This window comes from Variovorax sp. GW821-FHT09D07 (assembly GCF_059416345.1).
The window spans coordinates 1-56,330 of the sequence record NZ_JBWKOY010000006.1 but is presented as its reverse complement, the minus strand read 5'-3'; the positions used below and the strand labels follow the sequence as shown (position 1 = coordinate 56,330).

Sequence of the window (56,330 nt, the reverse complement as noted above, 5' to 3'; positions counted from 1 at the left end):
CATTTCGACTTGGCCTTGGTGCAGGGCGTGCTGGTCGTTGTAGATGGTGAGCATGAAGCGGCGAAGGGCGTGACGACAGGGCCTGCCATCATGCCGCACGCCGCAGCACCGCCCGGCGCCGCCCCGAGGCGGTGAGGCCGAACAGGTCCTTCGGATCGTCGAGCTCGGGCACCAGCGCGATCTGCCGGCCCACGCCGCGCTCCAGCGCCAGCTGCTGGATGCAGCGCAGCGCCGTGTAGTCCTCCAGCGCGAAGCCGACCGAGTCGAACACCGTCACCTGCTCCGGCCGCTCGCGGCCCGGCACTTCGCCCAGCAGCACGCGCCACAGCTCGTGCACCGGGAAGTCGGGCGCCAGCTGCTGGATCTCGCCCTCGATGCGGGTCTGCGGTTCGTACTCGACGAACACGCGCGCGCCGCGCAGCACGTCGGGGTGCAGTTCGGTCTTGCCGGGCGAATCGCCGCCCACGGCGTTGATGTGCATGCCGGGTTCGATCATGTCGGGCGTGAGCACGGTCGCGTGGCCCTGGTAGGCGGTGATGGTGGTCACGATGTCGGCGCCGCGCACCGCCTCGGCGGTGGAGTCGGCGCGCACGATCTCCATCGGCGTGCAGGCCGCGAGGTGGCGCACCAGCTTGTCGGTGGCGCGCGGGTCGATGTCGAACACGCGCACCTGCTCGATGCCCAGCAGCGCATGGAAGGCCAGCGCCTGGAACTCGCTCTGCGAGCCGTTGCCGATGAGCGCCAGGCTGCGCGCATCGGGCCGCGCCAGCGCCTTGGCGGCCATGGCCGAAGTGGCGGCCGTGCGCAGCGCGGTGGTGAGCGTGAGTTCGGACAGCAGCACGGGGTAGCCCGTGTCGACCTCGGCCAGCACGCCGAAGGCCATGACCGTGGGCAGGCCGACCTGCGTGTTGTGCGGGTGGCCGTTGACGTACTTGAAGGCATAGGCGCCATCGTCGGCCACGGGCATGAGCTCGATCACGCCCAGGTGCGAATGGCTGGCCACGCGCGCCTTCTTGTCGAACTCGCGCCATCGCAGGAAGTCGTCGCGCAGCGCGTCGGCCAGCGTGACGAGGAATTCCGGGACGCCGGTCTCATCCACCAGGCGAACCAGGCTGTGAACATCGATGAAGCGGGTCATGGCGCGGCTCCTTGCGTAGCCCTGACACGGCGCTTCATCCGTTCACACGGTCTCCACCATGGCTGATTCAGGATGCGCCTGCGCCAAGGGTTCAAGCCATTGTGCGCCTGCGCGCGTCAACGTGCCAACACGGCCTTTAGAGCTACGCCAGTGTGCGTACCCAATCGCACCACCTCCTCCGGCGGCGCCGCCGCGACGATGCGCCCGCCGGCGTTGCCGCCCTCGGGCCCGAGGTCGAGAATCCAGTCGGCTTCGGCGATCAGGTCGAGGTCGTGTTCGATCACCACCACGCTGTGGCCGCCGTTCACCAGCCGGTGCAGCACGTGGATCAGCTTCTCGACGTCGGCCATGTGCAGGCCCACGGTCGGCTCGTCGAGCACGTACAGCGTGTGCGGCGCCTTCTGGCCGCGGCGCGTGATGTCGTCGCGCACCTTGCTCAGCTCGGTCACCAGCTTGATGCGCTGCGCCTCGCCGCCCGACAGCGTGGGCGACGGCTGCCCCAGCGTGAGGTAGCCCAGGCCCACGTCCTTCAGCAGCTGCAGCGGATGCGCGATGTTGGGCATGCTGGCGAAGAACTCGACCGCCTCGTCGACCTCCATCTTCAGCACGTCGCCGATGCTCTTGCCGCGCCAGCTCACGGCCAGCGTCTCGGGGTTGAAGCGCGCGCCGTGGCAGACCTCGCAGGGCACCTTCACGTCGGGCAGGAAACTCATCTCGATGGTGCGCACGCCCGCGCCTTCGCAGCCCGGGCAGCGGCCTTCGCCGGTGTTGAAGCTGAAGCGCGCCGGGCCGTAGCCACGCGCCTTGGCTTCGAGCGTGTCGGCGAAGAGCTTGCGGATGGTGTCCCAGAAACCGATGTAGGTGGCGGGGCAGCTGCGCGGCGTCTTGCCGATGGGGGTCTGGTCGACCTCGAGCACGCGGTCGATGACCTCGTAGCCGTCGACGCCGCGGCAGCCGACCCAGGCCGGGCGCTTGCCCGCGGCATCGGCGTCGCGCCCGGCCTTGGTCATGCGCTGCACCACGATGCCCTGCACGCTGGCCAGCAGCACGTCGCGCGCGAGCGTCGACTTGCCCGAGCCGCTCACGCCCGTGACCACCACGAGGCGGTGCAGCGGCAGCGTGGCGGTCACGTCCTGCAGGTTGTGCAGGTCGGCGCCGTGCACGGTGAGCCAGTTGCCGCTGTCTTCCGCCTTCGGGTCGGGCGAGGGAATCAGGCGGCGCGCCTGCAGCGGGTGCTTGATGGCATCGCGCAGGTAGCGGCCGGTCTGCGAATCGCCGGCCTTCTGGATGTCGGCCACCGTGCCCTCGGCCACGAGGCGGCCGCCGCGCTTGCCGGCGCTGGGGCCGATGTCGATGATGTGGTCGGCGCGGCGGATGGTGTCTTCGTCGTGCTCCACCACCACCAGCGTGTTGCCCTTCTCGCCGAGCTTGTGCAGTGCGTTCAGCAGGATCTGGTTGTCGCGCGCGTGCAGGCCGATGGTCGGCTCGTCGAGCACGTAGCACACGCCCTGCAGGTTGCTGCCCAGCTGCGCCGCCAGGCGGATGCGCTGCGCCTCGCCACCCGAGAGCGTGGGCGCGCCACGGTCGAGCGTGAGGTAGCCCAGGCCCACTTCCTCGAGGAATTCGAGGCGGCTCTTGATCTCGGGCACGAGGTCGCGGGCGATCTCGGCTTCGCGGCCGTTGAGCACCAGCCCTTCGAACCACTGGCGCACCTCGGTCACGCTCATGCGCGCCAGCTGCGTGATGCCGATGCCGCCCGAGCCGTCGGCCGCGGTGCCGAAGCCCACGGCGCGCGCGGTGGCGTTCAGGCGCGTGCCTTCGCAGGTCGGGCACGCCACGTCGGCGAGGTCTTCCACCTCGGGCTCGGCGAAGGTCTGTTCGCGGCCCTTGCTGTCGTCGTCGCGGATCGAATCGTCGAAGACCTTGCGCTGGTCCTTGCTGAGCTTCACGCCCGTGCCCACGCAGTCGGGGCACCAGCCGTGCTTGCTGTTGTAGCTGAACAGGCGCGGATCGAGCTCGGCGTAGCTGGTGCTGCACACCGGGCAGGCGCGCAGCGTGGAGAACACCTGCACGCGGCCGATGCCCACGGCGGACACGCCGGCCATCATGGCGGCGCGCAGGCCGTCGAGTTCGCTCAGCACATGCACCACGCCCTTGCCGTGCTCGAGCGCCCTGGTGAGCGCCGCGCGCAGTTCGTTCTCCTGCGAGGGCAACACGTCGAGGCTGGCCACGGGCAGCTCGATGCTGTGTTCCTTGAAGCGGTCGATGCGCGGGAAGCCCGTGGTCGGCAGAAAGTCGCCGTCCACGCGCAGGTGCGTAAAGCCGCGCGGGCGCGCCCAGTCGGCCAGCTCGGTGTACACGCCCTTGCGGTTGCTCACCAGCGGCGCGAGCAGGCCGATGTGCTGGCCCTTGAAGTTGCGCATGAGCTGCGCGGCGATGCTGTCGGGCGTCTGCGGCTGCACGGCCGCGCCGTCGTGCACGCAGTGCTGGATGCCCAGCTTCACGTACAGCAGGCGCAGGAAGTGCCACACCTCGGTGGTGGTGCCCACCGTGCTCTTGCGGCCGCCGCGCGACAGGCGCTGCTCGATGGCCACCGTGGGCGGAATGCCGTACACCGCGTCCACCTCGGGCCGGCCCGCGGGCTGCACGATGCTGCGCGCGTAGGCGTTGAGCGATTCGAGATACCGGCGCTGGCCTTCGTTGAACAGGATGTCGAACGCCAGCGTCGACTTGCCCGAGCCGCTCACGCCCGTCACCACGCTGAACTTGCCGCGCGGAATGTCCACGCTGAGGTTCTTCAGGTTGTGCTCGCGCGCATTGACGATCTCGATGGCGTTGCCGCCGGGCGCGGTCTTCGCGTTGGCGATGTAGCGCCGCGCGGCGCGCTCGGCCACCTTGTAGGCACCGGGGCCGACGGCCAGTTCGTAGTCGGCCAGCGCCGCGCCGGTGAGCGAGGCGCGGTTCTCGCGCAGCTGCTCGGGCGTGCCTTCGGCCACCACCTGGCCGCCGGCGTCGCCGCCCTCGGGGCCGAGGTCGATGAGCCAGTCGCTGGCGCGGATCACGTCGAGGTTGTGCTCGATGACGATGAGCGAATGGCCCGCGTCGAGCAGCTTGCGCAGCGCGCGCATGAGCCGCGCGATGTCGTCGAAGTGCAGGCCGGTGGTCGGCTCGTCGAACAGGAACAGCGTGCCCTTGCGCGCCACCATCTGGCGGCTCGCGGTCGCGCTCTTGGCGGCCTCGGCCAGGAAGCCCGCCAGCTTCAGGCGCTGCGCCTCGCCGCCCGACAGCGTGGGCACGGGCTGGCCGAGCTTCACGTAGTCCAGGCCCACGTCGACGATGGGCTGCAGCACGCGCAGCACGTCGCGGTCGGTGTCGAACAGCGCCGCGGCCTCGGCCACGGTGAGCTCCAGGATGTCGGCCACGTTGTAGCCGCGGCCCTTGCGCTCGATCTTCACTTCGAGGATCTCGGGCCGGTAGCGCTTGCCGTCGCAGTCGGGGCAGCGCAGGTACACGTCCGACAGGAACTGCATCTCGACGTGCTCGAAGCCCGAGCCGCCGCAGGTGGGGCAGCGCCCGTCGCCGGAGTTGAAGCTGAACTTGCTCGCCGTGTAGCCGCGCTGGCGCGACAGCGCCGCGGTGGCGAAGATTTCGCGGATGGCGTCCCACGCGCCCACGTAGCTCGCGGGGTTGGAGCGCGCGGTCTTGCCGATGGGCGACTGGTCGACGAACACCACGTCGCCCAGGTGATCCGCGCCGAGCATGCGGTCGTGCGCGCCCGGCGTCTCGGTGGCCTTGCCGAAGTGGCGCATGAGCGCGGGTGCCAGCACGTCCTGGATGAGCGTGGACTTGCCCGAGCCGCTCACGCCGGTCACGCACACGAGGCGCGCGAGCGGAAAGTCGACCGTGATGTTCTTCAGGTTGTGCTCGCGCACGCCTTCGAGGATGAGCCGGTGCGTGTTCTCGCTCACGAGCCGCTTGAAGCCCATGCCGATCTTCTTGCGCCCGCCCAGGTACTGGCCGGTGAGCGTGTCGGCGTCGCGCAGCTGGTCGGTGCCGCCGTCGAACACGATCTGCCCGCCGCGCGCGCCGGGGCCGGGGCCCATGTCGATCACGCGGTCGGCCGCGAGCATCACGGCCGGGTCGTGCTCGACCACCACCAGCGTGTTGCCGGCGTCGCGCAGGCGCAGCATGGCCTCGGTGATGCGGTTCATGTCGCGCGGGTGCAGGCCGATGCTGGGCTCGTCGAGCACGAACAGCGTGTTCACCAGCGAGGTGCCCAGCGCCGTCGTGAGGTTGATGCGCTGCACCTCGCCGCCGCTGAGCGTGCGGCTCTGGCGGTCGAGCGTGAGGTAGCCGATGCCGACGTCGTGCAGGTAGCGCAGGCGCGTGGTGATTTCCTCGAACAGCAGCTTCAGCGCTTGCGCCTCGCCTTCGCTGGCGGGGCTGCCGTTGCCGTGGTGCTCCACGCGGTCGAAGAACTTGCGCAGCCGTTCGATGGGCAACAGCATCAGGTCGTGCAGGCACAGGCCGGGCAGCGCCTCGAGCTGCGCGCGGCTCCACTTCGCGCCGGTGGGCAGGAAGCGCTTTTCAGGCGGCAGCACCGCGTCGGCGTCGTCCTTGCTGCCGATGCGCCACAGCAGCGGATCGAGCTTCAGGCGCGCGCCGCTGCACACGGGGCACGGCGTGTAGCTGCGGTACTTCGACAAGAGCACGCGGATGTGCATCTTGTAGGCCTTGCTCTCCAGGTAGCCGAAGAAGCGGCGCACGCCGTACCACTGCTTGTTCCAGTTGCCGTCCTTGTAATTGGGCGTGCCCTCGATCACCCAGTGCTTCTGCTCCTCGGTGAGCTTGTTCCACGGCGTGTCGCGCGGAATGCCGGCCGCCTCGGCGTGGCGCATGAGGTCGTCCTGCGCTTCTTTCCACGCGGGCGTCTGGATGGTCTTGATGGCGCCGGCGCGCAGCGTGAGCTTGTCGTTCGGGATCACGAGCCCCAGGTCGACGCCGATCACGCGGCCGAAGCCGCGGCAGGTGTCGCAGGCGCCCACCGCCGAGTTGAACGAGAACATCGACGGGATCGGGTCGGTGTAGCGGATGTCGCTTTCCGGGCAATGCAGGCCGGTCGAAAACTTCCACACGTCGGTGGGTGCGTTTTCCTCGGCACCGGTCGCATGCACGGTGACGCGCCCGCTGCCGCGCTTGAGCGCCACCTCGATGGCCTCCACCACGCGCGCGCGCTCGGCGCTCGAGATGCGGAAGCGGTCGGCCACCACGTCGAGCACCTTGCGCGGGCCCGTGGGCGTGGCCACCTCGCGCTCGGCCTGCACGCGCGTGAAGCCGCTGGCCGACAGCCACTGCGTCACTTCGTCCGCCGTGGTGCCGGCCGGCAGTTCGACCGGGAAGGTGATGACGATGCGCGGGTCGCCCGCGGCCGCCGCGCGCTCGGCGATCTGTGCGTAGATGCTGTCGGGCGAGTCGTGGCGCACCGGCAGCGCGGTCTCGCGGTCGAACAGCTGGGCCGCGCGCGCGTAGAGCAGCTTCAGGTGGTCGTTCAGCTCGGTCATCGTGCCGACCGTGGAGCGCGAGGAGCGCACCGGGTTGGTCTGGTCGATGGCGATGGCGGGCGGCACGCCCTCCACCTTGTCGACGGCGGGCTTGTCCATGCGGTCCAGGAACTGGCGCGCGTAGGCGGAAAAGGTCTCCACGTAGCGGCGCTGGCCTTCGGCGTAGAGGGTGTCGAACACCAGGCTCGACTTGCCCGAGCCGCTGGGCCCGGTGACCACGGTCATCTCGCCGGTGCGGATGTCGAGGTCGAGGTTCTGGAGGTTGTGCTGGCGCGCGCCGCGAATCCGGATGGAGCCCTGTGTCATGAGTGCCTTGGGGGGTGGGGCAAACATTCTAGGGAGTGCTTCGTGACGCTTCGGCCCACGCCGGCGCATGGGCGGCGCCCGCGCAGGGGTTTGTCTGGATGCGTCCAAAGACACTTTATGAAACAAATGCGACATTTGTTTTCACAATTGTTCAGCGAGTCTCCCGAAGGCTCCGAAAGGCTTTCATGACGAAGAAGAAAGTGGCAGGTTCACGGCACGCGCTCGGCGTGGCCGCCCTGCTGGCGCTGTGCGCGATGGGCGCCTCGGCCCAGATCGTGATCGGCCAGACCGCGGGCATGACCGGTTCGGTGGCCGCCAGCGTCAACGAGACCATCGGCGGCGCGCAGCTGGTGATCGACGCGGCCAATGCCCAGGGCGGCATCCACGGCGAGAAGATCGAGGTCATCCGCATGGACGACGCCTTCGACGTCAAGCGCGCGGGCGATAACGCGCGCGTGCTGATCGAGGACAAGAAGGTGCTCGCGCTCTTCATGAGCCGCGGCACGCCGCACTCGCAGGCCATCATCCCGTACCTGGACAAGAACGAGGTGGCGCTCATCGGCCCCTCGACCGGCGCGATGGTGCTGCACAAGCCGCTGCAAAAGCATGTGTTCAACGTGCGCGCCACCTACCAGCGCGAGGCCGAGAAGGCGGTGCAGCACCTGCTGACCATCGGCCTGACGCGCATCGCCGTGGTCCACGTGACCGACTCGTTCGGCGCCGACGCGCTGCAGGGCGCGATGAACGGCTTCACCAAGGGCAAGGCCCAGCCGATCGCGACCGTGCCGGCCGACCGCGAGAAGCCCGACTACAAGACCATCGTGCCCGCCATCATGAAGGCCGACGCACAGGCGGTGGTGTGGATCGGCTCGGGCGTGGCGGTGGTCGACGGCATCAAGGCGCTGCGCGCCGCGGGCTCGGCGGCGCAGGTGGTCACGCTGTCGAACAACGCCTCGTCGGGCTTCATCAAGCAGCTGGGCGACGCCAGCCGCGGCGTGATCGTGACGCAGGTGTTCCCCAGCGAACGCTCGATGGGCCAGCCGATGGTGAAGGAGGCGCTGACGCTCGCCCGCGCCAAGGGCCAGGGCGAGCTGTCACCGGCCGCGCTCGAAGGCTTCGCCTCGGCCAAGGTGCTGGTGGAGGCCTTGCGCCGCGCGGGCCCCAAGCCCACGCGCGCCAAGGTGCTCGCGGCGCTCGAAAGCCTCAAGGGCTACGACCTGGGCGGCGGGCTCGAGGTCAGCTACTCGCCGCAGGACCACAGCGGCATCGACTTCGCGGACCTCGCGATCATCAGCGAAGGCCGCTTCAAGCGCTGACGCGCGCCCCGTTGCGTTACTTCGCGGCGGAGGCCGCGGCGGCCGGTGCCGACGCGCCAGGCGCCGGCGTGGCCGCCGGTGCGGGGGCGTGCGTCGTGTCGCCGCCGTGCTTCTCGCCGGACATGTCGATCTTGTCGCCGCCCATCGAAATCACATACAGGGCAATGGCGGCGAAGATGACGAAGCCGACAACGATTTTCCACATGGGTACTGTCTCCTGAAAAGGTGAGAAAAAGGGGAAGAAGAGGGTTCAAGAAAAAGGCCTCATGCCGCGGGGCATGAAGCCTCTTTGTTGAACGGAGGGCAGCCGCCGCGCGGCCCCCTCCAGATGCCGCCGATCAGTCGTTAGCGTAGATGTCCACGTCCTTGGTCTCGCGGATGAACAGCGTGCCGATCACCAGCGTGATGCCCGCGATGATGATCGGATACCACAGGCCGTTGTACATGTTGCCGGTCGAGGCCACGATGGCGAAGGCGGTGGTCGGCAGCAGGCCGCCGAACCAGCCGTTGCCGATGTGGTACGGCAGGCTCATCGAGGTGTAGCGGATGCGCGTGGGGAACATCTCGACCAGCATCGCGGCGATCGGGCCGTAGACCATGGTCACCAGCAGCACCAGCCAGAACAGCAGCACGATGGTCAGCACCTTGTTGATCTTGGCGGGGTCGGCCTTGGACGGGTAGCCGGCGACCTTCAGGTCTTCGGCCACGCCCTTCTTGAAGGCGGCGATGGCCTTGACGCTGGTCTCGTCGAACTTGGAGTTCGCGACCACGCCGGTGGGCGCCTCGACGGTCTTGTCGCCGATCTTCACGACGGCCGCGGAGCCGGGCGCGCCGGCCACGTTCTCGTAGCTCACCGAGTTCTGCACGAGGTAGCGCTTGGCGATGTCGCACGAGCTCTTGAAGTCGATCTCGCGGGCCACCGGGTTGCCCTGGAACGAGCAAGTCTTCGGGTCGGCCGTCACGGTGACGCCGGCCGTGGCCTGTGCGCGGGCCAGGTCGGGGTTGGCGGCTTCGGTCAGCATCTTGAAGACCGGGAAGTAGGTGACCACGGCCAGCAGGCAGCCGGCCATGATGATCGGCTTGCGGCCGATCTTGTCGGACAGCGTGCCGAACACCACGAAGAAGGGCGTACCGAGCAGCAGCGCGGCGGCGATCATCAGGTTGGCGGTGGTCGCATCGACCTTGAGCTGCTGCGTCAGGAAGAACAGCGCGTAGAACTGGCCCGAGTACCAGACCACGGCCTGGCCGGCCGTGAGGCCGATCAGCGCCAGGATCACGATCTTCAGGTTCTTCCACTGGCCGAAGGATTCGGCCAGCGGTGCCTTCGAGGTCTTGCCCTCGGCCTTCATCTTCTGGAAGGCCGGCGACTCCGACAGCGTCAGGCGGATCCACACCGAGATGGCCAGCAGCAGGATGGAGACCAGGAACGGAATGCGCCAGCCCCACTCGCCGAACGCCTGCTCACCGAGCCAGGTGCGCACGCCCAGGATCACGATCAGGCTCAGGAACAGGCCGAGCGTGGCCGTGGTCTGGATCCACGAGGTGTAGGCACCGCGCTTGCCGTGCGGCGAGTGCTCGGCCACATAGGTGGCAGCACCGCCGTACTCGCCGCCGAGCGCCAGGCCCTGCAGCATGCGCAGCGCGATCAGGATCACCGGCGCCGCGACGCCGATGGTCGCGTAGCTGGGCAAGAGGCCGACGATGAACGTCGACAGGCCCATGATCAGGATCGTCACCAGGAAGGTGTACTTGCGACCGATCATGTCGCCCAGGCGGCCGAACACGATGGCGCCGAACGGACGCACCAGGAAGCCGGCGGCAAACGCCAGCAGCGCGAAGATGAAGGCCGCGCCCGCATCCAGGCCGCTGAAGAACTGCTTCGCGATGATCGCGGCGAGCGAACCGTACAGATAGAAGTCGTACCACTCGAACACGGTGCCGAGCGAGGAGGCGAAGATGACCTTCTTCTCCTCCGCGGACATGGGCCGGGGGGCCGGATGCGGCACTCCCCTTGAATCTAGCGTGGCTGCCATCGTCGTCTCCTGGTGTGTATGTATGCGTCCATCGGTTCCCGGCATTCGGGACCGTGGGGCATTCTTGGAGGCGCGACTGACCCGAGGCTTTCGCGAAACTGAACGGGCGCTTACGGTTTAGGGTGAAACCCGCGCTGCTCGTTTCAGCTTGTAAGAAACAAGGACCCTGCGCGGGTTTGTCCTCAGTCCTTGCTGCGAAGCAGCAAAAAAGCCTCAGCTCTTGCGCAGCAACGAGGGCCGCTGGTCGGCGCCGGTCCATTGCGGACCGTCGAACCAGGCATCGCCCTGCAGGTAGGCGCGCAGCATCGCCAGGCCGTCGAAGCCCCAGAACAGGCGCCCGTCGACCACGTAGCACGGCACGCCGAACACGCCCTGCGCCACGGCCTCGTCGGTGTTGCGCTTGAGCAGGGCCTTGTTCTCGTCGCCGTTCACGTCGCGCTTCGGCTGCAGCTGCGCCGTGAGCGCGGCCAGCCGCGTGGCGTCGCCCGCTTCTTCACCGCCGCGCCACACATGGCGAAAGAGGGTCTCGGCCGCGAGGCGGCTGATGCTGCCGTCGTCGCCCGTGGCCACGGCCAGGCGCAGGTGCGGCAGCGGGTTGTAAGGGTGCGAGGCCGGCATCTCGATGGGGATGCCGTGCGCCTGGCCCAGCCACAGCACGTGGCGGTAGGTCCAGCTGCGCTTCGAAGGAATCTCGGCCGGCCCGAGCTGGCCGTGGTGCTTGAGCAGCGCGCCCAGCAGCACCGGCTTGTAGGCCACGCTCACGCTCAGGCCTTCGAGCGCCTCGGGCAGGTGCTCGAACGCCAGGTGCGCGTAGGGCGAGATGAAATCGAGATAGAAGTCGATGTGCTTCATGCGTCGTGGTCTCCTGTGGTGGGTTCGGGCACGCGCCAGATGCCGGCCTGGGCCCGCAGTTCGATCGCGCGCCACACCTGGCGGCGGCTGTCGTCTTCCATCTTGCTCCAGCCGGCGATCTCGGGAATGGTGCGCAGGCACCCTTCGCAGAAGCCGCTCAGGCGGTCCATGCGGCACACCGACGAGCACGGCGAGGGCACCTCGCCGTCCATGCGCTGCACGGTGCCTGCGCGCTCGGCGAGCGCATGCGCTTCGTCGAAGTTCACACCACGTCGGCCACCGGCGCGCCGGTGAGCTTCTCTAAATCGGTCGGGTGCAGCTGGAACACCGCGTGCGGGTGGCCCGCGGCGGCCCAGATTTCCTCGAAGCGGAACAGCTCGCGGTCGATCAGCACCACCGGCTTGGTCACATGGCCCACCGGCGACACGCCGCCGATGGTGAAGCCGGTGCGCGCCTTCACGAAGTCGGCGTCGGCGCGGCCGGTCTTGCCGACGATGGCATCGACCTTCTTCTCGTCGACGCGCTTGTCGCCCGAGGTGATGACCAGCACCGCCGCCTCGTCGCTCTTGCGGCGGAAGATGATGCTCTTGGCGATCTGCCCGACCGAGATGCCGAGCGCGTCGGCGGCCTGCTGCGCGGTGCGGCAGGCGTCGTCGAGCATGCGGGGCGCATGGGGGTGGCCGGCGTCCTGCAGCACGCGGGAGACGCGCTGGACACCTTCAGGGAGGGAATGGAGTTCGGAGCCGCACATGGCAAGTTCTTCGGGGTTCGTGGAGGGCGTTCGCCCTGCGTTGCAAGGCCCCGAGCATACGGAAAAGCCCCGCGCGCCGGCGCCGCCGCCCCCATCCGCCCTTCAACCCCGGCGCACCAATGCGGAGAGCGCCGGCGCACGACGCACGTGCGCGGCGTGCCGGCGCCGGTCCGCTTTCGGTGCGCCACCGGCCGATGAGCCCCGCCACAAGGGCTTTTGAGCGCGGCACGCTTATTGCTGAACAGGGTTGCGACCCACCGGCTTCTGCGGCGGGTTCGCAGTGCCTCCGCTAACGACGGCGGGGTTCAAGCGCACCGATGGCCGCCCGCCGCCGGTTCGTCTGCTCCAACCCATTTCGCATCCGTTCCGTCGCGGGGGCCCCAACGACGCTGTCTGTTCGACAGCGGCTGCGGGGGCGCCTTCCAGGGCCGGTTGCGTGCAGGACCCCCAATGAAGATCGCAGTCATCGGCCACGGCATGGTCGGCCACAAGTTCCTCGAGCAACTCCACACGCTCGGCATTCCCGGCGCACAGGTCACCGTGCTGTGCGAAGAGCCGCGCCCGGCCTACGACCGGGTGCACCTGTCCGAATACTTCTCCGGCAAGACGGCCGACGACCTGTCGCTGGTCGAGCCCGGCTTCTTCGAGCGCAGCGGCTTCACGCTGCGCCTGGCCGCGCGGGCCGTGGCCGTCGAGCGGCGCAACAACACCGTCACCACGGCCGACGGCGAGGTGATCGCCTACGACAAGCTGGTGCTGGCCACCGGCTCCAACCCCTTCGTGCCGGCCGTGCCGGGCCGCGACCGGCCGAACTGCTTTGTCTACCGCACCATCGAGGACCTGGACGCCATGAAGGCCTGCGGCGCCAGGTCGCGCAGCGGCGTGGTGGTGGGCGGCGGCCTGCTGGGCCTGGAATGCGCCAAGGCGCTGCGCGACATGGGCCTGGAGACGCACGTGGTCGAGTTCGCGCCGCGCCTGATGGCGGTGCAAGTCGACGAAGGCGGCGGCCGTGCATTGCGCGGCAGCATCGAGGCGCTGGGCCTGCACGTGCACACCGGCCGCAACACGGTGGAGATCGTCGACGGCGCGAGCGCGCGGCACCGCATGGTGTTCGCCGACGGCACGCACCTGGAGACCGACATGATCGTGTTCTCCGCCGGCATCCGCCCGCGCGACGAACTGGCGCGCCAGAGCCTGCTGGCCGTGGGCCCGCGCGGCGGCGTGGCGATCGACAGCCACTGCCGCACCAGCGACCGCAACGTCTACGCCATCGGCGAATGCGCGTCGTGGAACGAACAGACCTTCGGCCTCGTCGCGCCGGGCTACGACATGGCCCGCGTGGCCGCGCGCCACATCGCCGGCCAGGACGACGCGGCCTTCACCGGCGCCGACCTGAGCACCAAGCTCAAGCTGATGGGCGTCGACGTCGCCAGCATCGGCGACGCGCACGGCAAGACGCCGAAGTCGCGCGCCTACCAATACATCGACGAGCGCAAGCAGGTCTACAAGAAGATCGTCGTCAGCGAAGACGGCAAACAGCTGCTGGGCGCCGTGCTGGTCGGCGACGCCAGCGAGTACGGCACGCTGCTGCAGCTGGCGCTCAACGGCATCGCGCTGCCCGACGAGCCCGAGTTCCTGATCCTGCCGTCCAGCGACGGCAAGGCCAAGCCGGGCCTGGGCGTCGATGCGCTGCCCGACAGCGCGCAGATCTGCTCGTGCAACAGCGTCACCAAGGGCCAGATCTGCGAGGCCGTAGGCCAGGGCGTGTGCACGCCCGCCGAGATGAAGGCCTGCACCCAGGCCGGCGCCACCTGCGGCGGCTGCGTGCCGCTGGTCACGCAGGTCATGAAGATGGAAATGGCCAAGCGCGGCATGGCCGTGAACAACCACCTGTGCGAGCACTTCCCCTACTCGCGCCAGGAGCTGTACCACCTCATCCGCGTGGGCGAGATTCGCAGCTTCGCCGACCTGCTCACGAAGCACGGCAAGGGCCTGGGCTGCGACATCTGCAAGCCGACCGCCGCGAGCATCTTCGCTTCGTGCTGGAACGAGTTCGTGCTCAAGAAAGACCTGGCCGGCCTGCAGGACAGCAACGACTACTTCCTGGGCAACATCCAGAAGGACGGCACCTACTCCGTGGTGCCGCGCATGCCCGGCGGCGAGGTCACGCCCGAGGGCCTGATCGCCGTGGGCCAGGTCGCGAAGAAGTACGGCCTGTACACCAAGATCACCGGCGGTGCGCGCGTGGACATGTTCGGCGCACGCGTGGAGCAGCTGCCGGCCATCTGGGAAGAACTCATCGCGGCCGGCTTCGAGTCGGGCCATGCCTACGGCAAGTCGCTGCGCACGGTGAAGAGCTGCGTCGGCTCCACCTGGTGCCGCTACGGCGTGGACGACAGCGTCGGCCTGGCCGTGGAACTGGAGAACCGCTACAAGGGCCTGCGCGCGCCGCACAAGATCAAGTTCGGCGTCTCGGGCTGCACCCGCGAATGCGCCGAGGCGCAGGGCAAGGACGTCGGCATCATCGCCACCGACAAGGGCTGGAACCTCTATGTGTGCGGCAACGGCGGCATGAAGCCGCGCCATGCCGAGCTGCTGGCGAGCGACCTGAGCAAGGCCGACCTCATCCGCATGATCGACCGCTTCCTGATGTTCTACGTGCGCACGGCCGACCGCCTGCAGCGCACCAGCACCTGGCGCGAGAACCTCGAGGGCGGCCTCGACTACCTCAAGGGCGTGCTGCTGCAGGACACGCTGGGCCTGGGCGCCGAGCTCGAGGCGCAGATGCAGCACGTGGTCGACACCTACCAGTGCGAATGGAAGACCGCGGTGAACGACCCCGCCACGCGCCAGCGCTTCCGCTCCTTCGTGAACAGCGAGAAGCCCGACGAGCACATCGTCTTCGTGCAGGAGCGCGGCCAGAACCGCCCCGCACGCCCCGAGGAACGCCGCGAGACCAGCGCCGCCTGAGCGACCGACAACGAAGGAAACCCCATGACCACCGACACCCTGAACTGGACCGCCGTGTGCGCCGCCGGCGACATCCTCCCCGACACCGGCGTGTGCGCGCTGGTCGACGGCGTGCATGTCGCGATCTTTCGCGTCGGCCAGGAGCCCTCGCTCTTCGCCATCGACAACGTCGACCCGAAGGCCGGCGCCAGCGTGCTCTCGCGCGGGCTGGTCGGCAGCCTGGGCGAGCGCATCGTCGTGGCCTCGCCGCTCTACAAGAACCACTTCGACCTGCGCAGCGGCGAATGCCTGGAGGCGCCCGAGCACTCGGTGCGCGCGCATGCGGTGCGCGTCGAGGACGGCCGCGTGCTCGTCGCGCTGGCCTGACGCCGCCCTCTTCTTCTCATTTTTCAGCCTCTCTCCAAGGACCCCGAATGGCCTACCTCGCCCCTGCCGAATTCGTGACCAAGATGGTCGACGCCGGTGAATCCAAGCTGCTGATGTCCACGCGCGACACGCTGATCCGCTCGTACATGGCCGGCGCCATCCTCGCGCTGGCCGCGGCCTTCGCCGTGAGCATCACCGTGAACACCGGCAATGCGCTGGTCGGCGCCATGCTGTTCCCGGTCGGCTTCATCATGCTGTACCTGCTGGGCTTCGACCTGCTCACGGGCGTCTTCACGCTGGCGCCGCTGGCCGTGCTCGACAAGCGCCCCGGCGCCACCTGGGGCGGCGTGATGCGCAACTGGAGCCTGGTGTTCGTGGGCAACTTCGCGGGCGCGCTCACGGTGGCGGTGTTCATGGCGATCATCTTCACCTTCGGCTTCAGCGAGGCACCCAACGCCATCGGCGAGAAGCTCGGCCACATCGGCGAAGGCCGCACCGTCGGCTACGCGGCGCACGGCGCGGCCGGCATGCTCACGCTGTTCATCCGCGGCGTGATGTGCAACTGGATGGTCTCGACCGGCGTGGTCGCGGCCATGATGTCGACCACCGTGTCGGGCAAGGCCATCGGCATGTGGATGCCCGTGATGGTCTTCTTCTACATGGGCTTCGAGCACTCCATCGTCAACATGTTCCTGTTCCCCGCCGGCCTGATGCTGGGCGGCAAGTTCACCTTCATGGACTACCTGATCTGGAACGAACTGCCCACCGTGATCGGCAACCTCGTCGGCGGCCTGACCTTCGTGGGCCTCACGCTGTACGCCACGCACTACAAGACGGCGGCCAAGCGCGTCGCCGGCTGAGCCACCGCATCGTTCGAATGCCCGCGCCGCCGCGCAAGCAGCTGCGCGTGACGCTCGGCCAGCATTCGCTGGCGGGGCTTCACGCGCCGGTCAACCAGGACTTCCACGGCGCCATGCTGCCCGAGGGCGCGCTGCGCGCGTCCAAGGGCATCGCCGTGGCGCTGGCCGACGGCATCGGCTCCAGCCGCGTGAGCCAGGTGGCGAGCGCGGCCGCCGTGCGCGGCTTTCTCGACGACTACTACGCCACCTCCGACACCTGGTCGGTGCAGCGCGCGGCGCAGCGCGTGCTGGGCGCCACCAACGCCTGGCTGCACGCGCAGACGATGCGCAGCGACGCGCGCTTCGACAAGGACAGCGGCTACGTCTGCACCTTCAGCGCGCTGATCCTCAAGGGCCGCGACGCGCACCTGCTGCACGTGGGCGACGCGCGCATCCACCGGCTGCACGCCGGCGCGCTCGAACAGCTCACCGAGGACCACCGCGTGCGCGTGTCGTCGGCCGAGTCGTACCTCGGGCGGGCGCTGGGCGCGGGCGCCCATGTGGAGATCGACCACCGCTGCTGGGAGGCCGAGGTGGGCGAGGTCTACCTGCTGGCCACCGACGGCGCCTACACGCACCTGGACGCCACCGCCGTGCACGAGGCGCTGGCGCGGCATGCCGACGACTTCGATGCGGCAGCGCGCTGGCTCGCGGAAACCGCGCGCACCCGGGGCAGCACCGACGACATCACGGTGCAGCTGCTGCGCATCGACGAGCTGCCCGACGCCGCCGCGCCGCCCGCACAGCTGCAGCGCGAGGGCCTGGCGATGCCGCCGGCGCTGGCGCCGCGGGCCCGCTTCGAGGGCTTCAGCCTCGTGCGCGAGCTGCACATGAGCGCGCGCAGCCACGTCTACCTGGCCACCGACGACGCCACCGGCCAGCCCGCCGTGCTGAAGCTGCCGTCGGTCGACCTGCGCGACGACCCCGGCTACCTCGACCGCTTCGTGCTCGAGGAATGGGTGGCGCGGCGCATCGACAGCCCGCACGTGCTCAAGGCCAGTGCCGTCGAGCGCCCGCGTGCGCACCTGTACGTGGCCATGGAGTACGTCGACGGCCACACGCTCGCGCAATGGATGGTCGACCACCCCCGGCCCGACCTGGACAGCGTGCGCGGCATCGTCGCGCAGCTGGCGCGCGGGCTGCAGGCGCTGCACGGCAAGGAGATGCTGCACCAGGACCTGCGGCCCGAGAACGTGATGATCGACCGCACCGGCACCGTGAAGATCATCGACCTGGCCGCGACCCACGTGGCCGGCCTGGCCGACGGCAGCGGCGAGGCGCGCGCGCTCGCCATCGAAGGCACGCTGCAGTACACCGCGCCCGAGTACTTCACCGGGCACGGCGGCAGCGCGCGCTCCGACCTGTTCTCGCTGGCCGCGATCGTCTACCAGATGCTGTGCGGCCAGCTGCCCTACGGCCTGCAGGTGTCGCGCATCCGCACACCGGCCGACGTGGGGCGGCTGCGCTATGTGCCCGTGCGCCACCTGCGGCCCGAGCTGCCCGCCTGGGTCGATGCCGTGCTGCAGAAAGCGCTGCACCCGCAGGCCGCGAAGCGGCAGCAGGCGGTGTCGGAGTTCGCGCACGACCTGCGCGCGCCGGGCCCGGAGTTCTGGAGTGCGCGGATGCCGCCGCTGATCGAGCGCCGCCCGGTGCTGTTCTGGCAGTGCACCACCGTGCTGCTGGCCGCGGCGGTGGTGCTGCTGCTGGGGCTGCGCGCCTTCGGGCGCTGAGAAGAGAAAAGGCTCAGCCCGCGCGCTTGGTGCGGATGGCCTTCGAGGCGCGCGAGTTCGGTTCGCGGCCCAGCGCTTCGCTGATGTACACGCCCGCGTCGATGAGCTTGTCCAGGTCGATGCCGGTGGCGATGCCCATGCCGTGCAGCATGTAGACCACGTCTTCGGTCGCCACGTTGCCCGTCGCGCCCTTGGCGTAGGGGCAGCCGCCCAGGCCGGCCGAGGACGACTGGAAGTTCCACACGCCCAGCTCGAGCGCCGCCAGCGTGTTGACCAGCGCCTGCCCGTAGGTGTCGTGGAAGTGACCGGAGATGGCGTCGACATCGAAGTGCGCCAGCGTGGCCTCCATGGCCGCCTGCACCTTGCGCGGCGTGCCCACGCCGATGGTGTCGGCCACGTCCACGCGCTGCACGCCGATGCCCTTCATCAGTTGCGCGAGGTAGCCGACCTTGGCCGGCGCGATCTCGCCTTCGTAGGGGCAGCCCACGGTGCACGACATGGCGCCGCGCACGGCGATGCCCTTGGCGCGCGCCGCCTCGACCACGGGCGCGAAGCGCTCGATGCTCTCGGCGATCGAGCAGTTGATGTTCTTCTGGCTGAAGGCCTCGCTCGCGGCGCCGAACACCACGATCTCGTCGGGCCATTCTTCGCGCGGCGCGGCAATGGCGGCCTCGAAGCCCTTCATGTTGGGCGTGAGCACCGAGTAGAGAACGCCCGGCTTGCGCGTGATGCCGTGCATCACTTCGGCGTTGTCGGCCATCTGCGGTACCCACTTGGGCGAGACGAAGCTGGTGACCTCGATCTCTTTCAGGCCGGCGTCCTGCAGGCGGTGCACGAGGCCGATCTTGACCTCGGCGGAGACGGGTTGCTTTTCGTTCTGGAGGCCGTCGCGCGGACCGACGTCGACGAGCTTGACCTGGGTGGGGAGTTTCATGGGATGTCTCTGGTGTCGCTGTCGCGGGAGGGTGATGAAAAACCGGCTTCGATTGTCCGACACATGGCCGCGCGCTGCTTGGTACACAAGTCGCGGAAGGTAGCAATGCGCGCCTGTGGGGTTGCAAATGGTGCCAACCGGTCGGCCCCGCCGGAAAACAGCCGCTAGACGGTTTCGCGCTGCGCGAAGCCGTCGGGCAGATTGCTCGCGGCTTCGGCCTCGCTCACATCGACCGCCTCCACGCGCGCACCGGCCGGCCCCTGACGCGCCCAGTGCACCAGCGCCTCGACCGCATCGGCCTCGCCGGCCACGAGCGCTTCGACCTTGCCGTCGCGCCGGTTGCGCACCCAGCCGCGCACGCCGAGCCGCTGCGCGGCCTGCACCATCGACCAGCGATACCCCACGCCCTGCACGAGGCCGTGGACGACGAGATGGCGGGTGATGGTGGCGTGAGCGTTCATGGAAAGTGGGTCAGTACGACTTCGGCAGCCCCAGTGCTTTTTCGGCGATGAAGTTCAGGATCATCTGCGGGCTGACCGGCGCGATGCGCGGGATGTAGCTCTCGCGCAGCAGGCGCTCGACATGGTATTCCTTCGCGTAGCCCATGCCACCCAGTGTGAGCACGGCGTTCTGGCAGGCGTCGTGCGCCGCCTCGGCCGCGAGGTACTTGGCGGCGTTGGCCTCGATGCCGCAGGGCTCGCCCGTGTCGTAAAGCGTGGCGGCCTTGAGCATCATCAGGTCGGCGGCTTCCAGATTGGCCCAGGCGCGCGCGAGCGGATGCGCCACGCCCTGGTTCTGACCGATGGGCCGGCCGAAGACCACGCGCTCCTGCGCGTACTGCGAAGCGATGCGCAGCGCGGCGCGGCCGATGCCGATGGCTTCGGCGGCGATCAATATGCGCTCGGGGTTCAGGCCGTGCAGGATGTATTCGAAGCCCCGGCCCTCCTCGCCGATGCGGTCTTCCTGGGGCACCTCGAGGCCGTCGATGAAGAGCATGTTCGAGTCGACCGCCGCGCGGCCGAGCTTGTGGATCTCGCGCACCTCGACCTTGCTGCGGTCCAGTGCCGTGTAGAAAAGCGTGAGGCCCTGCGTGGGCTTCTTCACCTGGTCCAGCGGCGTGGTGCGCGTGAGGATCAGCATGCGGTCGGCCACCTGCGCGGTCGAGATCCAGATCTTGCGGCCGTGCAGCAGGTAGCTGCCGCTGGGCTGGCGCACCGCCTGCGTCTTGAGGCTCGTGGTGTCGAGCCCCGCGTCGGGCTCGGTCACGGCGAAGCAGGCTTTCTCGGTGCCCGCGATCAGCGGCGGCAAAAAGCGCTGGCGCTGCGCCTCGGTGCCGAACACCACCACCGGGTTGAGGCCGAAGATGTTCATGTGCACCGACGACGCACCCGACATGCCCGCGCCCGACGCGCTGATGGCACGCATCATCAGCGCCGCCTCGGTGATGCCCAAGCCCGCGCCGCCCTGCGCCTCGGGCATGGCGATGCCGAGCCAGCCGCTGTCGGCGACGGCGCGGTGGAATTCGTGCGGGAACACGGCGCGGTCGTCGTGGTCGCGCCAGTAGTCGACGGGGAAGTCTTCGCACAGGCGCTCGATGGCCGCGACGAGCGAGCGCTGGTCTTCGTTCAGGGAGAAATTCATTCGCTGTCTTTCGTGGGTTCCGGCTGCAGCGTGACGCCGCGCGCGAGCATGCGGTCGATGGCGTCGTCCGCATAGCCCGCTTCGCGCAGCAGCTCGACGCTCTGCTCGCCGATGCGCGGCGCGGGCCGGCGGATGGCCGCGGGCGTGGCGCTGTAGCGGCCGACAGGCGCGAGCGTGCGGATGCGGCCTTCGCTCGGGTGATCGAACTCGGGGAAGAAATCGACGGCGCGCAGGTGCGGGTCGTCGAGCAGGCTCTCGGTGGTGTGCAGGCGCGCGACGGGAATGTCGGCGGCTTCGAGCAGCGCCATCCATTCGTCGCTGCCGCGCGTGGCCATCACCTCGGCCACGAACGCATAGACCGCGCCGATGTTCGCGGCGCGCGCCGTGTGCGTGCCGAACATCGGCGAGCTGCGCAGCTCGGGCCGGCCGATCACGTCGAAGAAGGCCTGCCAGTGCTTGTCGTTGTAGATGAGCACGCCGAGGTAACCGTCGGCCGTGGCGTAGGGCTTGCGGTGCTCCGCGAGCAGGCGCGCGTAGCCGGTGGGCCCGAGCGGCGGCTCGAAGCTGTGGCCGCCGAGGTGGTCGCCCATGACGAACTGCGAGAGCGCCTCGAACATCGGCACTTCCACCGCCTGGCCTTTGCCGGTGCGCTGCGCGCTGAGCACGGCGGCGAGCAGCGCGATGGCGGCCTGCAGGCCCACGGCGCGGTCGGCCAGCGTGACGGGCGCGTAGCGCGGCACACCGCCGCTTTGCTGCGCGAAGAGCGAGGCGACGCCGGCCGCGCCCTGGATCAGGTCGTCGTACGCGGGCTTGCCGGCGTAGGGGCCTTCTTCGCCGTAGCCGAAGGCGCCGAGGTAGACGATCTTCGGATTGACCGCCGCCACGGCCTCGTAGCCGAGCCCCAGCCGCGCCATCGCCTGCGGGCGCGTGTTGTAGATGAGCGCATCGCAGCCCGCCGCAAGCCGCAGGCAGGCCTCGCGGCCTTCGGGCTGCTTGAGGTCGAGCACGATGGAGCGCTTGTTGCGGTTCAGATGCATCGCCATCGCGCCCATGCCCGCATGGCGCATCGGGCCGACGGCGCGCAGGTTGTCGCCCGACGGCGGCTCGACCTTGATGACGTCGGCGCCGAGGTCGCCGAGGGTCTGCGTGGCGTACGGGCCCATCACCACGGCGGTGAGGTCGAGGATGCGGATGCCTTCGAGGGGTCCGGTCGCGTCGCTCATTCCGGTTGGATGCCCGCAGCCTGGATCAGCTTCTTCCACTTCGCCAGCTCCGACACGGTGAAGGCCCCGAGTTCTTCCGGCGTGCTGCCGAACGCATCGAACCCCAGCTTGCTCACGCGCTCGCGGAAGGCGGCACCGTTCGCCATCTCCGACAACGCCTTGTTGAGCTTGAGCACGACATCGCGCGGCGTGCCGGCCGGCGCGAACACGCCGTTCCACGAGGTGATGTCGAAGCCCTTGAGCTCGGGCGTGTCGGCCAGCGGCGGCAGTTCGGGAAAGAGCTTGGTGCGCTCCTGCGTGGTGACCGCAATGGCGCGCATCTTGCCGGCCTTGACCGTGGCGAGCCCCGCGGCGAGGTCGACCACCATCATCGACACCTGTCCGCCGATGAGGTCGGCGATGGCCGGCGGCGTGCTCTTGTAGGGCACGTGCAGCATCGGGATACCGCTCATGCGCGACAGCGTGGCGCCGCTCACGATGCCGGTGCTGTTGCCGCTGGCGTAGGTGAGCTTGCCGGGATGCGCGCGGCCCCAGGCCAGCAGCTCGGCCACGCTCTTCACGGGCAGGTCGTTGTTCACCACCAGCATGAACGGCAGGTTGCCCATGCGGCTGACGGGCGCGAAATCTTTCACCGGGTCGTAGGGCAGCGACTTCATCAGGCTCGGGTTGGCCGAGTGCGTGGTGTTGGTCGTCATGAAGAGCGTGTAGCCGTCGGGCGGCGCCTTGGCCACCAGCTCGGCCGCGATCACGCCGCTGGCGCCGGCCCGGTTGTCGACGATCACCGAGGCCTTGAGCGCCTCGCCCAGCATCTGCGCGGTGATGCGCGCCACCGCGTCGGTGCCGCTTCCGGCCGCGAAGGGCACGACGAGCTTGATCGGCTGCTTCGGATAGCCGCCGTCCTGCGCGAAGGCCCAGGGCGCGGCGCCCACGAGGCCCGCCGCGGCGCCGATGGAAATGAAACGGCGGCGGCTTTCCACCGCGACTGTTTCTGTCGCGTTCTTCGTCTGCATGGTTGTGTCTCCGGGGGTTGTCGTTCAGGGCCGGATCACGCGCTCCGGCGATTCCTCGTACGGCGGGCTGTAGATCACCAGCACGCGCACCGGCTCGTCGCTCACCACCGTGAAGGTGTGCATCGCGTCGGCCGGAAAAAAGCAGCTGTCGCCAGGATGCAGCTCCTGCCGCTGGCCGCCCACCTCGGCGACCGCGCGGCCTTCGAGCATGTAGCAGACCTGTTCGATGCCCGGGTGCGCATGCGGCAGCGCGCCCTTGCCCTTCTGGATATGGCCCACCAGCACCTCGAGCTGCTTCGCACCCACCGTCTCGGGACCGATCAGGCGCTTGTTCAGCGTGCCGGTGTGGTTGGCGGGGTGGTAGCCGGTGATCTCGTCCTCGCGGACGAAGTAGCGCGCAGCGGTGGCCGTCATCGGGGGCTTTCTGTCTTGGGTTCGATCGCCAGGCAGGCCGAGCGCAGCATCGCGGCGATGTCGTCGATGCGCGCTTCCATGCGGTAGCGCGGACCGGCCACCGAGATCGCGTAGGCCTCGCCGCCGATGCGCAGCGGCCAGGCCAGGCCGATCAGGTCGGGAATGCTTTCGCCGAGGTTGCCGTACCAGCCGCGCGCGGCGCCGCGCTGCAGCTCGGCCTCGATGGCATCGGCGGTGGTGAGCGTGGCGTCGGTGAGCGGCGCGAGCGTCATGCCCTCGAGCAGCTTGCGGCGCGCTTCGGGTGCGAGCGTGGACAGCAGCGCGCGGCCCATCGAGTTGGCGTACGCGGGGCGCGTTTCGCCCGACTCGGCCGTGTAGCGGATGCGCTGCGGTGCGCTCAGCACGTCGAGGTAGACGACGTGCTCGGCATCGCGGAACTTGCCGAACACCACCGTTTCGCAGGCGGCGTCGCGCAGTTCCTCGAGCGTGGCCTTCACCCGGTCGAGCACCGGGTCGTGCGCGGCGATGACCTGCGCCATGGCCAGCAACCGCCCCGTCGGGTAGTAGCCCTGGCGGCGGCCGGTCTCGTACATGTAGCCCTGCTCTTCGAGCGTGCGGATCAGGCCCAGGCAGCTGGACACCGGCATGTCGAGCAGCCGCGCCATCTCGGACAGGGCCAGCGGCTGCTTCTCCCGGGCGAAGAGCTCGACGATCTCGATCACGCGAAACGCTGTTTTCACAACCATGAAGAAATTTTCTCGTATGTGAAAAACAAAAGCGTCGGGGTTTTCCCCCGCCGGCCGCGTGTCAGCCGGACCGTCGTCGGCGCACGGGGGTCAGTAGCCGCGGACGGGATCGACGATGCCGGCGATCGGCAGGCCCTGCTCCATCGCGCGGATCTTCCCGGCGATCTGGGCGATGGACTCCTCGCGCAGCGTGCGCGCCGAGCCGTGCGGCGTGACGGTGATCTTGGGGTGCCGCCAGAAGGCATGGTCGGCCGGCAGCGGCTCGACCTGGAACACGTCGAGCGTGGCGCCCGCGAGCTGGCCGGCGTCGAGCATCGGGATCAGGTCGTCTTCCACCAGGTGGCCGCCGCGCGCGATGCTGATGAGGTAGCCCTCGGGCTTGAGCTTGCCCAGCGTGGTGCGGTTCAGGATGCCGCGCGTGGACTCGGTGAGCGGCAGCAGGTTGACCAGCACGCGCGTGGAGGCCAGGAACTCGTCGAACTGCGCCTCGCCACTGAACACCTGCACGCCGTCGAGCGCCTTGGGCGAGCGGCTCCAGCCGAGCACCGGAAATTCGAACTGCGCCACGGCCTTGGCCACGCGCTCGCCGAGCACGCCCAGGCCCATGATGCCGACCGGAAAATCGCGCCGCAGCTTCGGCTTGCGGTAGCTCCACTTGCCCTCGCGCGCATCCGCTTCGTACACGTCGAACTCGCGGAAGTGGCGGATGAGCGTATGGCACACGTACTCGGCCATCTGCACCGACATGCCCGCGTCGTCGAGGCGCACGATGCGCGTGTGCGCGGGCACCTTGAGCTTGAGCAGCGCATCGACGCCCGCGCCGATGTTGAACAGGCCGCGCAGGTCGGGCTGCTCGTCGAGGAACTGCTGGGGCGGCGCCCACACCACGCCGTGGTCGGCCTGCGGCGCGCCGGGCGCCCAGGCTTCGATGGTGGCTTCGGGGAGTTCGGCCTTCAGGCCATCGATCCAGGGATCGGGACGGTTGTCGGTGAGGTAGACGGAGATTCGCATGGGCGCCATCTTAGAAGGCACCGGCTTGTTGCGTCGCGCGCCATCTCCTATGCTCGACCGCATTCAGCCACCCAGGAGACACCTTCCATGATCAAAGTCAGCGTGATGTACCCCCACACCCCCGGCGCGCGGTTCGACCACGACTACTACCGCGACCAGCACATGCCCATGCTCAAGGCCCGCATGGGCGACGCCTGCCTCTCGTACACCATCGACAAGGGCCTGGGCGGCGGCGCACCGGGCTCGCCGCCCACGTATGTCGGCATGTGCCACGTGTTCGCCGAATCGGTCGAGTCCTTCCAGAAGGCCTTCGGCCCGCACGTGAAGGAGATCATGGGCGACGTGAAGAACTACACCGACATCGCGCCGGTGATGCAGATCAGCGAAGTGGTGGTGGGCTGACGGACGTCAGCTGACCCAGGCTTGCGCAGTGGCGAGAGCACGCCATATGCCCAGAGGCCGGTGCAACAACATGAAGTGGCCCGAGCCTCGCAAGCCGCCCTGTCGGAGCGACATGTAGAAAAGTGCCTGGCTCGTCTGCTCGTCGATGCCCACGCGGGAGATGCGCACAAGGCCAATGGCATCTGGATAGGCTTTGTAGAAACGCTCCCAGGCTGCGCCGAGCTTGTCTGCGTCGAACAGGCGATCAACGTCGCTCGCGCGGACCATTTGCAATCGAAGGTTCGGGCGCACGAGTTGGCTGGGTATCCATAACGGCGAAGGCTTGGCCAGCACCCGCAGGAAATCGTCGAGTCCCCTCCTCGCGGCCTGAGGCAAATCTTTCGCGAGCTGGTCACGGCCATTAGCAAGACCGATAGTCCCGAACGCCTCGTCGGTGATCGCAGTGGTCTGCTCGATCACCAGCTTCTTCGCAGACGGCTTGTCCGGCTCAAGGCTGTTCAGGTAGGCCGCGATGACCTCTCGCTCGACAGCCCGCATCGGCTCGCTGCCGAGTGCCGGCACGGGCACCAGCGAGCCGGCCATCGCAGCTATGGCAACGCGCCGGTTTGGCGTATGCAGCATGTCAGAGCGCCGGCCGCATCAGCTTCACCCAGCGCTCGACCGAAGGCCGCTGCCACTGCTGGCCCGCATAGGCCACGAGCCGCGGCGGCACCGCATCCCCGTTCAGCACCAGCCGGTTCAGCATCAACGCGAGGTCGACATCGGCGATCGACCAAGCCCCGAACAGGTATTCCGCCCCCACGGGCAGCAGCGCCTCGGCCGCATCGAACAGCGAGCGGGCCGACGCCTGCGCCGCCGCGGACAACGGCGCGTGCGTGGGCCCGTAGAACACCACCTCGGTCGAACGCTCCTGCCGGATCGGCATCAGGTCGCTGCGCAGCCAGGCCTGCACCTGGCGGGCCCGGGCCTTGCTGCGCGCATCCTGGGGGTACAGCGGCGTTCCCGGAAACACCTCGTCGAGGTACTCCGTGATCGCCGACGACTCCGACAGCGCGAAGTCGCCGTGCACCAGCGTCGGCACGCGCTGCGTGAGCGACAGCTGCGAGAAACCGGCGGCCCGGTTCTCCCGCGCCGCGAGGTCCAGGGGTGTCATCTCGAAGTCCAGCTGCTTTTCATGCAGCGCCACGAACACCGACATGGCGTAGGGGCTGGCGAACTGGGCGTCGACGTAGAGGCGTATCGGGTCTTGCATCGAGGAGGGACTCCTGTAGAGGGCGACGGGCCCGCTTGCGATCTTAGAGCGCCGGTATCTCGCGGCTACGCGCCGGCCTGCCCCAGGTCTTTCCGAACGCGGGCCATCAACCCCACGCCCGGCAAGTAACCCCGGTCCGCTTCGTCGAGCCGCGTCGGGTCGACACTCCACGCACCGGCCAGCGCCGTGACGTCTTCTTCGCCCGGCATGACGCTGCCGCCGCCCGGGCGGACCTGCCGGTCGGCGTCGCGGTGCGACATGCCTGAGGCGACCAGCGCGTCCTTCCGCGCCCACTCTTCCTCGAGCAGTTCCGAGAGCCGATCGCGCGCATCGACCGGCGACAGTCCGCTGAGCACGGCAAAGCCCAGTGCGGCTTCCTCGGCGCTCTGTGCGCCCACGTTCGCATACACCTCGCCGCTGCTGCCTGCATAGCAGAACTGCCGCCCGGGCTCGCCGCGGCGTGCGCGCGCCCAGGTGACGAAGTCGGCGACACGGTGGCTGCCGAAGAATTGCGCTTCGCCGAAGTGGTCCTTCAGGCGCGTGAAGATCACGTCGAAGGCCTGCCCGATGCCTTCGAGGCGGTCCTCCGGGTACACGGCGGGATACGGCAGGCCGTCCCCCACGAGAAGCACCCAGCCCTCGACGGGCGGTGATGCGAACACCCAGGGGGCCTGTCCGCCAGACGTCCGGCGGTAGGCCGCCGCGATGCCGGTGTGCCAGTTGGCCGGCCCTTCGGACGCCCACCCGAGGGCATCGAGCACTTGTGCGGGGTCCGAGGCTCGCACGGCAAACCAGCAGACCTTGTAGCCGAAGGGCTCCGGCAGGTCCGGGGTCGCGTCGAACTGCGGCGGAGGTGCCTCGACGGGTGGCGCGGGCGGGTTCCGTGGTGGACGCTTCAAGGGCTTCGGCGGCGTCGGGGGCGCCGCAGCCCACGGGGCGGCGATCAATCGCGCCATGGGCTGGGCGGGTTTGACGTCGAAGGTGTAGCGCAGTGCAGGGGGCGCTGCGGGCGGTGGCGCCGGTTCAGGCGCAGCCGGCACAGAGGCAGGCACCGCCCCATCGTCCTGCGCCGTCCCCAGGCCCAGTCCCGCAAGAAACTTCCGAAATCGACCCGCCATGCGGCCCCTCCTTCTTGTCGTGCGGCCGCGCTGTGTCGGGCGCGGCCGGCGCGCAGTGTCTCACGCCACCTTGGCGCGACGACGACGCCACAGCACCCGCACCAGCCATCCCACGGGCAGCACCACCAGCAGCAGCCACGGCAGGGCAGCGGCCACGAAGGTGATGAGCGCGCCCACGCTTTCGGCCAGCACGTCGCCGGCGTTGCGCAGCGCGTGCGCCATCGGGCTGTAGCCGTCGCTGCCGCTCACCAGCGCGCGCTTGGGCGTGAACTGGACCTGGATGTGCTGCTTGCTGGTCTGCTGCGCCAGCACCTTGCGCTGGGTGGCGATGGCGTCGAGCTCGGCCTGCGTGTCCGACAGCGTGCGCTGGATCGCCAGCAGGTCGGCCATGGTGCGCTTGGTGACGGTGTCGCGCAGCATGACGCGCAGGCTGTCGCGGAACTCGGTGCGGTTCTTGATGCGGGCCTCGACGTCGATCACCTCGGAGGTCTTGTCCTCGCTGGTGGTGGTGTGCGAGACCACGTTCGCCACGCCGGCCAGGCCGCCGAGCAGCTTGTCGACGTCGGCGGGTTCCACGCGCATCTCGAGCAGGGCGTTGCCCGGCTGCTGCGGCGTCTCGCGCAGCAGCGAGGACGACAGCAGCTCGCACTTCAGCGTGCCGCACAGGTCGCGCACCTTGCCCCAGGCGTCGGCCAGCTGTTCGGCCGGCACTTCGACGTTCAGGTCCTGCCGCACGGCCAGGAAGCGCTGCAGCGCGGTCTCACTACTGCCGCCCCGCGCCTCGTCGGACTGCGACGCGGCGATCTCGGCCTGCGGCGCGCTCGCCCGCTGTGCTTTCATGGCACCGCCATAGCCCATCGGCGGCGCCGGCATGGACGAGGAGGCTGGCGCGACCGACTCGGCACTGCGCTCGCGGCCGCAGCCGGCCAGCGACAGGGCAGCCGCCAGGGCCAGCAGGACAGCGCCTGCGCGGTGGCGCACGGCGGCGCGGGGTGTCGACACGGAAAGGGTGCGGCGGCTCATCAGGACTCCTTGAAAAGAATGACTACCACCGCTGATACGGGCGAGCGCCCGGATCGGGGTTAAGCGGCAGCCGCCATTCGCAACAATTCGTCGCCCTCCGCCACCTGCTCGCCCGGCGAGAACATCAGTTCTTCCACCGTGCCGTCGGCCGGCGCGGCGATGGTGTGCTCCATCTTCATGGCTTCCATCACGGCCAGCGGCTGGCCGCGGCTGACCTTGTCGCCGGCCTTGACCGCGAAGGACACGACCTTGCCGGGCATCGGCGCCGTGAGGCGGCCGCCTTCGGCGTGGGTGTCGCCCGCGTGGGCGAGGCGGTCGATGGCCGTGAGGCGCGTGGCGCCCTTCGCCGCGAACACGTGGGCGGTGGCGCCGTCCAGGTGCACGTCGAGGGTCTGGCGCGTGCCGGCGAACTCGAGCTCGAACTCGCCCGTGGGAAAACGCCCGATGGTGAGCGGGCCTTCGACACCGCCCACGGCGAGGTGCAGGCCGCCGTCGCGGCGGTAGGTCAGCAGTGCGCTGTGCTCGGCACCACGGAACTCGAAGTCGAAGCGGCGCTTGTACTCGCCATGCGCGCGCCAGCCGTCGCGGCGCTCGAAGGGGTCGGGCAGCTGCGTCGGCCACTCGGTGACCAGCGTGCGCGTGATGGCGGCGGCCGCGGCCAGCGGCAGGCCCAGCGGCTCGCGGTCGAACAGCACGGCGCGCTCGCGCTCGATGAGCGCGGTGTCGAGGTTGGCCTTCGAGAACGACTCGGTCGCCAGGATGCCGCGCAAAAACTGCACGTTGGTCGACACGCCCACGATCTGCACCTGCGCCAGCGCGGCGTCGAGCCGGGCCAGCGCCTCGGCGCGCGTGCTGCCGTGCACGATGAGCTTGGCGATCATCGAGTCGTAGAAGGGCGAGATCTCGCCGCCTTCGCGCACGCCGTCGTCGATGCGCACGCGGCTGCGCTGGAAGGCGGTCGCCTGCGGCTTGCGGTACACGCGCAAGGTGCCGGTGGCGGGCAGGAAGTTGTTGTCGGGGTTCTCGGCGCAGATGCGCGCCTCGATGGCGTGGCCGTGGATCTGCAGCTCCGATTGCTTGGCGGGCAGCGGTTCGCCCGAGGCCACGCGCAATTGCCACTCCACCAGGTCGAGGCCGGTGATGGCTTCGGTCACCGGGTGCTCCACCTGCAGGCGCGTGTTCATCTCCATGAAGAAGAAGTTCATCTCGCCGCCTTCGCGCTGCTCGACGATGAACTCCACCGTGCCCGCGCCCACGTAGTTCACGGCACGCGCCGCGGCCACGGCCGCATCGCCCATCTGCTTGCGCATCGCCTCGGTCATGCCGGGCGCGGGCGCTTCCTCGAGCACCTTCTGGTGACGGCGCTGCACCGAGCAGTCGCGCTCGAACAGGTAGACGTAGTTGCCCTGCGTGTCGCCGAACACCTGGATCTCGATGTGGCGCGGGCGCTGCACGTACTTCTCGATCAGCACCGCGTCGTCGCCGAAGCTGTTGATGGCTTCGCGCTTGCAGGAGGCCAGTGCCGCCTCGAAGTCCGCAGCCTTGTCGACCGCACGCATGCCCTTGCCGCCACCGCCGGCGCTGGCCTTGATGAGCACCGGGTAGCCGATGCGGTCGGCCTCGCGCTGCAGCAGCGCCGGGTCCTGGTCGCTGCCGTGGTAGCCGGGCACGAGCGGCACGCCGGCCTTTTCCATCAGCTGCTTCGACTCGGCCTTCAGGCCCATGGCCTTGATCGCCGAGGGCGGCGGGCCGATGAAGGCCAGCCCGGCGTCGGCGCAGGCCTGCGCGAACTCTTCGTTCTCGCTGAGGAAGCCGTAGCCCGGGTGCACGGCTTCAGCGCCCGTGGCCTTGGCGGCCTCGAGGATCTTTTCCCAGCGCAGGTAGCTGTCCTTCGGGGCACTGCCGCCGAGGTACACCGACTCGTCGCAGGCGCGCACATGGTTGGCGTGCGCATCGGCATCGGAGTACACCGCCACGGTGCGAACGGCCATGCGACGTGCGGTTGCTGCGACACGGCAGGCGATCTCGCCACGGTTGGCGATGAGGATCTTCTTAAACATTCGGAGTGTCTCCCGGAGGATTCTTTTTCAGTTGAAAGGCGGACGTGACGCCCGGATCGGGCCGGCCACTGAAGATGCGTGCCACGCGGCTGAACAGCGCGCGCAGAAAACGCCAGCTCTTGCGGATGAGCCACACGCTGAGCACGAGCACGAAGACGAACAGCACGAGAAAGACCAGCGGATGCGCCACCGCGAGCCACAGACCGGCCGGCACCATCGAGTCTTCGACCAGCGACGCACCGACGTTCGAGAACGGCTCGGGCGAGGTGTTGATGGCCGCGCGCGTGGTGGCCTTGGCCGCATGCGCCGTGGCCGCGAAGCCGCCGCCCAGCAGCGCCGCGACGACGGCCATGGCGCCATGGTCGGCACCGAACACGCTGGCCGCGAGCGCCGCGCCGGCGGGGATGCGGATGGCGGTGTGCACCACGTCCCACAGCGAATCGAGGCCCGGGATCTTGTCGGCGAAGAACTCGACGAACACCATGAAGCCGCTGACCGCCAGCACGATCGGATGCGCGAGCATCTGCAGCCCCGCGGGCAACGGCACCCAGCCGAAGTAGCCGACCAGGCCGGTCAGCAGCACGACGAGGTACAGGCGCACGCCGCTGGCCCAGCCGATGGCGGCGGCCAGTGCGAGCAGTTGCGGCATGTCGAGTGCGTTCATGGCGGTCCTTGGTTGGCTGTCAGCCGGCGAGCCAGGACGGCTTGCGCTTCTGCAGGAAAGCCTGCACGCCCTCGCGGCCTTCGTCGCTCGCGCGGATGTCGGCGATGCCTTCAACCGTCTTGGCGATGAGCGCGCTGTCGATCTCGCGGCCGGCCACGTCGGCGATCAACTGCTTGCAGGCGCGCACGGCGGCGGGGCTGGCGCCGGTGAGGGCTTTCAGCAGCTCGTCGACCTTGGCGTCGAGCGCGTCGGCGGCCACCACCTCATGCACGAAGCCGATGCGGTGCGCCTCGGCGGCGGTGAAGCGCTCGGCCGTGAGGAAGTAGCGCTGCGAGGCGCGCGGGCCCATCGCACGCAGCACATACGGGCTGATGGTCGCGGGCACGAGGCCGATCTTCACTTCGCTGAGGCAGTACCACGCGGTGTCCACGCTCACGGCCATGTCGCACGCGGCCACGAGCCCCATGCCGCCCGCGTACACGTCGCCCTGCACGCGCGCGATGGTGGGCTTGGGGCACTCGGCGATGGTGCGCAGCATGTCGGCCAGCTTGCCCGCGTCGGCAAGGTTCTCGCCCCGCGTGTAGTCGGCCATGCGGCGCATCCAGTTGAGGTTGGCGCCCGCGCAGAAGGCAGGGCCGTTCGCGCCGAGCACGACGGCCTTGACCTGCGGCGCGGCGCCGGCTTCGAGAAAGGCCTGCGTCAGCTCGGCGATCACGACGTCGTCGAAAGCGTTGCGCGCGTCGGGCTGGTCGAGCCAGATGCGGGCGACCGCGCCGTCGAGGGCGAGGTTCAGCTTGGTGAAGGTGCTGCTCATGCGGTGCCCCTGGTCACATGCGGAAGATGCCGAACTTCGGTTCGGGGATCGGCGCGTTGCGCGATGCGGCCAGGCCCAGCGCGAGCACGCGGCGCGTGTCGGCCGGGTCGATGATGCCGTCGTCCCACAGGCGCGCGGTGGCGTAGTAGGGGTGGCCCTGGTCTTCGTACTGCTGGCGGATCGGGGCCTTGAAGGCTTCTTCTTCGTCGGCGCTCCAGCTGCCGCCCTTCAGTTCGATGCCGTCGCGCTTCACGGTGGCCAGCACGCTCGCGGCCTGCTCGCCGCCCATGACGCTGATGCGCGCGTTGGGCCACATCCAGAGGAAGCGCGGGCTGTACGCGCGGCCGCACATGCCGTAGTTGCCGGCGCCGAAGCTGCCGCCGATGATGATCGTGAACTTGGGCACGTTGGCGGTGGCCACGGCCGTCACCATCTTGGCGCCGTGGCGCGCAATGCCTTCGTTCTCGTACTTGCGGCCCACCATGAAGCCGGTGATGTTCTGCAGGAACACCAGCGGGATCTTGCGCTGGCAGCACAGCTCGATGAAGTGCGCGCCCTTCTGCGCCGACTCGCTGAACAAAATGCCGTTGTTGGCGATGATGCCGACCGGCATGCCTTCGATCTCGGCAAAGCCGCACACCAGCGTGGCGCCGAAGCGGGCCTTGAACTCGTGGAACTCGCTGCCGTCGACGATGCGCGCAATGATCTCGCGCACGTCGAAGGGCTTGCGCGTGTCGGTGGGGATCACGCCGTACAGCTCTTCGCGCGGGAAGTCGGGCGCGCGCACCGTGGTGCCTTGCGGCGTGTCGGCGGCCTTCGCGTTGAGGTTGGCCACCGCCGAGCGTGCCAGCGCCAGTGCGTGCAGGTCGTTCTGCGCCAGGTGATCGACCACGCCCGACAGGCGCGTGTGCACGTCTCCGCCACCCAGGTCTTCGGCCGACACGACCTCGCCGGTGGCCGCCTTCACGAGCGGCGGGCCGCCCAGGAAGATGGTGCCCTGGTTCTTCACGATGATCGATTCGTCGCTCATCGCCGGCACGTACGCACCGCCGGCCGTGCACGAGCCCATGACCACCGCGATCTGCGGAATGCCCTGGGCGCTCATGTTGGCCTGGTTGTAGAAGATGCGGCCGAAGTGATCGCGGTCGGGGAACACCTCGTCCTGGTTCGGCAGGTTGGCGCCGCCCGAGTCCACGAGGTAGATGCAGGGCAAGCGGTTCTGCTCGGCGATCTCCTGCGCACGCAGGTGCTTCTTGACGGTCAGCGGGTAGTAGGTGCCGCCCTTCACGGTCGCGTCGTTGCACACGATCATGCAGTCGACACCGTTCACGCGGCCGATGCCGGTGATGATGCCGGCGCCCGGCGCCGACTCGGCCCCCTTGCCGTCGAGGTACATCGCATGCGCGGCCAGCGGCGCGATTTCGAGGAAGGGCGTGCCCGGATCGAGCAGCTCGGCCACGCGGTCGCGCGGCAGCAGCTTGCCGCGCGCCGTGTGCTTGGCGCGCGCGGCCTCGCCGCCGCCCTGCTCCACTTTCGCGAACTGCTGCTGCAGGTCGTCGACCAGCGCGCGCATGGCGGCCGCATTGGCCTGGAAGTCGGCCGAACGCGCATTCAGTTTGGTTTCGAGTTTGCTCATGCTGTCTTTTCTTGGCTGAGACCGAGCTGCTCGGTCATGGCATCGCGGATCTTGAATTTCTGGATCTTGCCGGTCACCGTCATCGGGAACTCGGAGACGAACTGGATGTACTTGGGCACCTTGTAGTGCGCGATCTGGCCCTTGCAGAAGTCGCGGATCTCGGCGTCGGTGGCGCTCTGGCCGGGCTTGACGATGATCCAGGCGCACAGCTCTTCGCCGTATTTCTTGTCGGGCAGGCCGACCACCTGCACGTCCTGCACCTTCGGGTGGCGGTACAGGAATTCTTCGATCTCGCGCGGGTAGATGTTCTCGCCGCCGCGGATCACGAGGTCCTTGATGCGCCCGACGATGTTCACGTAGCCCTCGGCGTCCATGGTGGCGAGGTCGCCGGTGTGCATCCAGCGCTCGGCGTCGATGGCCTCGCGCGTCTTGGGCTCGTCTTCCCAGTAGCCGTGCATCACCGAGTAGCCGCGCGTGCACAGCTCGCCCGACTGGCCCGGCGGCATGATCGCGCCGGTCTCGGGGTCGATGATCTTCACCTCGAGGTGCGGCTGCACGGTGCCTACCGTGGACACGCGGCGGTCCAGCGGCGTGTCGGTGCTGCTCTGGCAGCTCACGGGGCTGGTCTCGGTCATGCCGTAGGCGATGGTGATCTCGCCCAGGTGCATCTCGTTGACCACGCGCTTCATCACTTCGATGGGGCACGGCGAGCCGGCCATGATGCCGGTGCGCAAGGTCGACAGATCGAACTCCTTGAAGCGCGGATGGTCCAGCTCGGCGATGAACATCGTGGGCACGCCGTGCAGGCCCGTGCACTTCTCTGCCTGCACCGTCTCGAGCACCGTGAGCGGATCGAAGCCGTCGTTCGGGTACACGATGGCCGAGCCGTGCGTGAGGCAGGCCAGGTTGCCCAGCACCATGCCGAAGCAGTGGTACAGCGGCACCGGAATGCACAGGCGGTCGGCCGGCGTGAGCTTCATGCACTCGCCGATGAAGAAGCCGTTGTTCAGGATGTTGCGGTGCGTGAGCGTCGCGCCCTTGGGAAAGCCCGTGGTGCCGCTGGTGAACTGGATGTTGATCGGGTCGGTGGCCTTCAGCGTCTTCTGCGTGGCGGCCACGCGCGCATCGGCCGCATCGCCGCCGGCCAGCAGTTCGCTGAAGCGGCGCATGCCGGTCTGCTCGTCGCCCTGGCCGGGCTTGTCGATCCAGAAGGTGTGCTGCAGCAGCGGCAGCTTGGCCGAGCCCAGCTCGCGCAGCATGCCCAGGTAGTCGCTGGTCTTGAACTGCGCCATCGTCACCAGCGCCTTGCAGCCGACCTTGTTGAGTGCGTACTCGAGCTCCGAGGTGCGGTAGGCGGGGTTGATGTTGACGAGGATCAGGCCGACCTTGGCGGTGGCGATCTGCATCAGCACCCAGGGCACGTTGTTGTGCGACCAGATGCCCACGCGGTCGCCGGGCACAAGCCCCAGGCTCAGCAGCGCGCTGGCCAGCTTGTTCGACGCGGTCTGCAGTTCGCGGTAGGTGAAGCGCTGGCCTTCGTGGCGGCTGACGAGGGCTTCGCGTTCCGGCTGCTTCTCGACCATGTCGTCGAAGAAGTCGCCGATGGCTTGCTCGATGAGGGGGACGTCCGTGGCGCCTTGGGCCAGGCTCTGCGTCAGTGGCATCGTCTTGTCTCCTTGTCTGGCGCCCTCTCCCTGCGGGGAGAGGGTGGGGTGAGGGTGTGCGGCGCGGCTTATGCCGTTTCGGAGAACAGCTCACGGCCGATCAACATGCGGCGCACTTCGCTCGTGCCCGCACCGATCTCGTACAGCTTGGCATCGCGCCACAGCCGCTCGACCGGGAAGTCCTTGGTGTAGCCCACGCCGCCCAGCGTCTGGATCGCCTCGCCGGCCATCCAGGTCGCCTTCTCGGCCGAGTACAGGATGGCGCCGGCCGCGTCCTTGCGGAAGGTGCGCGCATGGTCGTTGCGGTCGCAGGCCTTGCCCACGGCGTACACGTAGGCGCGGGTGGCCTGCCAGGTCGAGTACATGTCGGCGATCTTGCCCTGCATCAGCTGGAACTCGCCGATGCTCTGGCCGAACTGCTGGCGCTCGTGGATGTAGGGGATCACGGCGTCCATGCAGGCGGCCATGATGCCCAGCGGGCCGCCCGAGAGCACGGCGCGCTCGTAGTCCAGGCCGCTCATCAGCACCTTGGCGCCCATGCCTTCGCCGCCGAGCACGTTCTCTTCGGGCACTTCGCAGTTGTCGAAGAACAGCGGGAAGGTGTTGGAGCCGCGCATGCCGAGCTTGTCGAGCTTGGTGCCGGCCGAGAAGCCCTTGAAGTTCTTTTCGACGATGAAGGCGGTCATGCCGCGCGCGCCCATCTCGGGTTCGGTCTTGGCGTAGATGACCAGCGTGTCGGCGTCGCCGCCGTTGGTGATCCACATCTTGCCGCCGTTGAGCACGTAGTAGCCGTCCTTCTTGTCGGCCTTGAGCTTCATGCTCACCACGTCGGAGCCGGCGTTGGGCTCGCTCATGGCCAGCGCGCCCACGTGCTCGCCGCTCACCAGCTTGGGCAGGTATTTCTTCTTCTGCGCTTCGCTGCCGTTGCGGTGGATCTGGTTCACGCACAGGTTGGAGTGCGCGCCGTACGACAGGCCCACCGAGGCCGAGGCGCGCGAGACTTCTTCCATGGCCACGATGTGGGCCAGGTAACCCAGCTCGGTGCCGCCGAATTCTTCCTTCACCGTCATGCCGTGCAGGCCCAGCTCGCCGAGCTTTTGCCACAGGTCGTGCGGGAACAGGTTGTCGCGGTCGATCTCGGCAGCGCGGGGCGCGATTTCGTTGGCGGCGAAGTCCTGGATCGCGCTGCGCAGCGCGTCGATGTCGTCGCCCAGGTCGAAGTTGAGGCCGAAATCGTGCATGAGTCTTGTCTCCTCTGAAGGGGTCGGCGCGCAGGGCTGCCCGCGCGGATGGCGCTTGAAAAAACGCAGCTTACGCCTCGTGGCGCCGCAATTGGCGCCACAATGGTTGCAAATTGCGCCACGACCGATGCCCTCCACCACGTCGTCCCCCGCCTTCCTGCGACCCGCCCGCGCCGTCACGCCGATGGCCTTCGTGCGAGCCATCGTGCAAGGGTATGCCCGCTACGGCAAGGACCCCGCGCAGGCCCTGCAGGCGGCACAGATCGCGCCGCGCGAACTGGCCCGCCCGGGCGCGCGGGTGACGGCCGCGCAGTTCGAGGCGCTGTCGGGCCACGCGATGCAGGAGCTGGACGACGAGGCGCTGGGCTGGTTCTCGCGCCGCCTGCCCTGGGGCAGCTACGGCATGCTGTGCCGCGCCTCGCTCACCTCGCCCGACCTGGGCGTGGCCATGAAACGCTGGTGCCGCCACCACCGCCTGCTGACCGAAGACATCACGCTCGCGCTGGAGGTGACCGGCGGCGTGGCCACGCTGCGCATCACCGAGAACCGCCCGCTCGACCCCGCGTTCCGCGAGTTCTGCCTGGTGACCAGCCTGCGCTTCATGCACGGCTACGTGTGCTGGGCCATCGACTCACGCATCTCGCTGCGCCAGGCCACCTTTCCGTTCGCGGCACCGCCGCACCGCGACGCCTACCCGCTGATGTTCACGCCCGACGTGCACTTCGACGCGCCGCAGGCCAGCATCAGCTTCGACGAACGCTACCTCGCGCTGCCGCTGCTGCGCGACGAGCGCGCGCTGCGCACCATGCTCAAGCGCGCCCTGCCGCTCACAGTGCTGCAGTACCGCCGCGACCGCCTGCTGGGCCAGCGCGTGCGCGAACTGCTGCGCGCGCGCGCGGGCGAGGCGACCACGGCCGAGGCGCTGGCGGGGCTGTTGAACGTGTCGGGGCGCACCTTGCACCGGCAGCTGCACGAAGAAGGCACCTCGCTGCAGGTGCTGAAGAACGAAGTGCGGCACGAGCTGGCGGTGGAGCAGCTGCGCCGGACGACGCGGCCGATCAAGCAGGTGGCGCTGGCAGTGGGCTTTCGCAACGAGAAGAGCTTCTCGCGTGCGTTCCTGCAGTGGACGGGGCACGCGCCTCGGGATTTCCGGCAGCTGGGGTTGTAGCAACCCCGTTCAGGTCGCGCGCCCTGAACGCCGGAACTCAGGCTGGCGAATCGATCAGCGCCAGCGCATCGGCGATCGACTGGCTGTCTTCCGGTCGCACCAGCTTCGCGACCTGTTGCCCGTCACGCATGAACACCAGCGTGGGCCACAGCCGCACGTTGAACGAACGCCCCAGTGGTCGGCCGCTGCCGTCTTCCACCTTGATGCGGCGCACGTTCGGGTACCTGGCAAAGGCGTCGGCAATGTTCGGCTGCGCGGCCTTGCAGATGCCGCACCAGTTGGTGCCGAACTCCACCACGGCCGGGCCCTGGAGCGCGTCGATCTCGCTGCGGTCGGGTTGCTCGGTCTGGTATTCGGAGGTCATGGGCGAAGTCCTTGCGAAACGTGAGAAAGCGTGAAGAGGAACGCGTGTGCGCGGCGGAGGCGCGACACGCTGACGGGCGTCATTGCACCAGAAACTCAGGCCGCCTGCAGGCCGTAGCCGGCCAGCAATGCGGGCAGCCCGGTCATGTCGCTGAACACGGCCACGGCGCCTGCGGCGCGCAGTGCGCCCGGTCCGCTGTGGCCCGACTCGCCCGTGCTGTAGCCGAACACCGTGGCGCCCGCGGCCACGCCGGCCATCGCGCCGGTGACCGTGTCTTCGACCACCGCGCAGCGCTTCGGATCGACACCGAGCGCTTCCGCCGCGGCCAGGTACACGTCGGGATGCGGCTTGGAGCGCGGCATCTCGTGGCCGCTGAAGATGCGGCCCTCGAAGCAGTCGAGCAAACCGACCTTGGCCAACTGCAGCTCGACCTTGTGGCGGTCGGCGCCCGACGCGCAGGCAATGCGGCCCTTGAGCCGCGCGTGGATCTCGCGGATGGCGGCGGGCGCATGGGGAATGGCGACGAGGTCGCGGTCGAGCGCCTCGTTGCGGCGGGCGCGAAAGCCGCGCAGCCAGTCGTCGGTGATCTTGAAGCCTGTCTTGGCCTCGATGAGCGCCGTCTCGTCTTTCACGGCCTTGCCGGTGAAGATGTTCATCGATTCCTCGGCCGTGAGCTGCCAGCCGAGTTCGCCGAGCATGTCGGCAAGCACGCGGTTGGTGATGGGTTCGGAATCGACGAGCACGCCGTCGCAATCGAAGAGAACGGCGGAAAAGGGGAAAGGGGTCATTGCGAGGCTGGAGTTCAGGGGTCTGGCCCCATGGTAGCAACGCCCCCTTTCCGCACGGGGAGACTCAGGCTATCGGGTCATTCACCGCCTCAGGCGACGGGGCGGATGGGGATGTAGATCTCGCCGCCGCCGGCCATGAATTCTTTCGACTTCTCTTCCATGCCCTCGGCCATGGCCTCGCGCTCCGCCACGCCCTTCTTGGCGGCGTACTCGCGCACTTCCTGCGTGATCTTCATCGAGCAGAACTTGGGGCCGCACATCGAGCAGAAATGCGCCACCTTGCTCGAATCCTTGGGCAGCGTCTCGTCGTGGAATTCGCGCGCCGTGTCGGGGTCCAGGCCCAGGTTGAACTGGTCTTGCCAGCGGAACTCGAAGCGCGCCTTGCTCAGCGCGTCGTCGCGCGAGCGTGCGCCCGGGTGGCCCTTGGCCACGTCGGCCGCGTGCGCGGCGATCTTGTAAGCAATGATCCCCTGCTTCACGTCGTCGCGGTCGGGCAGGCCCAGGTGCTCCTTGGGCGTCACGTAGCAGAGCATCGCCGTGCCGGCCCAGCCGATCATGGCGGCGCCGATGGCGCTGGAGATGTGGTCGTAGCCCGGCGCGATGTCGATGGTCAGCGGGCCGAGCGTGTAGAACGGCGCTTCGTGGCAGTGCTTGATCTGCTCGTCCATGTTCGCCTGGATCATGTGCATCGGCACGTGGCCCGGGCCTTCGATCATGGTCTGCACGTCGTGCTTCCAGGCGATCTGCGTGAGCTCGCCCAGCGTGCGCAGCTCGGCGAACTGCGCCTCGTCGTTCGCATCCGCACCGCTGCCGGGACGCAGGCCGTCGCCGAGCGAGAAGCTCACGTCGTAGGCCTTCATGATGTCGCAGATGTCCTCGAAGTGCGTGTAGAGGAAGCTCTCCTTGTGGTGCGCGATGCACCACTTGGCCATGATCGAGCCGCCGCGCGACACGATGCCCGTCATGCGGTCGGCCGTGAGGTGGATGAACGGCAGGCGCAGGCCCGCGTGGATGGTGAAGTAGTCCACGCCCTGCTCCGCCTGCTCGATGAGCGTGTCGCGGTAGATTTCCCAGGTCAGGTCTTCGGCCACGCCGCCCACCTTTTCGAGCGCCTGGTAGATCGGCACCGTGCCGATGGGCACCGGCGAGTTGCGCACGATCCAGTCGCGCGTGGTGTGGATGTTCTTGCCGGTCGACAGGTCCATGACGTTGTCGGCGCCCCAGCGGATGGCCCACACCAGCTTCTCGACCTCTTCCTCGATGCTCGAGGTGACGGCCGAGTTGCCGATGTTGGCGTTGATCTTCACCTTGAAGTTGCGCCCGATGGCCATCGGCTCGACTTCAGGATGGTTGATGTTCGCCGGAATGATCGCGCGGCCACGGGCCACTTCGTCGCGCACGAACTCGGGCGTGATGATGCGCGGAATGCTCGCTCCCATCGGGTTGCCCGCCACGCGCTTGGCGCGCTCCTCGTTGGCCAGGTACTCGGCCATCCACTCGCGCTTGCCGTTCTCGCGCAGGGCCACGTATTCCATCTCGGGCGTGACGATGCCGCGGCGCGCGTAGTGCATCTGGGTGACGTTGGCGCCCGACTTGGCGCGGCGCGGCGTGCGCTGCAGCGCCGAGGCACCGGCGCGCAGCTCGGCCAGGCGCTGCGCGTCGCGGTCTTCGTTCTTGGCGCCGTCGTCCAGCGCGTGGTGCGTGCGGCCTTCGTAGCTTTCGGTGTCGCCGCGCTCGATGACCCAGGCGCTGCGCACGTCGGGCAGGCCGCGGCGCACGTCGATCTCGACCTTCGGGTCGGTGTAAGGGCCCGAGGTGTCGTACAGGGAGACGGTTTCGCCGTTGGTCAGCGCCACGTCGCGCACAGGCACGAACAGGTCGGGCCGGCTGCCCGGAATGACGCACTTGTGCGAGGCGGGAAAGGGTTCGCGCGTCAGCGACAGCAGCGAGGTGAATTTATCGGGGGCATTCATCGGAGGCACTCCTTGTTGAGGGAAAGGGTGCTCCGCAATCGCTCAGTGGACCTCGGGAGGCCCGCCACCAGAAAAGGGAGTGACGGACCGAAGTCAGGGAGTGCAGCTCTTCTTACGCCGGTATGACCCGGATCAAGTTCGCGGGTCGGCAGCTTTGCCATCTCAGCACACCACATGCGTGCACCCCGGAGCGGGGCCGATTGTGCGGGCCGAAGCCCGCCGCCGTCAACCCGGGGGCTGGTGCAGGTCGCCGTCGACGTAGAACCAGCGCTCGTTCTCGCGCACGAAGCGGCTGCGCTCGTGCAGGCGGAACGCCACGCCCGTCGCGCCGCGCTGGCGGGCGACGAACTCGACCTCGGCGTGGTCGGCATCGAGCACCGAGCGCGAGCGGATGTCCAGCCCCAGCCATTTGACGCCCGGCTCGAACTCGACCGAAGCCGGTCGCTTCGATGCGTGCCAGGTGGCGAGCAGGTAGTCGGCGCGGGCCAGTACGAAGGCCGAGTAGCGCGAACGCATCAGCGATTCGGCGTCGGGCGCCGGCGTGTTCTCGAAATCGTCGAGGTAGCGCCCACAGCACAGGGCGTAGCCGATGGGCTTGTCGCGACGGTCGGTGCGGCCGCAGGGGCAGGGGCCGGGAGTGGGGTCGGTGGCGCTCATGAAGGGCTCTATTGGAACACTTGGCGCGGCGGGGGTTGAAGGTGGGGTGTGGGAGGCTTCGGGGCATGCCCGGCTGGCTCGGGGATGAGCTTGGGCTCGCATGAGTCTGCAGGCACTGGACGCCCACCCACACGTTGCCGCAGGGTGCGAGTCGGGAGTAGAAAGCGCGCGGGTATCGCAAAGGAGTGCATCGCCATGGCGAACGAAACCCAACCCGATTCAATCCGCGGCACGAGAGCTGTTCGACCTCTATAAGTGCGAATTCAATGCGGGACTGACGGGTGAAGTCGACCTGGAAGCCGTCGCTGCGCTGTACGCGGAGGCTTTCATTGCGGCCTCGCCCGCCGGTGTCTTCGCGCGCAAGAACGACGACGAACTCAGGAAAGTGTCCGAGCAGGGTTTCAAGCACTACCGCGAAACTGGCATGCAACGGATGAACGTGCGCAAGCTCGACGTCTCGGCGATCGACGAACTCCACGGACTCGCCCGCATGGAATGGCGAGCGATCTACAAGGTCGATGGCGCGCAGAAGGTGATCAACTTCACCAATGTCTATCTGATGCGGTGATGCGGCTTGAAGGCTCCAGCGCGAAGGTGTTCGGGTGGATCACTGGGGATGAAGCCGAAGTTCTAAGGCAGCACGGCATCTACTAAGAGGCCGCCCAGGGACTGCTTAATGCCCTATTCCTTCATGTAGCCGGTCTTCGCGGAAGGCTGCTTCGCAACGTCTACGGCCTTCGACTGCCGCTTTCGTACTCATGCTGTTAGTCGCATGTCGGTATCTGACACGGATCAGACCTTGGCCGTGCGAGTGACTGACCCGAGGGTTGCCGCAGGCACTCGCGACGGTCTGACGTGGTGGGAGGAGTCCCGCCGATGGATAGCGCTTGACAAGGCTGTGAACTCCCTTCACACTTGCTGTGAACGATATTCACAACGCATACGGATGGAAGAACACGAGCTGCTTGGTTTGTATGAGGTCGCTGAACTCGCAGGCGTAACGCCGTCTGCAGTGGCGAATTGGCGAAAGCGTGCTCGCGATTTTCCAACTCCGGCTGCCAGCCTGAAGTCGGGTCCTGTTTTTCGTGCTTCTCAAATTCGCGCCTGGCTGCGCAGGAGGAAGGTTCCTATGGCTACAGTAATTGCATGCATCAATCTGAAGGGTGGCGTGGGCAAGACAACCACGACGGTTGCTATCGCCGAGTTCATGGCGGCAGAGTACGGTAAGAGGGTTCTGGTCATCGACTTGGACCCTCAAACCAATGCAACCACCATGCTCATTGGCGAAGAGCGATGGAGCGAGTTGAACGCGGAGGGCAAAACGCTGGCGCAACTCTTCAAGGATGCTTTGCAGGAGGACAGCGAGCCCAAATTCAACATCGACGAAGCCATCCAGTCCCAAGTGTCGAATGTGCAAGCTGTTCGTAAACTTGACCTGCTGCCGTCTAGTCTGGATCTCATCGACGTTCAAGACAGGCTGGCCGGCATGTCGAGCGGAAAGTTCTTTTCAAAAAATCCGACGGACATTCTCAGGCTGGCAACGCGAAACGTGCTCGACGACTACGACGTCGTGTTGGTGGATTGTCCGCCCAACCTGGGTATCATCACGCTAAACGGTCTGCGCATCGCGCACGGGTACATCATTCCCACGATCCCTGATGTCCTTTCCACGTATGGCATCCCTCAGATCGTCAAACGAGTGAAGCAGTTCTCCGACTCGATCGGCGAGGACATTGAGCCGCTGGGCATCGTGATCTCGAAGTACCGTGAGCAAGCCACAACTCACACCAATACGCTGCGACAAATGCGTCGCAAGGCAGACGCCCCTTTGTTCAAAACGATCGTTGCCGAGAACAACAAGGCTGCTGACGCGGCCGAGTTCCGCACCGTTTCTACGCTCCGGCAAAAATGGGGCTACGCTGGTCAGTTCGACACGTACATGAGCCTGACCAAGGAAATCATGGAAAGGGCTGGTGTATGAACCTAAAGCGGGCATTGAAAGCCCTGGGTACGGTGATCTTGAATGAAGCGGATTCGAACCCCGCGTTTGCAGCTCGCCTAGAAGAGGCATTAGGCTCACACGAGCCCATCAGCGAAGCCGTCCATGCTGGTAGGAAGTCCCGGGCTAGAAGTGCGGCGGTACTCGACCCGCATGCATTGTTCGCGGAGGTGGGTGAGCATGAGCTACGCGCTCGACTTTTAGTGCTCAGCCTCGACCAGCTTCTAGACATCGTCGCGGAGTTTGTGATGGACCCATCCAAGCTTGTCATGAAGTGGAAGCGGGCTGATCGGGTTGTCGATCACATCGTTGATACGGCGCAGCGCCGCTCTGTGAAGGGTGATGCCTTCCGTAATTAGGGAGGACTGACGCGCCGCCCTTGATCACCTTGAGCCAGTCGCGATGCGTCGGATCCATGGCCGAACTGGCTTGCCGGCTGCAGTTCGGCCACGTGGTGGCTGCCGAGGGTGAAGCCGCGGGTCGGCCGCCTGCGCTCAACGACCCGATCTTCGTGGCTACTGCCGCTCAAGCACCGGACTTGAACGACTCAAATTAGCGGCGGGAGACTAAAGGATGCCGCAGACTCTCTTCTGAAACGAGAAGAAGGCCCTCGCGTCGTGCTCCTACTTCGTCAACGCCTCACACTGCGCTTCAATCCGCGCATGCAGAAGCCCCAGTGAGACCACAACAAACCGCTGCAGCGAACTGCGCTGGCATGCATCGAAAAGCGGCGCAGGGTCCACATCAGAAGAAGCGGCATTGCGCCGATCCTCATCCCATTCGAGCAACTGAACCAACGTCTGCGCGCCCTGCACCACATCACGCGCCTCGTTGAGAAAGGCCGCATGGCTTTGCAGTGAAGGTGGGAGCCGTTCGCCTTGCACCCATTCGAAGGGCTTGAACAAGACAGTGGAGCGTTGAGACGCGCAAGGGCAACCGGCGTCGGTACCCGCATTTGGAACAGTGGCCATAGGCCTCCAAGGATGTCGATTTGCAACAACCGACGCACCCGACGCCAATCGGGGGCGGCAGCTCGAACGGGTTGGCGTACCGGGACATCCTTACGGAAACCGGCAGGGCGCGAGCCCTCCCATTCGAGCCGCCTAAAAAAAAAGAAGCGCGAATGAAAAAGCCGCAGACCTTGTGCGGTAACTGCGGCTTTCGTCGCAGGATGTCAGCGGGACGCCAATCCCGGCCTCGCTCATCACGAGGCAAAAGCAATGTACGCGGTCGCTCGGACGCCCGTCAAGCGTCAGCGACTGGAACGCACCGCCCCACCCGAAGCATCACCCACTCAGGTCGCGGCGTTGGTTCACTTGATCAGACGATCTCAGGCGAGCGCGCGTTGAATCAACAGCTTCTGGATGTCCGACGTGCCTTCGTAGATCTGGCACACGCGCACGTCGCGGTAGATGCGTTCCAGCGGAAAGTCGTTCACGTAGCCGTAGCCGCCCAGGGTCTGGATGGCGGCGCTGCACACGCGCTCGGCCATTTCGCTGGCGAAGAGCTTGGCCATGGCGGCTTCTTTCAGGCAAGGCCGGCCGGCGTCGCGCAGGCTGGCAGCGTGCCAGATGAGCTGGCGCGCGGCTTCGATCTGCGTGGCGCATTCGGCCAGGCGAAAGCCCACGGCCTGCTGGTCGAAGATGGCGCCGCCGAAGGCCTGGCGTTCCTTGGCGTAGGCCACGGCCACGTCGAAGGCGCTGCGGGCCATGCCCACGCTCTGCGCGGCGATGCCGATGCGTCCGCCTTCGAGTGCGCCGAGCGCGATCTTGTAGCCCTCGCCTTCGGCACCGATGAGGTTTTCTGCGGGGATGCGGCAGCTGTCGAAGTTGATCTGCGCGGTGTCGCTGCTGTGCTGGCCGAGCTTGTCTTCCAAGCGCGCGACGTTGTAGCCGGCCGCGTCGGTCGGCACGATGAACGCGCTCATGCCGCGCTTGCCGGCGCCCTTGTCGGTCACAGCGATGACGATGGCGACCTGGCCGTTCTTGCCGCTGGTGATGAACTGCTTCACGCCGTCGATCACGTAACCGTCGCCGTCCTTGCGCGCGGTGGTGCGCAGGCTCGAGGCGTCGCTGCCGGCCTGCGGTTCGGTGAGGCAGAAGGCGCCGAGCATCTGGCCCTGGGCCAGCGGCTCGAGCCATTTCTTCTTCTGCTGCGCGTTGCCGTAGCGCATGAGGATGGCGTTGACGGGGCAGTTGGTCACGCTGATGGCGGTGCTGGTGCCGCCGTCGCCGGCTGCGATTTCTTCAAGCACGAGTGCGAGCGTGAGGTAGTCGAGGCCCGCACCGCCATGCTCCTCGGGCACGCAGATGCCGTAGGCGCCCAGCGCGGCCAGGCCCTGGTGCACTTCCTTCGGGAAGCTGTGGTCGCGGTCCCACTTGGGGGCGTTGGGCCAGAGCTCGGCCTGCGCAAAATCGCGCACGGCGTCGCGGATGGCTTCCTGGTCTGCGCTGAGCAGCATGGCGTTGTCTCCAGTTCTTTCTTGTCGGTGGGTGCGAGGCTTACTTGCCGGCGCCCAGGTCCATGATGAGACGCGCGGCCATGTACAGGCGGCGCGGAATGGCGCTGATGTCGACGTACTCGGCCTTGTCGCTGTGGTAGCCGAAGCCGGGCAGGCCCAGGCTTTCGATCACGGGCTTGCCCGAGAGCGCCGCGTAGGCCGCGTCGGTGCCGCCGCCGGTGCGCTCTTCGACGCCCACGGTGCCACCGGCTTCCTTGTAGAAGACCACGGCCTTGTCGACCAGCTTCTTGCCGCCCTCGCCCGCGTTGAAGGCCGGACGGCCGCGCGTGACGAGCACCTTGACGTCGGCCTCGGGCAGTTTTTTCTGCTGCGCCTTTTCTTCGAGGGTCTTCATGGCGGCGTCGAAGTCTTCGTTGCGTGCGTAGCGCACGTCGGCGTTCAGCGTGGCGCTGGCCGGGATGATGTTCGACACGTTGCCGGCCTTGGCGATGGTCCAGTTGAAGCGCAGGTTCTTCGACTTGTCGTCGATGCTCATGGTGCGCAGCACGAGGTCGGAGGCCTCGACCAGCGCGTTCACGCCCAGCTCGGGCGCGGCGCCCGCGTGCGAGGCCTTGCCGGTGATGTTGACCTGCACGTAGGCGATGCCCGAGGTGCCGAGCGACATCTTTTCGTCGCCGGCGCTGGTGGGCTCGAACGAGAGCACGTAGTCGGCCAGCTTGGCTTCTTCCTGGATCAGGTCGCGCGAGCCGAAGGAGCCTTTTTCCTCGTCGGTGTTGAACAGCACGGTGATGGTGCCGTAGTCGCGCACGCCGTAGTCCTTGAGCAGCTTGAGCGTGTGCAGGATGACGGCGTTGCCGCCCTTGTCGTCGGCGATGCCGGGGCCGTAGGCCTTGTCGCCTTCGATGCGGAACGGCGCCTTGGCGAGCGTGCCCTTGGTGTACACGGTGTCCATGTGCGACATGAGCAGCAGGTTCTTGCCGCCGCGGCCCTTGAGCTTGCCGACGATGTTGTCGCCGACCACGAGGCCGACCGACTTGCTGCGCGTGACGGTGAAGCCGAGGTTCTTCAATTCGCCTTCGAGGTACGCGCCGGCGGCGGCCATGCCTTCGGCGTCACCGGTGCCGGTCTCGATGTTGACGAGCTTCTCGAGCGTCTTGATCACCGCCGGCTGCTCGTCGGTGGCGGCCTGGAACAGCACGTTGTCGCGCTTCTGGGCCCAGGCGCCACCTGCCACGAAGGCGGTAGCGAGCACGGCGGCAACGGCGGTACGGTGAATGGATGGGCGCATGAAATCTCCTGCTCTACGCATGGTTTTGTTTGAACTGTCCGGGGTGGAAACCGGCCGGCGCCCTCTCCCGGGCGCCGGCGGCTCCTGGCGTTATAGCAATTCGAGCGCGACGGCGGTGCCTTCGCCGCCGCCGATGCACAGCGTGGCGACGCCGCGCTTCTTGCCGCGCGCCTTCAGCGCGTGCAGCAGCGTGACCATGATGCGCGCACCGCTGGCGCCGATGGGGTGGCCCAGCGCGCAGGCGCCGCCGTTCACGTTGACGATGTCGTGCGACACGTCGAGCTCGTGCATGAGGGCCATGGGCACGACCGCGAAGGCTTCGTTCACTTCCCACAGGTCGACGTCCTTCACGCTCCAGCCGGTCTTGGCGAAGAGCTTCTGCACGGCGCCGACCGGCGCGGTGGAGAACCACTCGGGCTGCTGCGCGTGCGTGGCATGGCCGACGATGCGCGCCAGCGGCTTGGCGCCGATCTTCTTGGCATGCGACTCGGTCATCATGACCAGCGCGGCGGCGCCGTCGTTGATCGACGAGCTCGATGCGGCGGTGATGGTGCCGTTTTCTTTCTTGAACGCGGGCTTGAGCGTGGGGATCTTGTCGAGCTTGACCTTGCCCGGGCCTTCGTCGATGGAGATGACGGTGTCGCCGCCGCGGCCCTTCACGGTGACGGGCGTGATCTCGTCCTTGAAGGCGCCCGATTCGGTGGCGGCCTTGGCGCGCTGCACGCTTGCAATGGCAAAGGCGTCCTGCTGTTCACGCGTGAAGTTGTACTTGGCGGCGCAGTCTTCGCCGAAGGTGCCCATGGAGCGGCCCGGCTGGTAGGCGTCTTCGAGGCCGTCGAGCATCATGTGGTCATAGATCTTGTCGTGGCCCATGCGGTAGCCGCCGCGGCCCTTGAGCATGAGGTAAGGCGCGTTGGTCATGCTTTCCATGCCGCCCGCCACGATGACATCGTGCGTGCCGGCCAGCAGCAGGTCGTGCGCGAGCATCGCGGCCTTCATGGCCGAGCCGCACATCTTGCTGAGCGTGACGGCGCCCGCGCTGTCGGGCAGGCCGCCCTTGTAGGCCGCCTGGCGCGCCGGGGCCTGGCCCTGGCCGGCCATGAGGCAGTTGCCGAACAGCACTTCACCCACGCTCTCGGGCGCGATGCCGGCGCGCTCGACGGCCGCCTTGATGGCCGCGCCGCCCAGGTCGTGCGCGGAGAGGGACGAAAAATCGCCCTGGAAGCCGCCCATGGGGGTGCGGGCGGCGCCGACGATGACGATGGATTCGGACATGGAGGTCTCCTTCAGGAATGTGAAAGTGAAGTCAAAAACAAAACGGAAACGGAATCGGGAAACGGGCGGTCAGAAATGCGTCGCGTGGCCTTCGTGCTGGAAGCGTTGCGACTCTTCGTACGGGAACACATCGAGCATCTGACCGGCCTGAATGCGTTCCTTGTGGTGCTGCCAGAAGGCGGCGTCGAGCAGGTCGGCGTGGTGCGCCATGAAGGCGGCGCGCACGTCCTTGTTGCCCAGCAGAAAGGGCTCGAAGGTCTCGGGGAACACGTCCTTCGGGCCGACCGAGTACCAGACCTCGCCGCTCATCTCGTCTTCTTCGTTGCGCGGCGTGGGCACCTTGCGGAACTTGCAGTCGGTGACGTATTCGATTTCGTCGTAGTCGTAGAACACGACCTTGCCGCCGCGCGTGACGCCGAAGTTCTTCCACAGCATGTCGCCGGGGAAGATGTTGGCGGCCACCATGTCCTTGATGGCGTTGCCGTACTCGATGACCGCATGCTCCAGCTGGTCCTTGGCGCGCCGGGCCTGGGCCGGGCTCTCGGGATGGGCCAGCGTGTCGAAGGCTTCCTGCAGGTAGATGTTCAGCGGGATCATGCGGCGCTCGATGTAGACGTGCTTGAGCACGACCTCCATCTCCCCGTTGCCGTCGCGGTCGCCGATCTCGAGCTGGCTGGGCGCGAACTTGCGGATCTCCTCGATGAGCTCGGGCTCGAAGCGGTCGAGCGGAAAGCCCACGTTGCTGTACTCGAGCGTGTCGGCCATGCGGCCCACGCGGTCGTGCTGCTTCACGAGCATGTACTTGCCCTTGATCTGCTCTCGCGTGGTGTCCTTCTGCGGCGGATAGAAGTCCTTGATGACCTTGAACACGAAGGGGAACGACGGCAGGTCGAACACCAGCATGACCATGCCCTTGATGCCGGGCGCGATGCGAAAGCGGTCGCTCGAGTAGTTCAGGTGCGAGAGGAAGTCGCGGTAGAACAGCGTCTTGCCCTGCTTGGCCAGGCCGAGCGCGTTGTAGATCTCGGCGCGCGGCTTGCGCGGCATGAGCGAGCGCAGGAACTGCACCCAGGCCGAGGGCACTTCCATGTCGACCATGAAGTAGGCGCGTGCAAAGCTGAACAGCATCTGCAGGTCGTCTTCGCCGAACAGCGCCGCATCGATGTAGAACTTGCCGTGGGTGTCGTGCAGGATGGGCAGCGAGAACGGGATCTCGGTGAAGCCGTTCATGATCTTGCCGACCACGTAGGCGCCCTTGTTCCGGTAGAACAGGCCCGACAGCACCTGCAACTGGAAGTTGGCGCGCAGCTTGACCTGGTGGAAGCGGTTCAGGATGACGTGCGCCACGCGCTCGGCATCGCGCCGCTTGTTGGCGTAGCTGCCCTGCAGTGCGAAGTCGTCGAGCATCTGCTCGATGATGTCGGGCAGCGTGGCCTGCGACGGGTAGTACGGCCGGTAGGTGGGTGCGCCGCGCGGCTCGATGTACTCGGTGCTGATGGCCGGGCGCACGAAGATGAAGTCGTTCTGGAAGTAGGCGCGGTGCAGGATCTTCGTGGTGACCGAGTTGAAGAAGCTCTCGGCCAGCTCGGGCTGGTGGTGGTTCACCAGCAGGCCGATGAAGTGCAGCTTGACCTGGTGCCAGACCTCCATGGGCTGGTCGCCGGCCTTGAACTCTTTTTCGAGCCGGGCCACGGCCTCGTTCACGCGCAGGTCGTAGAACTCGATGCGCTCGCGCTGCGCCCGCTGCTGGCCGTGCCAGTCGGCCGTTTCGAAGCGGTGCTTGGCGCGCGCCGATTCGGCCCGGAACAGCCGGTAGTGCCGGTTGAACCCGTCGATCATCGCCTTCGCGATGTCGTAGGCCAGCGGGGAATCGAGGCGCTGCGGGAACATGGCGACAGGACCGGCGATGGCAGCGGCGGGTTCGCTCAGGCGGCTGGCGGGGTCTCGGTGCCTTCGGTGCCGTCGGCACCTGCCTGCGCCGACGGCGAAACGCCGGCCGGCTTGCTCCACTTGTAGCGGATGCGTTGCACGGCAGCCTTGTAGATGGCGTCCAGCGGCTTGTCGCCCTCGACACTCAGGCCGAGGTCTTGCAGCAGGCCGTCGTGCACGCCGAAGGTCCAGCCGTGGATGCGCACCTTCTGGCCGCGCGCCCAGGCGTCGACCATGACGGTGCTGACGGCCACGTTGACCACCTGCTCGGCCACGTTGAGCTCGCACAGCGCATCGACGCGCACGTCTTCGGGCAGGCTGTCGAGCATCACGCTGTGGCGGTCGCGCACGTCCTGGATGTGGCGGATCCAGTTGTCGGCCAGGCCGATGCGCTTGCCGCTGAGCGCGGCCTTCACGCCGGCGCAGCCGTAGTGGCCGACCACCATGATGTGCTCGACCTTCAGGTGCTCGACCGCGAACTGGATCGCCGAGAGCGCGTTGAGGTCGGAGTGCACCACGATGTTGGCGACGTTGCGGTGCACGAACACTTCACCCGGCTCCAGGCCGGTGATCTGGTTGGCGGGCACGCGGCTGTCGGAACAGCCGATCCACATGTAGCGCGGCGTCTGCTGCTTGACAAGGCCGGTGAAGAAGCCGGGCCGGTCACGCTCCATCTGGGCGGACCAGGCACGGTTGTGGGCAAAGAGGTCGTCGAGGTTGTCGGAAGGCATGGTGGTCTATTGTCAGTGAGTCGTCGTGTCGGGCGTGTTTTCGCCACCTCGGGCGTCCTGGACGGCCTTGGCGGCCTTCTGCGCCCTGGTCAGCGTGGCGCGGCCTTTTTTCTCGTGCTCGCGCACTTCGGCGAGGTTGGCCTGCAGTTCGGCCAGCTGCGCCTCGAGCTGCGCGCGGTGGGCGCCGAGCACGCCCAGGAATTTTTCCAGCTGCGGCACGGTGTCGCGCGGGCTGTCGTACATGTCGAGGATGTCTTTCGCCTCGACCAGCGTCAGGCCCAGGCGCTTGGCGCGCAGCGTGAGCGTGAGCCGCGCCCGGTCGCGCGCGCTGTACACGCGCTGCAGGCCGGCCCGCTCCGGCGACAGCAGGCCCATGTCTTCATAGAAGCGGATGGCGCGCGTCGTGAGGTCGAACTCCTTGGCGAGCTGGCTGATGGTGAAGGTCTGCGCGGGCATGGGCGGCAAGGGTTGCGGGGGCGACAGCAGGTTGGCGGCGCATTCTCTACAATGATGCCTCAACCCATGACGTTTACGTAAACGTCAATCATACATGAACCTCCTCGAACGCGAACTCCACTACCCCCTGGGCGACACCCTGCCCGCCGCCGGCGAAGCACTGGAAGTCGCGCCCGGCGTGCGCTGGATCCGCATGCGGCTGCCCTTTGCGCTGGACCACATCAACCTCTGGCTGCTGCGCGACACGATCGACGGCGTCGAGGGCTGGACGGTGGTCGACTGCTGCATCGCGCACGACGAGGCCCGCGCGCAGTGGGAGCAGATTTTCGAGACCCAGCTGCAGGGCCTGCCGATCCTGCGCGTGATCGTGACCCACATGCACCCCGACCACATCGGCCTGGCCGACTGGCTGTGCCAGCGCTGGAACGCGCCGCTGTGGATCAGCGCCACCGACTACCACGTGGCACGCGTGCTGTGCAGCGCCGGCGACACGCTCGCGGGCGGCGACGCGGCGGCCGACTTCTTCGCCTCGCACGGCCTCACCAACCCCGAGTCGATCGCCAAGATCCGCGCACGCACCAGCTACTACACCAACATGGTGCCCAGCGTGCCCGCCCGCTACGTGCGCATGATGGACGGCGACATCGTCCGCATCGGCGGACGCGACTGGCGCTGCATCAGTGGCTACGGCCACGCGCCCGAGCACATCGCGCTGTACTGCGCCGAGCCGAAGCTGCTGCTGGGCGGCGACATGATGCTGCCGCGCATCTCGACCAACGTGAGCGTGCACGCGGGCGAGCCCGAGGCCAATTCGCTGCGCCTGTTCCTGGACAGCATCGACAAGTTCAAGGCCCTGCCGGCCGACACGCTGGGCTTGCCCTCGCACGGCAAGCCCTTCACCGGCATCCACCGCCGCGTCGACCAGCTGCAGGAGCATCACCGCGACCGCCTGGCCGAGCTGCTCGAAGCCTGCCTCGCGCGGCCGATCACGGCGTCGGAGGGCCTGCCGATCCTGTTCAAGCGCGAGCTCGACCTGCACCAGATCACCTTCGCCATGGGCGAGACCGTGGCCCACCTGCACCTGCTGTGGTTCTCGGGGCAGGTGAAGCGCACGCTGGATGCCGACGGCATCTACCGCTTCGGCGCAGCCTGAGGCCCCCGGCTTTTCACTTCGCTTCGCTGCGTGTAACTCCACCCCCCGAGGGGGAGGCGCGGCTCGCCTTGGGGCGGCCCGGCGGCGGCCGCATAGACTCTGGGAATGACAATGTCGAACACGCTGGCTGAGCTGCGCGCCGGCCGGCTGGCTGGCGCACGACGACTGGACCTCTCGTGCGGACTCACCGAGTTCCCGCGCGAGATTTTTGCGCTCGCCGACACCCTCGAAACACTGAACCTCACGGGCAATGCGCTCAGTGCGCTGCCGGACGACCTCGGCCGGCTGCACAAGCTGCGCGTGCTGTTCTGCTCCGAGAACCGCTTCACCGAACTGCCGGCCTCCATCGGCCAGTGCCGCCAGCTCGACATCGTGGGCTTCAAGGCCAACCGCATCGCCCACGTGCCCGCCGAGGCGCTGCCGCCCTCGCTGCGCTGGCTGATCCTGACCGACAACGCCATCGAGGCACTGCCCGACACGCTCGGCGACTGCACCCGCATGCAGAAGCTGATGCTGGCCGGCAACCGCCTGCGCGCCCTGCCGCCGTCGGTGGCCCGCTGCCGGCAGCTCGAGCTACTGCGCCTGTCGGCCAACCGCTTCGAGGCGCTGCCTGACTGGCTGCACACCCTGCCGCGCCTGGCCTGGCTGGCCTGCGCGGGCAACCCGTTCGATGCGCCGACCGAAGACGCAGCCATCGACGCCCCCACCGTGCCGCACGTCGACTGGCGCGACCTGACGCTCGGCCCGAAGCTCGGTGAAGGCGCCTCGGGCGTGATCCACCGCGCCACGCTCGCCACACCCGATGGCGCCGCGCAGCCCGTGGCCGTCAAGCTGTTCAAGGGCGCCGTCACCAGCGACGGCTGGCCGCACAGCGAGATGGCGGCCTGCATCGCGGCCGGCGCGCACCCGACGCTGATCGCCGCGCAGGGCCGCATCGACGGCCACCCCGACGGCACCGAAGGCCTGGTGATGGCGCTGGTGCCGCCGTCGTTCCGCACGCTGGCGGGGCCGCCGAGCCTGGCCTCGTGCACCCGCGACGTCTATGCCGACGATGCGCGCTGGACGACCGGCACCGCCCTGCGCATCGCGCGCGACATCGCGGCGGCCATGGCGCACCTGCATGCGCGCGGCCTGCTGCATGGCGATCTGTATGCCCACAACATCCTGTGGCACGCGCAGGACGGCGGGCGGCTCGGCGACTTCGGCGCGGGCTGGATGACCGGCGCGCTCGATCCGGCGCACGCGAAGGCGCTGCAAGGCGTGGAGATGCGCGCCTTCGGTTGCCTGCTCGAAGAACTGGCGGAGCGCTGCGACGATGCGGCTTCTTCCTCGCCCTTGACCACGCTCGCAGCGCGCTGCCTGCAGCCCGAGGTGGCGGCACGGCCGTCGTTCGCCGAGGTGCTGTCAGTGCTGGACGCCGCCGCACCATGACGCGCCCCCGCTTCCCCGTTCCGATGCCCACGCGCGACGGCGTGAGCCCGAGCTGCGTTTCGCTGCCTCACGGCCCCTGGCCCACCATCGCCGACTTTCTCGTCGAGCGCTTTCCGGCCATCTCGCGCGAAGCCTGGTTGTCGCGCATCGAAGCGAACGACGTGTGCGACGAGCACGGCGTGCCCGTCACCGCCACGCGCCGTTATGAATCGCCGCTGCGCGTGTACTACTACCGCGCGCTCGACGCCGAGACGCCCATCCCGTTCGAAGAGTTGGTGCTGCACCAGGACGACGACCTCGTGGTGGTCGACAAGCCGCCCTTCGTGCCCGTCACGCCCACCGGCAAGTACGTGCAGCAGAGCCTGCTGGTGCGCCTGAAGCGCAAGCTCGGCCTGGACGACCTCGTGCCGCTGCACCGCATCGACCGCAACACCTCGGGGCTGGTGCTGTTCTCGGCGCGCCCCGAGACGCGCGGCATCTACCAGGCCATGTTCCCCGAGCGGCGCATCGACAAGCACTACGAGGCCGTCGTGCCGTGGCACGAGGGCGTGTCGTCGGTGCCCGCCGTCTACCGCAGCCGGCTGGTGGACGACGACCATTTCATGCGCATGCGCGAAGCGCCCGGGGAGCCGAATTCCGAGACCCGCATCGTGCTGCGGGAGGCGCGCGACGGCCATGCGCTGCTGGAACTCTCGCCCGTCACCGGCCGCAAGCACCAGCTGCGGGTGCACTGCCAGGCGCTGGGTTTGCCGATCGTGAACGACCCGTTCTATCCCACGCTGCAGCCCGCGGGGAACGATGACTTCGACAGACCGCTGCAGCTGCTGGCGCGGTCGCTGGCTTTTATCGACCCGCTGAGCGGCGCCTTGCGCACGTTCGAGAGCCCGCGCCGGTTGGCGCTGCCTTCTGCTCCTGCTGCAGCTGCCGCCTAGGTGACGCGGCGCGGGCGCGTCGCGGACTAAGCTTTCTCCTGACGGGAATTGAACTTCCTCTCTTCCACCACTCAGGAGACAAACGCACATGGACACCACCCAACTCTTCTCGCTGAAGGGCCGCAGCGCCTTGATCACCGGCGGCTCGCGCGGCATCGGCCGCATGATTGCCGAGGGCTTCCTGGCGCAGGGGGCGCGCGTGTACATCTCGGCGCGCAAGGCGGCGGCTTGCGATCAGACGGCGAAGGAGCTGTCGGCTTTTGGGCATTGCGTGTCGCTGCCGGCTGATGTGTCGACTGTGGAGGGGGCGCAGGCGCTGGTCGATGCTTATGCGAAGCATGAAGGGTCGCTCGATATCCTGGTCAACAACGCGGGGGCTGCTTGGGGGGCGCCTTATGAGGAGTTTCCGGAGAGTGGATGGGACAAGGTCGTCGACCTGAACTTGAAGACGCCCTTCTTCCTGACCAAGGCGCTGACGCCGATGCTCAAGAAGGCGGCTACGGATCATCTGTCGAAGGTGATCAACATTGCTTCTATTGACGGGATTTCTGTGAATCCGCAGGAGACTTACTCGTATGCGGCGAGCAAGGCGGGGTTGATTCAGCTGACGCGGCGGATGGCGCTGCGGTTGGCGCAGGACCGGATCGTGGTGAGTGCGATTGCTCCGGGGGCGTTTGCTTCGGATATGAACAAGGATGCGCGGGATCATGGGGATGAGGTCAAGGGACGGATTCCTGCTGGGCGCATCGGCACTCCCGAAGATATGGCTGGTGCCGCCATTTACCTGGCTTCGCGGGCTGGGGACTATGTGATGGGGTCTACGTTGGTGGTGGACGGGGGCGTTACGCACGCTCGCTGATCTTCTTGAGTTCCGAGGCCGGGTCTCGCCCCGGCAGGCGACCTACTTTTCTTTGCTTCGCCAAAGAAACGTAGGCAAAAGAAAGGCGACC

The 56,330-nt window shown here is 67.8% G+C and carries 51 protein-coding genes and 1 riboswitch (1 of these 52 running past the window's edge); of the genes, 14 read left to right on the top strand and 37 right to left on the bottom strand.

Features of this window, described 5'->3' with window-relative positions; genetic code table 11:
• From AC07OX_RS21500 to uvrA, 3 genes are all read right to left on the bottom strand, one after another.
• Nucleotides 1-54, bottom strand: partial view of a histone deacetylase family protein gene (locus AC07OX_RS21500; RefSeq protein WP_495263171.1) — the 5' end (the start) only. Its footprint begins 993 nt before the window's first position; only the first 54 of its 1,047 coding nucleotides appear in the window; the start codon lies at nt 52-54; its stop codon lies off the left edge, out of view.
• A 34-nt stretch (nt 55-88) separates the two neighbouring features.
• Nucleotides 89-1,138 carry an ornithine cyclodeaminase gene (ocd, locus tag AC07OX_RS21495; RefSeq protein ID WP_062477364.1) on the bottom strand — a complete coding sequence of 350 codons (1,050 nt, stop codon included), beginning with the start codon at nt 1,136-1,138 and terminating at the stop codon, nt 89-91.
• A 116-nt stretch (nt 1,139-1,254) separates the two neighbouring features.
• Nucleotides 1,255-7,005, bottom strand: a complete 5,751-nt coding sequence (uvrA, locus tag AC07OX_RS21490) for an excinuclease ABC subunit UvrA (RefSeq protein WP_495263172.1) — start codon at nt 7,003-7,005, stop codon at nt 1,255-1,257.
• A gap of 185 nt (nt 7,006-7,190) precedes the next feature.
• Between uvrA and AC07OX_RS21485 the strand changes: the two genes are divergently transcribed.
• Nucleotides 7,191-8,321, top strand: coding sequence for an ABC transporter substrate-binding protein (locus AC07OX_RS21485; protein ID WP_062477357.1), 1,131 nt, complete (start codon nt 7,191-7,193; stop codon nt 8,319-8,321).
• 16 nt (nt 8,322-8,337) lie between these two features.
• Here AC07OX_RS21485 and AC07OX_RS21480 read toward each other — a convergent pair whose 3' ends face one another.
• From AC07OX_RS21480 to AC07OX_RS21460, 5 genes are all read right to left on the bottom strand, one after another.
• Entirely contained in the window at nt 8,338-8,526 is a 189-nt protein-coding gene (locus tag AC07OX_RS21480; protein ID WP_056577413.1) for a hypothetical protein, read from the bottom strand.
• Between the two features lie 133 nt (nt 8,527-8,659).
• Nucleotides 8,660-10,354 carry an MFS transporter gene (locus tag AC07OX_RS21475; RefSeq protein ID WP_062477354.1) on the bottom strand — a complete coding sequence of 565 codons (1,695 nt, stop codon included), beginning with the start codon at nt 10,352-10,354 and terminating at the stop codon, nt 8,660-8,662.
• 213 nt (nt 10,355-10,567) lie between these two features.
• Nucleotides 10,568-11,206, bottom strand: a complete 639-nt coding sequence (locus AC07OX_RS21470; protein WP_139701370.1) for a 2-hydroxychromene-2-carboxylate isomerase — start codon at nt 11,204-11,206, stop codon at nt 10,568-10,570.
• A complete protein-coding gene (locus AC07OX_RS21465) occupies nt 11,203-11,472 on the bottom strand; it encodes a DUF1289 domain-containing protein (RefSeq protein WP_082818188.1) in 270 nt (89 codons plus the stop codon). Before AC07OX_RS21465 ends, AC07OX_RS21470 begins: the two co-directional genes overlap by 4 nt.
• Nucleotides 11,469-11,957, bottom strand: coding sequence for a YbaK/EbsC family protein (locus tag AC07OX_RS21460; RefSeq protein ID WP_062477348.1), 489 nt, complete (start codon nt 11,955-11,957; stop codon nt 11,469-11,471). The genes AC07OX_RS21465 and AC07OX_RS21460 overlap by 4 nt, the downstream gene beginning before the upstream one ends.
• A 450-nt stretch (nt 11,958-12,407) precedes the next feature.
• Here AC07OX_RS21460 and nirB point away from each other — a divergent pair, with 450 nt between their 5' ends.
• From nirB to AC07OX_RS21440, 4 genes are read left to right on the top strand one after another with little or no spacing between them, the layout of a single operon-like run.
• Nucleotides 12,408-14,927, top strand: a complete 2,520-nt coding sequence (nirB, locus tag AC07OX_RS21455; protein ID WP_495263173.1) for a nitrite reductase large subunit NirB — start codon at nt 12,408-12,410, stop codon at nt 14,925-14,927.
• A 24-nt stretch (nt 14,928-14,951) separates the two neighbouring features.
• On the top strand, nt 14,952-15,293 hold the full coding sequence (gene nirD / locus AC07OX_RS21450) for a nitrite reductase small subunit NirD (protein ID WP_062477342.1): 342 nt from the start codon (nt 14,952-14,954) through the stop codon (nt 15,291-15,293).
• Between the two features lie 47 nt (nt 15,294-15,340).
• Nucleotides 15,341-16,153 carry a formate/nitrite transporter family protein gene (locus AC07OX_RS21445; protein WP_062477339.1) on the top strand — a complete coding sequence of 271 codons (813 nt, stop codon included), beginning with the start codon at nt 15,341-15,343 and terminating at the stop codon, nt 16,151-16,153.
• Between the two features lie 17 nt (nt 16,154-16,170).
• Nucleotides 16,171-17,922, top strand: a complete 1,752-nt coding sequence (locus AC07OX_RS21440; RefSeq protein ID WP_495263174.1) for a bifunctional protein-serine/threonine kinase/phosphatase — start codon at nt 16,171-16,173, stop codon at nt 17,920-17,922.
• A gap of 13 nt (nt 17,923-17,935) precedes the next feature.
• On the opposite strand, the gene AC07OX_RS21435 is transcribed toward AC07OX_RS21440, so the two are convergent.
• The 8 genes from AC07OX_RS21435 to AC07OX_RS21400 form a co-directional block, all read right to left on the bottom strand.
• Entirely contained in the window at nt 17,936-18,856 is a 921-nt protein-coding gene (locus AC07OX_RS21435) for a hydroxymethylglutaryl-CoA lyase (RefSeq protein ID WP_159279439.1), read from the bottom strand.
• A 164-nt stretch (nt 18,857-19,020) separates the two neighbouring features.
• Entirely contained in the window at nt 19,021-19,317 is a 297-nt protein-coding gene (locus tag AC07OX_RS21430; protein ID WP_495263175.1) for an acylphosphatase, read from the bottom strand.
• A gap of 10 nt (nt 19,318-19,327) precedes the next feature.
• Nucleotides 19,328-20,497 (bottom strand): acyl-CoA dehydrogenase family protein, encoded by a 1,170-nt coding sequence (locus tag AC07OX_RS21425; RefSeq protein WP_495263176.1) that lies wholly within the window; start codon nt 20,495-20,497, stop codon nt 19,328-19,330.
• The gene (locus AC07OX_RS21420) at nt 20,494-21,720 is read right to left on the bottom strand and encodes a CaiB/BaiF CoA transferase family protein (protein ID WP_495263177.1); all 1,227 of its coding nucleotides are present in this window, start codon (nt 21,718-21,720) and stop codon (nt 20,494-20,496) included. Before AC07OX_RS21420 ends, AC07OX_RS21425 begins: the two co-directional genes overlap by 4 nt.
• Entirely contained in the window at nt 21,717-22,730 is a 1,014-nt protein-coding gene (locus AC07OX_RS21415) for a Bug family tripartite tricarboxylate transporter substrate binding protein (protein WP_495263178.1), read from the bottom strand. Before AC07OX_RS21415 ends, AC07OX_RS21420 begins: the two co-directional genes overlap by 4 nt.
• 24 nt (nt 22,731-22,754) lie before the next feature.
• Complete coding sequence (locus AC07OX_RS21410) at nt 22,755-23,144, bottom strand: cupin domain-containing protein (RefSeq protein ID WP_095746917.1); 390 nt, start codon at nt 23,142-23,144, stop codon at nt 22,755-22,757.
• Nucleotides 23,141-23,890, bottom strand: a complete 750-nt coding sequence (locus AC07OX_RS21405; RefSeq protein WP_495263179.1) for an IclR family transcriptional regulator — start codon at nt 23,888-23,890, stop codon at nt 23,141-23,143. Before AC07OX_RS21405 ends, AC07OX_RS21410 begins: the two co-directional genes overlap by 4 nt.
• 90 nt (nt 23,891-23,980) lie before the next feature.
• Entirely contained in the window at nt 23,981-24,901 is a 921-nt protein-coding gene (locus tag AC07OX_RS21400; RefSeq protein ID WP_095948101.1) for a 2-hydroxyacid dehydrogenase, read from the bottom strand.
• Nucleotides 24,902-24,988: 87 nt separating this feature from the next.
• Between AC07OX_RS21400 and AC07OX_RS21395 the strand changes: the two genes are divergently transcribed.
• Nucleotides 24,989-25,303 (top strand): EthD family reductase, encoded by a 315-nt coding sequence (locus AC07OX_RS21395; protein ID WP_062477314.1) that lies wholly within the window; start codon nt 24,989-24,991, stop codon nt 25,301-25,303.
• A gap of 6 nt (nt 25,304-25,309) precedes the next feature.
• Here the strand turns inward: AC07OX_RS21395 and AC07OX_RS21390 are convergent, their stop codons facing one another.
• The 10 genes from AC07OX_RS21390 to AC07OX_RS21345 form a co-directional block, all read right to left on the bottom strand.
• Nucleotides 25,310-25,924: a hypothetical protein gene (locus AC07OX_RS21390; protein WP_495263180.1), complete on the bottom strand. Its 615-nt coding sequence runs from the start codon at nt 25,922-25,924 to the stop codon at nt 25,310-25,312.
• A 1-nt stretch (nt 25,925) separates the two neighbouring features.
• The gene (yfcF, locus tag AC07OX_RS21385) at nt 25,926-26,555 is read right to left on the bottom strand and encodes a glutathione transferase (protein WP_495263181.1); all 630 of its coding nucleotides are present in this window, start codon (nt 26,553-26,555) and stop codon (nt 25,926-25,928) included.
• Between the two features lie 65 nt (nt 26,556-26,620).
• Complete coding sequence (locus AC07OX_RS21380) at nt 26,621-27,454, bottom strand: hypothetical protein (protein ID WP_487850293.1); 834 nt, start codon at nt 27,452-27,454, stop codon at nt 26,621-26,623.
• Nucleotides 27,455-27,733: 279 nt separating this feature from the next.
• Nucleotides 27,734-28,696, bottom strand: a complete 963-nt coding sequence (locus AC07OX_RS21375) for a DUF4349 domain-containing protein (RefSeq protein ID WP_495263182.1) — start codon at nt 28,694-28,696, stop codon at nt 27,734-27,736.
• A gap of 59 nt (nt 28,697-28,755) precedes the next feature.
• Nucleotides 28,756-30,756 (bottom strand): acetyl/propionyl/methylcrotonyl-CoA carboxylase subunit alpha, encoded by a 2,001-nt coding sequence (locus tag AC07OX_RS21370; protein WP_495263183.1) that lies wholly within the window; start codon nt 30,754-30,756, stop codon nt 28,756-28,758.
• Nucleotides 30,749-31,420: a DUF4126 domain-containing protein gene (locus AC07OX_RS21365; protein WP_095947914.1), complete on the bottom strand. Its 672-nt coding sequence runs from the start codon at nt 31,418-31,420 to the stop codon at nt 30,749-30,751. Before AC07OX_RS21365 ends, AC07OX_RS21370 begins: the two co-directional genes overlap by 8 nt.
• Nucleotides 31,421-31,439: 19 nt before the next feature.
• Nucleotides 31,440-32,234, bottom strand: coding sequence for an enoyl-CoA hydratase/isomerase family protein (locus AC07OX_RS21360; RefSeq protein ID WP_495263184.1), 795 nt, complete (start codon nt 32,232-32,234; stop codon nt 31,440-31,442).
• Between the two features lie 13 nt (nt 32,235-32,247).
• On the bottom strand, nt 32,248-33,870 hold the full coding sequence (locus tag AC07OX_RS21355) for a carboxyl transferase domain-containing protein (protein WP_495263185.1): 1,623 nt from the start codon (nt 33,868-33,870) through the stop codon (nt 32,248-32,250).
• Nucleotides 33,867-35,534, bottom strand: a complete 1,668-nt coding sequence (locus tag AC07OX_RS21350) for an AMP-binding protein (RefSeq protein ID WP_495263186.1) — start codon at nt 35,532-35,534, stop codon at nt 33,867-33,869. The genes AC07OX_RS21355 and AC07OX_RS21350 overlap by 4 nt, the downstream gene beginning before the upstream one ends.
• Before the next feature lie 68 nt (nt 35,535-35,602).
• Nucleotides 35,603-36,775 carry an isovaleryl-CoA dehydrogenase gene (locus AC07OX_RS21345; RefSeq protein WP_062478706.1) on the bottom strand — a complete coding sequence of 391 codons (1,173 nt, stop codon included), beginning with the start codon at nt 36,773-36,775 and terminating at the stop codon, nt 35,603-35,605.
• A 127-nt stretch (nt 36,776-36,902) separates the two neighbouring features.
• On the opposite strand from AC07OX_RS21345, the gene AC07OX_RS21340 reads away from it, so the two are divergent.
• Complete coding sequence (locus AC07OX_RS21340) at nt 36,903-37,943, top strand: AraC family transcriptional regulator (RefSeq protein ID WP_095746925.1); 1,041 nt, start codon at nt 36,903-36,905, stop codon at nt 37,941-37,943.
• A 37-nt stretch (nt 37,944-37,980) separates the two neighbouring features.
• On the opposite strand, the gene AC07OX_RS21335 is transcribed toward AC07OX_RS21340, so the two are convergent.
• The 4 genes from AC07OX_RS21335 to AC07OX_RS21320 form a co-directional block, all read right to left on the bottom strand.
• Complete coding sequence (locus AC07OX_RS21335) at nt 37,981-38,307, bottom strand: thioredoxin family protein (protein ID WP_495263187.1); 327 nt, start codon at nt 38,305-38,307, stop codon at nt 37,981-37,983.
• Between the two features lie 95 nt (nt 38,308-38,402).
• Nucleotides 38,403-39,095, bottom strand: coding sequence for an HAD family hydrolase (locus AC07OX_RS21330; protein WP_062478714.1), 693 nt, complete (start codon nt 39,093-39,095; stop codon nt 38,403-38,405).
• An 89-nt stretch (nt 39,096-39,184) separates the two neighbouring features.
• Nucleotides 39,185-41,068, bottom strand: a complete 1,884-nt coding sequence (thiC, locus tag AC07OX_RS21325; RefSeq protein ID WP_390348360.1) for a phosphomethylpyrimidine synthase ThiC — start codon at nt 41,066-41,068, stop codon at nt 39,185-39,187.
• A 92-nt stretch (nt 41,069-41,160) separates the two neighbouring features.
• A riboswitch (TPP riboswitch) is annotated at nt 41,161-41,266 on the bottom strand.
• Nucleotides 41,267-41,293: 27 nt separating this feature from the next.
• A complete protein-coding gene (locus AC07OX_RS21320) occupies nt 41,294-41,725 on the bottom strand; it encodes a YchJ family protein (protein ID WP_492679834.1) in 432 nt (143 codons plus the stop codon).
• Nucleotides 41,726-41,825: 100 nt separating this feature from the next.
• On the opposite strand from AC07OX_RS21320, the gene AC07OX_RS21315 reads away from it, so the two are divergent.
• The 3 genes from AC07OX_RS21315 to AC07OX_RS21305 all read left to right on the top strand — a co-directional run bounded on the left by AC07OX_RS21315 (nt 41,826) and on the right by AC07OX_RS21305 (nt 44,083).
• Nucleotides 41,826-42,293 (top strand): DUF6841 family protein, encoded by a 468-nt coding sequence (locus AC07OX_RS21315; RefSeq protein ID WP_495263188.1) that lies wholly within the window; start codon nt 41,826-41,828, stop codon nt 42,291-42,293.
• 378 nt (nt 42,294-42,671) lie between these two features.
• Nucleotides 42,672-43,706: an AAA family ATPase gene (locus AC07OX_RS21310; protein ID WP_495263189.1), complete on the top strand. Its 1,035-nt coding sequence runs from the start codon at nt 42,672-42,674 to the stop codon at nt 43,704-43,706.
• Complete coding sequence (locus AC07OX_RS21305; protein WP_495263190.1) at nt 43,703-44,083, top strand: hypothetical protein; 381 nt, start codon at nt 43,703-43,705, stop codon at nt 44,081-44,083. Before AC07OX_RS21310 ends, AC07OX_RS21305 begins: the two co-directional genes overlap by 4 nt.
• Before the next feature lie 264 nt (nt 44,084-44,347).
• Here the strand turns inward: AC07OX_RS21305 and AC07OX_RS21300 are convergent, their stop codons facing one another.
• The 7 genes from AC07OX_RS21300 to AC07OX_RS21270 form a co-directional block, all read right to left on the bottom strand.
• Nucleotides 44,348-44,629, bottom strand: a complete 282-nt coding sequence (locus AC07OX_RS21300) for a hypothetical protein (RefSeq protein ID WP_495263191.1) — start codon at nt 44,627-44,629, stop codon at nt 44,348-44,350.
• 425 nt (nt 44,630-45,054) lie between these two features.
• The gene (locus AC07OX_RS21295; RefSeq protein WP_495263192.1) at nt 45,055-46,185 is read right to left on the bottom strand and encodes an acyl-CoA dehydrogenase family protein; all 1,131 of its coding nucleotides are present in this window, start codon (nt 46,183-46,185) and stop codon (nt 45,055-45,057) included.
• Between the two features lie 40 nt (nt 46,186-46,225).
• Nucleotides 46,226-47,473 (bottom strand): glutamate carboxypeptidase, encoded by a 1,248-nt coding sequence (locus AC07OX_RS21290; protein ID WP_159272768.1) that lies wholly within the window; start codon nt 47,471-47,473, stop codon nt 46,226-46,228.
• A 90-nt stretch (nt 47,474-47,563) separates the two neighbouring features.
• A complete protein-coding gene (locus tag AC07OX_RS21285) occupies nt 47,564-48,748 on the bottom strand; it encodes an acetyl-CoA C-acyltransferase (protein WP_095746933.1) in 1,185 nt (394 codons plus the stop codon).
• 69 nt (nt 48,749-48,817) lie between these two features.
• Complete coding sequence (gene aceK / locus AC07OX_RS21280) at nt 48,818-50,638, bottom strand: bifunctional isocitrate dehydrogenase kinase/phosphatase (RefSeq protein ID WP_062478759.1); 1,821 nt, start codon at nt 50,636-50,638, stop codon at nt 48,818-48,820.
• Between the two features lie 35 nt (nt 50,639-50,673).
• Nucleotides 50,674-51,408 (bottom strand): carbonate dehydratase, encoded by a 735-nt coding sequence (gene can / locus AC07OX_RS21275; protein WP_095947900.1) that lies wholly within the window; start codon nt 51,406-51,408, stop codon nt 50,674-50,676.
• A 12-nt stretch (nt 51,409-51,420) separates the two neighbouring features.
• Entirely contained in the window at nt 51,421-51,864 is a 444-nt protein-coding gene (locus AC07OX_RS21270) for a MerR family transcriptional regulator (protein WP_070062936.1), read from the bottom strand.
• 94 nt (nt 51,865-51,958) lie between these two features.
• Here AC07OX_RS21270 and AC07OX_RS21265 point away from each other — a divergent pair, with 94 nt between their 5' ends.
• The 4 genes from AC07OX_RS21265 to AC07OX_RS21250 all read left to right on the top strand — a co-directional run bounded on the left by AC07OX_RS21265 (nt 51,959) and on the right by AC07OX_RS21250 (nt 56,239).
• Nucleotides 51,959-53,017, top strand: a complete 1,059-nt coding sequence (locus tag AC07OX_RS21265; RefSeq protein ID WP_062478751.1) for an MBL fold metallo-hydrolase — start codon at nt 51,959-51,961, stop codon at nt 53,015-53,017.
• A gap of 111 nt (nt 53,018-53,128) precedes the next feature.
• Nucleotides 53,129-54,448, top strand: coding sequence for a leucine-rich repeat-containing protein kinase family protein (locus AC07OX_RS21260; RefSeq protein ID WP_495263202.1), 1,320 nt, complete (start codon nt 53,129-53,131; stop codon nt 54,446-54,448).
• A complete protein-coding gene (locus AC07OX_RS21255) occupies nt 54,445-55,380 on the top strand; it encodes a pseudouridine synthase (RefSeq protein WP_495263193.1) in 936 nt (311 codons plus the stop codon). Before AC07OX_RS21260 ends, AC07OX_RS21255 begins: the two co-directional genes overlap by 4 nt.
• Nucleotides 55,381-55,468: 88 nt before the next feature.
• Nucleotides 55,469-56,239, top strand: coding sequence for an SDR family oxidoreductase (locus tag AC07OX_RS21250; RefSeq protein ID WP_062478757.1), 771 nt, complete (start codon nt 55,469-55,471; stop codon nt 56,237-56,239).
• The last annotated feature ends 91 nt before the right edge of the window (nt 56,240-56,330 follow it).

Coding starts and splice junctions, on each gene's coding strand:
- AC07OX_RS21290 (WP_159272768.1), bottom strand. CDS start 47,473: ATGCGCCCATCCATTCACCGTACCGCCGTTGCCGCCGTGCTCGCTACC.
- AC07OX_RS21270 (WP_070062936.1), bottom strand. CDS start 51,864: ATGCCCGCGCAGACCTTCACCATCAGCCAGCTCGCCAAGGAGTTCGAC.
- AC07OX_RS21435 (WP_159279439.1), bottom strand. CDS start 18,856: ATGAAACTCCCCACCCAGGTCAAGCTCGTCGACGTCGGTCCGCGCGAC.
- AC07OX_RS21415 (WP_495263178.1), bottom strand. CDS start 22,730: ATGCAGACGAAGAACGCGACAGAAACAGTCGCGGTGGAAAGCCGCCGC.
- AC07OX_RS21410 (WP_095746917.1), bottom strand. CDS start 23,144: ATGACGGCCACCGCTGCGCGCTACTTCGTCCGCGAGGACGAGATCACC.
- AC07OX_RS21445 (WP_062477339.1), top strand. CDS start 15,341: ATGGCCTACCTCGCCCCTGCCGAATTCGTGACCAAGATGGTCGACGCC.
- AC07OX_RS21315 (WP_495263188.1), top strand. CDS start 41,826: ATGAGTCTGCAGGCACTGGACGCCCACCCACACGTTGCCGCAGGGTGC.
- AC07OX_RS21485 (WP_062477357.1), top strand. CDS start 7,191: ATGACGAAGAAGAAAGTGGCAGGTTCACGGCACGCGCTCGGCGTGGCC.
- AC07OX_RS21440 (WP_495263174.1), top strand. CDS start 16,171: ATGCCCGCGCCGCCGCGCAAGCAGCTGCGCGTGACGCTCGGCCAGCAT.
- AC07OX_RS21370 (WP_495263183.1), bottom strand. CDS start 30,756: ATGTTTAAGAAGATCCTCATCGCCAACCGTGGCGAGATCGCCTGCCGT.
- AC07OX_RS21480 (WP_056577413.1), bottom strand. CDS start 8,526: ATGTGGAAAATCGTTGTCGGCTTCGTCATCTTCGCCGCCATTGCCCTG.
- AC07OX_RS21400 (WP_095948101.1), bottom strand. CDS start 24,901: ATGCGAATCTCCGTCTACCTCACCGACAACCGTCCCGATCCCTGGATC.
- ocd (WP_062477364.1), bottom strand. CDS start 1,138: ATGACCCGCTTCATCGATGTTCACAGCCTGGTTCGCCTGGTGGATGAG.
- AC07OX_RS21360 (WP_495263184.1), bottom strand. CDS start 32,234: ATGAGCAGCACCTTCACCAAGCTGAACCTCGCCCTCGACGGCGCGGTC.
- AC07OX_RS21390 (WP_495263180.1), bottom strand. CDS start 25,924: ATGCTGCATACGCCAAACCGGCGCGTTGCCATAGCTGCGATGGCCGGC.
- AC07OX_RS21255 (WP_495263193.1), top strand. CDS start 54,445: ATGACGCGCCCCCGCTTCCCCGTTCCGATGCCCACGCGCGACGGCGTG.
- AC07OX_RS21470 (WP_139701370.1), bottom strand. CDS start 11,206: ATGAAGCACATCGACTTCTATCTCGATTTCATCTCGCCCTACGCGCAC.
- AC07OX_RS21355 (WP_495263185.1), bottom strand. CDS start 33,870: ATGAGCAAACTCGAAACCAAACTGAATGCGCGTTCGGCCGACTTCCAG.
- AC07OX_RS21365 (WP_095947914.1), bottom strand. CDS start 31,420: ATGAACGCACTCGACATGCCGCAACTGCTCGCACTGGCCGCCGCCATC.
- AC07OX_RS21350 (WP_495263186.1), bottom strand. CDS start 35,534: ATGCCACTGACGCAGAGCCTGGCCCAAGGCGCCACGGACGTCCCCCTC.
- AC07OX_RS21260 (WP_495263202.1), top strand. CDS start 53,129: ATGTCGAACACGCTGGCTGAGCTGCGCGCCGGCCGGCTGGCTGGCGCA.
- AC07OX_RS21460 (WP_062477348.1), bottom strand. CDS start 11,957: ATGTGCGGCTCCGAACTCCATTCCCTCCCTGAAGGTGTCCAGCGCGTC.
- AC07OX_RS21475 (WP_062477354.1), bottom strand. CDS start 10,354: ATGGCAGCCACGCTAGATTCAAGGGGAGTGCCGCATCCGGCCCCCCGG.
- can (WP_095947900.1), bottom strand. CDS start 51,408: ATGCCTTCCGACAACCTCGACGACCTCTTTGCCCACAACCGTGCCTGG.
- nirD (WP_062477342.1), top strand. CDS start 14,952: ATGACCACCGACACCCTGAACTGGACCGCCGTGTGCGCCGCCGGCGAC.
- AC07OX_RS21430 (WP_495263175.1), bottom strand. CDS start 19,317: ATGAACGCTCACGCCACCATCACCCGCCATCTCGTCGTCCACGGCCTC.
- AC07OX_RS21340 (WP_095746925.1), top strand. CDS start 36,903: ATGCCCTCCACCACGTCGTCCCCCGCCTTCCTGCGACCCGCCCGCGCC.
- AC07OX_RS21375 (WP_495263182.1), bottom strand. CDS start 28,696: ATGAGCCGCCGCACCCTTTCCGTGTCGACACCCCGCGCCGCCGTGCGC.
- AC07OX_RS21305 (WP_495263190.1), top strand. CDS start 43,703: ATGAACCTAAAGCGGGCATTGAAAGCCCTGGGTACGGTGATCTTGAAT.
- AC07OX_RS21320 (WP_492679834.1), bottom strand. CDS start 41,725: ATGAGCGCCACCGACCCCACTCCCGGCCCCTGCCCCTGCGGCCGCACC.
- yfcF (WP_495263181.1), bottom strand. CDS start 26,555: ATGCAAGACCCGATACGCCTCTACGTCGACGCCCAGTTCGCCAGCCCC.
- AC07OX_RS21265 (WP_062478751.1), top strand. CDS start 51,959: ATGAACCTCCTCGAACGCGAACTCCACTACCCCCTGGGCGACACCCTG.
- AC07OX_RS21395 (WP_062477314.1), top strand. CDS start 24,989: ATGATCAAAGTCAGCGTGATGTACCCCCACACCCCCGGCGCGCGGTTC.
- AC07OX_RS21250 (WP_062478757.1), top strand. CDS start 55,469: ATGGACACCACCCAACTCTTCTCGCTGAAGGGCCGCAGCGCCTTGATC.
- AC07OX_RS21420 (WP_495263177.1), bottom strand. CDS start 21,720: ATGAGCGACGCGACCGGACCCCTCGAAGGCATCCGCATCCTCGACCTC.
- AC07OX_RS21405 (WP_495263179.1), bottom strand. CDS start 23,890: ATGGTTGTGAAAACAGCGTTTCGCGTGATCGAGATCGTCGAGCTCTTC.
- AC07OX_RS21345 (WP_062478706.1), bottom strand. CDS start 36,775: ATGCACGATTTCGGCCTCAACTTCGACCTGGGCGACGACATCGACGCG.
- uvrA (WP_495263172.1), bottom strand. CDS start 7,005: ATGACACAGGGCTCCATCCGGATTCGCGGCGCGCGCCAGCACAACCTC.
- AC07OX_RS21295 (WP_495263192.1), bottom strand. CDS start 46,185: ATGCTGCTCAGCGCAGACCAGGAAGCCATCCGCGACGCCGTGCGCGAT.
- nirB (WP_495263173.1), top strand. CDS start 12,408: ATGAAGATCGCAGTCATCGGCCACGGCATGGTCGGCCACAAGTTCCTC.
- AC07OX_RS21310 (WP_495263189.1), top strand. CDS start 42,672: ATGGAAGAACACGAGCTGCTTGGTTTGTATGAGGTCGCTGAACTCGCA.
- AC07OX_RS21335 (WP_495263187.1), bottom strand. CDS start 38,307: ATGACCTCCGAATACCAGACCGAGCAACCCGACCGCAGCGAGATCGAC.
- aceK (WP_062478759.1), bottom strand. CDS start 50,638: ATGTTCCCGCAGCGCCTCGATTCCCCGCTGGCCTACGACATCGCGAAG.
- AC07OX_RS21285 (WP_095746933.1), bottom strand. CDS start 48,748: ATGTCCGAATCCATCGTCATCGTCGGCGCCGCCCGCACCCCCATGGGC.
- AC07OX_RS21425 (WP_495263176.1), bottom strand. CDS start 20,497: ATGAATTTCTCCCTGAACGAAGACCAGCGCTCGCTCGTCGCGGCCATC.
- thiC (WP_390348360.1), bottom strand. CDS start 41,068: ATGAATGCCCCCGATAAATTCACCTCGCTGCTGTCGCTGACGCGCGAA.
- AC07OX_RS21330 (WP_062478714.1), bottom strand. CDS start 39,095: ATGACCCCTTTCCCCTTTTCCGCCGTTCTCTTCGATTGCGACGGCGTG.